The following is a 55,379-nucleotide window of genomic DNA, read 5'->3' on the forward strand; positions in this document are numbered from 1 at the left end:
CGGTGATGAACACCCAGCCATCGGCTTCGCAAGCGTGGGAGAACGGTGCGACCGGCGCGGGCGCAGCGGCGAACATGTGGTATTCGGGCATCGACATGGGCACTCCTGGTCATCGAGTCAGTGGCCGCACGACAGCGCGGCCTGCTGCGACCATACCCTATCGAATCAGAATACCGACCAGCCGATGCGCTCGCTGAGCAGCTCCAGCGCCTTGATCCCGGCCAGGGAGTTACCTGCTGCATTGAGCTCCGGTGACCATACGCACACACTGAACTGCCCTGGTACTACCGCGACGATACCGCCGCCGACGCCGCTCTTGCCCGGCAGGCCGACGCGGTAGGCGAAGTTGCCGGCCTCGTCGTACAGCCCACTGGTGGCCATGATGGCGTTGATCTGCTTGGTCTGCCTGGGCGACAGCACCTGCTCGCCGCTGTGCTGGCAGAAGCCTTCATTGGCAAGGAAACCGAAGGCACGCGCCAGGTCGACGCAGCTCATGCGCAGCGCGCAGCAGCTGAAGTAGCTGCGCAGCACGGCCTCGACTTCATTGTGGAAATTGCCGAACGACTGCATCAGGTAGGCCGCCGCCGCGTTACGCGCACGGTGCTGGTACTCCGACTCGGCGACATGGTTGTCTACCGTGACCTCGGGGTTGCCCGACAGGCGCCGGACGAAGTCGCGCATCGACAGCGCCGGTGCGGCGTAGCGCGACTGGTTGATGTCGCAGATCACCAGGGCGCCGGCGTTGATGAACGGGTTGCGCGGCTTGCCACGCTCGAATTCCAGCTGCACCAGCGAGTTGAACGGCTGCCCGGACGGCTCGTGGCCGAGGCGCTGCCAGATGCTTTCGCCGCTGTGGCCGATGGCCTGGACCAGGCTGAACACCTTGGAAATGCTCTGGATGGAGAAGGGTGTACGCGCATCGCCGGCGACATGCACCTGGCCGTCGTTGCCATACACGGCGATGCCCAATTGGTCGGGCGCCACGCTGGCCAGTGCGGGAATGTAGTCGGCCACCTTGCCCTGGCCGATCAGTGGGCGGACTTCATCGAGAATTTCGTTCAACAACGCTTGCATGTTCAGGCTCGCGAGGGCGTCGGGCACTGCCCGGCAGTCTGAGCTAGACGCCCGTTGACGGACACGAATCACAGCCCATGACTTGCCCTGAGCGGCCGGCCCCCCTAGGCTCGGTCCTCCCCTGTCGTTGGCGTAGTTCGATGTCCACCGTTCTCAATGTGCTGCTGCCGATCTTCGGTCTGATCCTGGTCGGCTACATCTGCCGGCGAACCAATCGCCTGGGGCCGACCGCGGCATCGGAGATGAATCGCTTCGTGGTTTGGCTCGGCCTGCCGGCCCTGCTCTTCAGCCTCACGGCCAAGGCCGACTGGGCGCAGATCTGGCAGCCCGGTTTCCTGCTCGCCTTCACCGGCGGCATGCTCGCGGTGTTTCTGGTCACCCTGGCATACCGCTGGAAAACCACCGGCAGCCTGGTCGACGCCAGCATCGATGGGCTCAGTGCCGGTTATGCCAATACCGGCTATATCGGCATTCCACTGTGCGTGCTTGTACTGGGTGAGGACGGCATGGCGCCCGCGCTGATCGCCTCGCTGCTGGTGGTCTGCGTGCTGTTCGGCCTGGCGGTGGTGTGCATCGAGGTGGGCTTGCAGAGCAAGAAGGGTTTGGGTGGCGCCATCGTGCAGGTGGTCACCGCGCTGTTGAAGAACCCGCTGGTGGTCGCGCCACTACTCGGTGCTGCCTGGGCCTTTGGTGGCGTGCAGATGCCCGCGGCACTGGACGAGTTTCTGCGTCTGCTCGGCGCGGCCACGGTGCCCTGTGCGCTGGTGTCGCTGGGGTTGTTCCTGGCGCAGCGGCAGAGCGGGCCGAGCGAAGGCGCCTGGCCGCTGGTGGCGCTCAAGCTGGTGCTGCAACCGTTGGTGACCTGGTTCATCGCTTTTGTGCTGCTCGACCTGCCACCGTTCTGGGCGCATGCCGCGTTGCTGCTCAGCGCGCTGCCAACGGGCACCGGGCCGTTCATGCTGGCCGAGTATTACCAGCGCCAGGCGGCGCTGGTGTCGCGGGCGATCCTGTTTTCCACCCTCGGTTCGCTGCTGACCCTGTCGCTGATCCTGCTGGCGATCAGCTCTTGAGCTGCAGTTCCACGCCCAGTTGCTGTGACAGGCAGGGCCAGCGCTGCCAGGCCGATGCGGTGTCCGGCGCCGCCAGGCGCTCGCGGTAGGCCTGCACCGAGGGCTGGTCGAAGCTGGCGTCATCGAGCATACCGGTCAGGGCATGATGCACGGCTTCGTCGAGCTGGTTGGCAAAGGGTTCGCCAATCAGCTGGTGGGCGATCAGATTGGCGCGGGTGGTATCCAGCGGGATCAGTGGCTGGCCGAGGTGGGCGATATAGCGGTCATTGACCTCTTCCACCAGGCGATGAGCCAGATAGGCCTCGTCGAGCAGGCCTTCGAGTCCTTCGTGCCCCTCCATCAGTGCCGGTGGCTGCAGGAAGAAATGCTCGGCGATCTTCAGCACCGGTTTCACCGCAGCCTCGATTCCCGCTTCGCGCGCGACCTCGGCAGCGGCGTCGAGCACATCCGGCACCTCCTCGATATAGGCGATGACGAATGCGCTCAGTGCCCCTGGCGCATTCTCCTCAGGCAGGCGGATGGCCGGGTGCAGGCGCTCCAGCTGAGTCTGCAGCAAGCGCGAGAGAGCCTGGCTGCCGCTTTCCTGCTGGCGAGCCTGAGCGATCAATTGACGAAGGGCAGCGGTGTTCATGACGGCTCCTACATTTCAGGACATGGGCGTGAACATTAGCCGGCCGTTCGGCTTGGCTAAGACGCGATTGTCATAATTTTTTCATACTTATGCGAGTTAGCTATAACGACATGTATCAGAACGGCTACACCCCGCGTCAGTCGGGGCGTTTAGGACAAGGCCTGCGCGCCTTCGGCCATTTTTGCACGCACGTTGCGAGGTGAAACTCGCCGTCTATACTCGAGTTCGAAAGGCAGTACCTGATGGAACCGGACGAGCTCAGGCACGGAGAGGTTTCGGCAGTAGTCGCCAGCAGTTGAGCGCGGTGCGCGGACAGTGAGTCCGCCTTGTCGCTCTATGGCAGTCGATCCCTTAGCCGCAGGCTCAGCCGGCGGGATAAAAAGAACAATCAAGGGGAACCCGCAATGATGCGACATCCACGAGTCTGGATGGGCCTCCTGCTGTGGCTGGCATTAGGCTCGGCGCACGCGCAGTGGACGGTCAATATGGCGCCCGGTGTAACCGACGTCAGCCGCTCCGTCTTCGATCTGCACATGACCATTTTCTGGATCTGCGTTGTGATCGGTGTGATCGTCTTCGGCGCCATGTTCTGGTCGATGATCATGCACCGCCGCTCCACCGGCCAGAAACCCGCGCATTTTCACGAAAGCACCACCGTCGAGATTCTCTGGACCGTAGTGCCGCTGGCCATCCTGGTGGTGATGGCGATCCCGGCGACCAAGACGCTGATCGAGATCTACGACACTTCCGAGTCCGAGCTGGATATCCAGGTCACTGGCTACCAATGGAAGTGGCACTACAAATACCTGGGTCAGGACGTCGAGTTCTTCAGCAACCTGACCACGCCGCGCTCGCAGATCAACAACCGCGAAGCCAAGGGCGAACACTACCTGCTGGAAGTCGATGAGCCACTGGTGGTGCCGGTGGGCACCAAGGTGCGCTTCCTGATCACCGCCGCCGATGTCATCCACTCCTGGTGGGTGCCGGCACTGGCGGTGAAGAAGGACGCCATCCCCGGCTTCATCAACGAATCCTGGACGCGCATCGAGGAACCCGGCATCTACCGTGGCCAGTGCACCGAGCTGTGCGGCAAGGACCACGGCTTCATGCCGGTGGTGGTCGAGGCCAAGTCCAAGGAAGACTTCGATGCCTGGCTGGCCGAGCGCAAGGAGGCCGCCGCCGCCGAGCGTGAGCTGACCAGCAAGGAATGGACCATGGAAGAGCTGATGGCGCGTGGCGAGAAGGCCTACGTCACTGCCTGCGCTGCCTGCCACCAGCCTACCGGGGAAGGTTTGCCACCGATGTTCCCGGCGCTCAAGGGCTCGGCCATCGCCAAGGGGCCAGCCGAGGGGCATATCGACATCGTCTACAACGGCAAGCCGGGCACCTCAATGGCCGCCTTCGGTAAGCAGCTGTCGCCGGTCGACCTGGCCGCCATCATCACCTACGAGCGCAACGCCTGGGGCAACAATGTCGGTGACATGGTCACGCCCAAGGACATTCTCGATTTCTCCAAGGCGCAGGAGTAAGGACATGAGTGCAGTGATCGACCACGGTCATACTGACCACCACCATGGCCCGGCCAAGGGCCTGATGCGCTGGGTACTGACCACCAACCACAAGGACATCGGCACGATGTACCTGTGGTTCAGCTTCTGCATGTTCCTGCTGGGCGGCTCGATGGCCATGGTCATCCGCGCCGAGCTGTTCCAGCCGGGCCTGCAGATCGTGCAGCCGGAATTCTTCAACCAGATGACCACCATGCACGGCCTGATCATGGTCTTCGGTGCGGTGATGCCGGCGTTCGTCGGCCTGGCCAACTGGATGATCCCGCTGATGATCGGCGCGCCGGACATGGCCCTGCCACGGATGAACAACTTCAGCTTCTGGCTGTTGCCGGCGGCCTTCGGTCTGCTGGTCTCGACGCTGTTCATGGAAGGTGGCGGGCCCAACTTCGGCTGGACCTTCTATGCCCCGCTATCGACCACCTATGGGCCGGAGAGCACCACCTTCTTCATCTTCGCCGTGCACCTGATGGGCATCAGTTCGATCATGGGAGCGATCAACGTGGTCGCCACCATTCTCAACCTGCGCGCCCCCGGCATGACCCTGATGAAGATGCCGCTGTTCGTCTGGACCTGGTTGATCACCGCCTTCCTGCTGATCGCGGTGATGCCGGTACTGGCTGGCTGCGTGACCATGATGCTGATGGACATCCATTTCGGCACCAGCTTCTTCAACGCCGCTGGTGGTGGTGACCCGGTCCTGTTCCAGCACGTGTTCTGGTTCTTCGGCCACCCCGAGGTGTACATCATGATCCTGCCCGCCTTCGGCGCGGTCAGCTCGATCATCCCGGCCTTCGCGCGCAAGCCGCTGTTCGGCTACACCTCGATGGTCTACGCCACGGCGGCGATCGCCTTTCTGTCGTTCATCGTCTGGGCGCACCACATGTTCACCGTCGGCATCCCGCTGACCGGCGAGCTGTTCTTCATGTACGCCACCATGCTGATCGCCGTGCCCACCGGGGTGAAGGTGTTCAACTGGGCCAGCACCATGTGGCAGGGCTCGATGACTTTCGAAGCGCCGATGCTGTTCTCGGTGGCCTTCGTCATCCTCTTCACCATCGGCGGCTTCTCCGGGCTGATGCTGGCCATCGCCCCGGCGGACTTCCAGTACCACGACACCTACTTCGTGGTGGCGCACTTCCACTACGTGCTGGTACCCGGTGCGATCTTCGGCATCTTCGCCTCGGCCTACTACTGGCTGCCGAAATGGACCGGCCACATGTACGACGAAACCCTGGCCAAGCTGCATTTCTGGATGAGCTTCATCGGCATGAACCTGGCGTTTTTCCCGATGCACTTCGTTGGCCTGGCTGGCATGCCGCGGCGCATCCCGGACTACAACATGATGTTCGCCAACTTCAACATGGTCTCCAGCATCGGGGCCTTCATGTTCGGGGCCACACAGCTGCTGTTCCTGTTCATCGTCATCAAGTGCATCCGTGGCGGCAAGCCGGCCCCGGCCAAACCCTGGGACGGTGCCGAAGGCCTGGAGTGGACGGTACCGTCACCGGCGCCCTATCACACCTTCAGCACGCCACCGGAAGTGAAATAGGAGGTCTGCCGTGAGCGAGGTCATCGCGACTCGTCGCCTGGTTACCCGTCTGCTGCTCGTGGTGGTGGTGATGTTCTGCTTCGGCATCTTCATCCTGCCGCCGTTCTACGACGCCATGTGCCGGGTGTTCGGTATCAACGGCAAGACGGCCGGAGCCTACCAGGGCGAGCAAATGGTGGATGAGCAGCGTCAGGTGCGCGTGCAGTTTCTCGCCACCAACGCCGCCGGCATGGTCTGGGAGTTCGGCCCGCAGGCTGACGAGATCCTGGTTCACCCGGGCGAGGCGCGCGACATGCTGTTCGTCGCTTACAACCCCAGCGACCAGCCGATGAGCGCGCAGGCGATTCCTAGCGTATCGCCCTCGAAGGCGGCGGCCTTCTTTCACAAGACCGAGTGTTTCTGCTTTACCCAGCAGGTGTTGCAACCGGGCGAGCGCATCGAAATGCCGGTGCGCTTCATCGTCGACAGGGATCTACCCAAGGATGTGAAGCACCTGACCTTGGGCTACACCCTGTTCGATATCACCGCGCGCAAACCGCCAGTGGCACAGGCTCCATAAGGAGAACAACAATGTCGAGTCACGAAATTCACGAGAACTATTACGTACCGGCGCAGAGCAAGTGGCCCATCGTCGCCAGCATCGGTCTGCTGGTCAGCTTCTACGGTGTCGGCACCTGGTTCAACGATCTGTCGGCAGGTCGCGAAGGGTCCAACGGACCGCTGATCTTCTTCGTCGGCGGGCTGATCCTGGCCTGGATGCTGTTCGGCTGGTTCGGTAACGTCATCAAGGAAAGCCGCAGCGGTCTGTACAGCGCGCAGATGGACCGCTCCTTCCGCTGGGGCATGAGCTGGTTCATCTTCTCCGAGGTGATGTTCTTCGCCGCCTTCTTCGGTGCGCTGTTCTACATCCGCATGTGGTCTGGGCCCTGGCTCGGCGGTGAGGGTTCCAAGGGCGTGGCCAACATGCTCTGGGAAGGTTTCGAATACAGCTGGCCGCTGCTGCAGAACCCCGACTCCAAGCTGTTCCCGCCGCCAACCGGAGTGATCGACCCCTGGCACCTGCCGCTGGTCAACACCATCTTGCTGGTGTCATCCAGCTTCACCATCACCCTGGCTCACCACGCGCTGAAGAAGAACCACCGTGGCCCGCTCAAGGCCTGGCTGGCGGCGACCATCGTCCTCGCCCTGGCGTTCCTGTTCTTTCAGGTCGAGGAATACATCGAGGCCTATACCGAGCTGGGGCTGACCCTGGGCTCAGGCATCTACGGCGCCACCTTCTTCATGCTCACCGGCTTCCACGGCGCGCATGTGACCTTGGGCACCATCATCCTGATCGTGATGCTGGTGCGCATCACGCGCGGGCATTTCGACGCCGATCAGCACTTCGGCTTCGAGGCGGCCGCCTGGTATTGGCACTTCGTCGATGTGGTCTGGCTGGGGTTGTTCGTCTTCGTCTACGTACTGTAGTGGGGGCTACCACGTAACGTGGGACACCAATTGCCCTGAGTAGAAGCCCCAGGCGACCAGGGCAACGGTAATGGCGGTCAGGCCGACACGGACAGTCAGCGCGCCAACCACGCGGGAACCATGGCCCTCGTCCTTGACCAGGAAGAACAGGCCGCTGAACAGGCTGGCGATGGTTGCCAGCAGCATGAGGACGATCGCGGCCTTGAGCATGTGAGACTCCGGGGGATTCGAGTGATGCGATGCAGTATAGCCAGCAACCCCGATCGTAACGGCAGGGCGCAATGAGCGCCTTCCGTCCCGGGTGGTTGCCCAGCGTGCTGGTTGCCCTGCTGCTGCCGGGGTTGCTCTGGCTGGGCTTCTGGCAGCTGCAGCGTGGCGATGAGAAGCATCAGTTGCTGGCCAGCTTCGAGGCGCGGCGCCAGGCCGAGCCGATCAGTCTCGAGCAGCTCGAGCCCATGCATGATCCCGCCTACCGCCGCGTCCAATTGCGTGGACATTTCGATACCGAGTACAGCCTGCTGCTGGACAGTCGCATCCGTGATGGTCATGCCGGTGTCGAGTTGCTGCAGCCTTTTTACGATCAGTCCAGTGGCCTCTGGGTGTTGCTCAACCGCGGCTGGCTACCCTGGCCGGACCGGCGCACGCTGCCGCACTTCGATACGCCTGACGGCATGCTGCAGCTCACGGCCTGGGTCTACGTGGCGCCTTCTGGCGGTTTGAATTTGCGATCCGGCGCGGCATCCGAAGGTTGGCCGCGACTGATCACGCAGGTCGAGGCCGACAGCCTCTGGCGTCAGCTGGGCCGTGGCGGCCTGCCTTTCGAGGTGCGCCTGGAGTCCGGGCCGGCCAGTTATCGCGTCGACTGGCCAATCGTGGCCATGAGTCCCAGCAAGCATCTGGGCTATGCGGTGCAGTGGTTCTCCTTGGCTGCCGCGCTGCTTGGTCTGTTCATCTATCTCGGAATTCACAATGCACGGGAGCGTCGTCATGAACCCAGCCATCGCCATGCCTGAGGCACCGCGCAAGGCGCGTGGGCGCCTGCAGTTGTTGTTGATCCTGGCCATTGCCATCGGCCCGATGTTCCTGGCCAGTGCCATGTACCAGTGGCGCTTCTGGGTGCCGGAAACGCGCAGCTACCACGGTGTGCTGATCGGCGATGGGCGCACCCTCGCCGACCTCGGCGTACAGGGTGAAGTCGAGCCGCGCTGGCAGATTCTGGTGACGGCGCCGGGAGCCTGTGAGGCCGACTGCCAGCAGCTGGTCTATCTGGCGCGGCAGATCCAGATCGGCCTCAACCGCGAGACCGCCCGCGCCAGTCACGGCCTGGCGCTGGCCGAACCACTGCCGGCCGAGTACGACGCCACGCTCAAGCGCGAGTACCCGCAGCTTGGACGCTATCAGCTGGATCTGCAGGCCTACGACAAGGCCGCCGAGGCGGTACCGGGTGCACAGCTGTGGCTGGTCGATCCACACGGTAACCTGGTGCTGCGCTATCCGGCCGGCAGCAAGGGCAAGGCCATTCTCGATGATCTGCGCTACCTGCTGAAAATTTCCCTGATCGGTTGACGCCGCGCTCTGTCCATATCGACAGAGCGTCAGGCCCAGTGCCCAAGGAGTAGACATGCACAAGCCCGGTTACCGTCTAGCGTTGTTCGCGACCCTCCTGACCGTGGTGGTGGTGCTGCTAGGTGCCTACACCCGACTGACCCATGCCGGTCTGGGTTGTCCGGATTGGCCGGGTTGCTACGGCTTTCTCGGCGTGCCGATGAGCGAGCACAAGCAGGCCATCGCCGAAGCACGTTTTCCCGAGGCCCCGGTAGAGGTCGCCAAGGGCTGGTACGAGATGATCCATCGCTACTTCGCCGGCGCCCTGGGCCTGGTGATCCTCGTCATTGCTGCCCAGGCCGTGCGCCGTCGTGCGGAGCCAGCCCAGCCGCTCAAGCTGCCGCTGGCGATTCTGGCGCTGGTGATCCTGCAGGGCGCCTTCGGCATGTGGACGGTCACCCTGCAACTTTGGCCGCAGGTGGTCACTGCTCATCTGCTCGGCGGCTTCGCCACGCTCAGCCTGCTGACCTTGCTCACGTTGCGTCTGTCTGGGCGATTCGCCCCGCTGCAGCTGCCAGGACACCTGCGGACATTGGCGGCGGCGTGCCTGCTTTTGGTGATCGGGCAGATCACCCTCGGCGGCTGGGTCAGCTCCAACTACGCCGCTGTCGCCTGCGTCGACCTGCCCACCTGTCATGGCGAGTGGTGGCCGGCGATGGATTTCGGCAAGGGCTTTCATCTGACCCAGCATATCGGTCCCAACTACCTGGGCGGACAACTCGACAGTGATGCGCGCACCGCCATTCACATGAGCCATCGCATCGGGGCGCTGCTGGTAACGCTGGCGCTGTTGGCACTGGCCTGGCAACTGCGCATTGCCAAGCTACCGCGCCTGGCCGGTCTGTTGCTGCTGGCGCTGGCCGTGCAGGTTGGCTTGGGCATCAGCAACGTGATCTTCCATCTGCCGCTGCTGGTGGCGGTGGCGCACAACGCAGGTGGCGCTGCTCTGCTGCTGGTGATGGTGCTGATCAACTATCGCCTGAGGGCTGTTTCCGCGGCGACTCGCGAAGCATCCGGTCTGGCGGGCAGGCGCACGACTCTGGTTTCCAACGGTCTGGTTCAAGGCCGGTAAATAACGAATCAAGGAGCAATGCCATGGCGACAATGCTGCGAGCTCACTCCGAACACGCCACCTGGCGCGACTATCTGGAGCTGACCAAACCGCGGGTGGTGATGCTGATGCTGATCACCTCGCTGGTCGGCATGTTCCTCGCTACCCGAGCCGGTGTGCCCTGGACCGTGCTGCTGTTCGGCAACCTCGGCATTGGCCTGTGCGCCGGCGCGGCGGCTGCGGTCAACCATGTGGTGGATCGGCGCATCGACTCGATCATGGCGCGCACGCACAAACGTCCGGTCACCGCCGGACGTGTCTCGCCGGTGGCGGCGCTGGCCTTCGCGCTGCTGCTGGCCATCGCCGGCATGAGCCTGCTGATGGTGTTCACCAATGAGTTGGCCGCCTGGCTGACCCTCGCTTCACTGCTCGGTTATGCGGTGATCTACACCGGCTTTCTCAAGCGCGCCACGCCGCAGAACATCGTTATTGGCGGCCTGGCGGGTGCTGCCCCACCGCTGCTGGGCTGGGTTGCCGTCACCGGTCACCTGAGTGCCGAGCCGCTGCTGCTGGTATTGATCATCTTCGCCTGGACGCCGCCGCATTTCTGGGCGCTGGCCATCCACCGCAAGGCCGAATACGCCAAGGCCGACATCCCCATGCTGCCGGTGACCCACGGCGAGCACTACACCAAGGTGCATATCCTGCTCTACACCCTGGTGATGTTCGCAGTGACCCTGTTGCCCTACGCCATCCACATGAGCGGGCCGCTGTACCTCGTCTGCGCCTTGCTGCTGGGCGGCCGCTTCCTGCACTGGGCCTGGGTGCTGTACCGTGACAGCAAACCGCACGCGGCGATCAACACCTTCAAGTACAGTATCTGGTACCTGTTCCTGCTGTTTATCGCGCTACTCGCGGACCATTACCTGCTGCTGAATATCTAAGGCTCTTCATGACGCGTACCCACACTACGGTTTTCGTTCTTGTCGCCATCGTGGCCCTGGTGCTGGGCCTAACCGTCAACAAGGTGCTGAGCAGCAAGAGCCAGGGCGATCCGGCGGCGCTGCTCGATGCCGGTATCGTCCTGCTGCCACAGAACCGCAGCCTGCCGGCGCTGACCCTGGTCGATCAGGACGGCAAGGAGGTCGTGGTGGATCAGCTCAAGGGCGACTGGACGCTGCTGTTCTTCGGCTACACCTTCTGCCCGGACATCTGCCCGGCGACCCTCGCCCAGCTGCGTCAGCTGCAGACTCAACTGCCCGAGGAGACCCGTGCGCGGCTGAACGTAGTGATGGTCAGCGTCGACCCGCATCGCGATACACCGGAGCAACTGAGCAAGTACCTGGGCTTCTTCAATGCCGGCTTCAAAGGCCTGACCGGCGAAGAGGAAACCCTGCAGAAATTCGCCAATTCGGTGAGCATTCCCTACATCCCGGCTGACACCAGCAAGGAAAATTACACCGTCGACCACAGCGGCAATCTGGTGATCATCGGCCCGGATGGTACTCAGCGCGGCTTCATCCGTGCGCCGATCAACAACGCCAAGCTGGCGGCGCAACTTCCCGGACTGGTTTCAGGTAGCTGATCCGCTGGGGTGCGCCTACGCACCACCATCATCCTGGTTGCATGGCACAGCATTTCCCGGATTCATCCGGGCTATGGCCACGACGCGTAGGGTGGGTTAGCGGCGCAATGCCTCGGACGCGTATACGCAGCTGTACTTGGCGCGCCGCGTAACCCACCAGGCGATGGATGGCGTTGCGCCGACGGTGGGTTACGCCGCCGCAGGAACAGAGGGTGATTCAGCAGTCTTCCACAGGCGGCTAACCCACCCTACGAAACGCATTGATCCCGCTACAGCGCAAACGGCAGCGGCAGGTTGACCTGCTGACGCAGTGCCAGGCGCCGCTGGAATTCTGCCGGATCATGGATCAGCACTTCCTGCCCGGCGAAGGATTCGGCGGCGATCAGGCGCGATAGCCAGAAACGCACACAGGCCACGCGCAGCATGGCCGGCCACAGCTCTGCCTCGGCAGCGCTGAAGGGCCGCAGCGCCGCATAAGCGCCGAGCAGCGCACGGGCACGAGTGCCATCGAGGCTGCCGTCTTCGTGCGAGCACCAGTCATTGAGGGTGATGGCCAGGTCGTAGAGCATCGGCCCCGAGCAGGCGTTGTAGAAGTCGATCACCCCGGCCAGGTGGTTGCCGTCGAACAGCACGTTGTCGCGGAACAGGTCGGCATGCAGGTTGGCACGCGGCAGGGCGAGGATGCGCGGCTTCAGCTCGGCGATTTCCTGCAGCGCATTACGCAGTAGCGGTAACGCCTGTTCATCGAGCTTCAGCGCCTGACTCGGGCCTTCGGCGAGCATCCAGTCCAGTCCGCGGTCGCTGCGACGTTCCACCGGCTGTTCGCGAGTCGCCAGGTGGATGCGGGCCAGCAGGCTACCCACTTCCTGACAGTGGTGCGCGTTGGCCTCGCGCACATGCTTGCCGGAAAGTCGTGGCTGCAGCAGCGCCGGTTTCTCTGCCAGGCTGCGCAGCGCCTCGCCATCCTGCGTGCGCAGGGCGTAGGGCACCGGCAGGCCGGCATCATGCAGCACATCGAGTAGTTCGATGAAGAACGGTAGGTCGGCCGCTGGCCCGCGTTCAACCAGGGTCAGAACGTACTCACCCTGCTCCAGGCTGACGAAGAAGTTACTGTTTTCGCTGCCTGCAGCAATGCCCTGGAAATCACGCAACCGACCAAGCCCATAGGGCGCCAGGAAGACTTCGAGCTCATGACGCTCCAGGGGGGTGAATACCGACATATCAGACCTTAATCGCTTACCAGCTAAAGATTTCCCACGAGGGGATCAGCATGTCCGGATCGTCCGAACGTACGAAGTTGCCGTCGCTGCCATCGGCGCGAACGAGAAAGTAGGGTTTACCGTTCTTCGGGATGACCTTGATGGCATAGAGGAAGCCATTGACCCGGTATTCCTGAATGGTGCGGTCGCCGTCCTGGCGGATGGTCACGTCCGGATCACCCGAGACCGGATCCTCGGCATGCGCAGCAAGCGGAAGACAGGCCAGCAGGCCGACCAGCAAAAGGCGTTTGGCTGTACCCATGGTAACCTTGCTCCTTGTATTCAATGATGCAGCCATTCTAACAGGCCGCTGAAAAACTACCTGCGTTGCCATTGCTACGTTAAAAACAGGCTCGGAATGCTCATTTACAACTCGTAAACTCCGCTTCCTCGCCTGCTTGATTCGCTGGCGCTCACCCTTCGGGCCAGCCTTTGGCTGTTACTCCCGTTGGTCGTTGCGCCTTGCACTGGCTGCCTCGCCCACGTTTTTCAACTACCTGTCAATGCTGCACCCGCCGAAAAGGTTGATCCCGCGCATGAGCCAAGCTCCCCTCGTTCTGGTCGACGGTTCCTCGTACCTGTACCGCGCCTTCCATGCCCTGCCACCGCTGACCACCTCCAAGGGCATGCCCACCGGAGCGGTAAAAGGCGTGTTGAACATGCTCAAGAGCCTGCGCAAACAGTACCCGAACAGCCCCTTTGCCGTGGTTTTCGACGCCAAGGGCGGTACCTTCCGCGACGAGCTGTTCGCCGAGTACAAGGCCAATCGGCCATCCATGCCGGACGAGTTGCGCGTCCAGGTCGAACCGCTGCACGCCAGCGTGCGCGCCCTGGGGCTGCCGTTGCTGTGCGTCGAAGGCGTTGAGGCTGACGATGTGATCGGCACCCTGGCGCGCCAGGCGGCCGGGGAAAAGCGTGACGTTGTCATCTCTACCGGTGACAAGGACATGGCGCAGCTGGTCTGCCCGCACGTTACGCTGGTCAATACCATGACTGGAAGCGTCTACGATGCCGATGGCGTAAAGGAGAAGTTCGGTGTCGGCCCTGAGCTGATCATCGACTACCTGGCGCTGATGGGTGACAAGGTCGACAACATCCCAGGCGTACCCGGCGTCGGTGAAAAAACCGCCCTCGGCCTGCTGGTCGGCGTTGGCGGCGGTCTCGATATGCTCTATGCCAACCTCGACAAGGTGCCCGAGCTGCCGATCCGTGGTGCCAAGGGCCTGCCGGCCAAGCTCGAGGAACACCGCGAGATGGCCTATCTCTCTTACCAGCTCGCGACCATCAAGACCGACGTACCGCTGAATATCGAGATCGAATCGCTGCATCCCGGCGAGCCGGATCAAGCCGCATTGGTCGAGCTGTACGGCCAGCTGGAGTTCAAGAACTGGTTGGACGACCTGCTGCGCCAGAACAAGACATTGGCCGCCAAGGCTGTGGCTCCGGCCGGCGATCTGTTCGCTGAGCCCGCTGGCGAAGCCACCGAGCAAACGCCTGAGCCCGCGCCGGTCAGCACCGGTGATTACCAGCTTGTGCTGGAGCAGGCACAGTTCGACGCTTGGCTGAAGAAGCTGGAGCAGGCCGAGCTGATCGCCTTCGACAGCGAGACCACCAGTATCGACGCGCAGCAGGCGCAACTGGTCGGTCTGTCCTTCGCGGTCAAGGCCGGCGAGGCTGCCTACGTGCCGCTGGCGCATAGCTATATGGGCGTGCCGCAGCAGCTCGACCGCGATGCCGTGCTCAAGGCGATCAAGCCGATCCTCGAAGACCCGGCCAAGGCCAAGGTCGGCCAGCACGCCAAGTACGACATCAACGTCCTGGCCAACGCCAGCACACCGATCATGGTGCAGGGCGTGGCCTTTGACACCATGCTCGAATCCTATGTACTGGACTCGACAGCCACCCGTCACGACATGGACAGCCTGGCGCTGAAGTACCTGAATCACAGCACCATTCGCTTCGAGGACATCGCCGGCAAAGGCGCCAAGCAACTGACCTTCGACCAGATCGCGCTGGAGCAGGCCGGCCCCTACGCCGCCGAAGATGCCGACGTGACCTTGCGTCTGCATCAGGAGCTTTGGGGACGCCTCGAAGCCGTGCCCTCCTTGGCCAAGGTGCTGCGCGAAATCGAGATCCCGCTGGTGCCGGTGCTGGCGCGCATCGAGCGCAACGGCGCGCTGGTCGACGCCAAGCTGCTTGGCGAGCAAAGTGTCGAGCTGGGCGAAAAACTGGTGGAGCTGGAGCGCAAGGCCTTCGAAATCGCTGGCGAGGAATTCAACCTCGCCTCGCCCAAACAGCTGGGCGTGATCCTCTACGAGAAACTCGGTTATCCGGTGATCAGCAAGACCGCCAAAGGTCAGCCCTCCACCGCCGAGGCGGTGCTCGCCGAGCTGGCCGAGCAGGACTACGAGTTGCCCAAGGTGCTGATGCAGTACCGCTCCCTGAGCAAGCTCAAGAGCACCTACACCGACAAGCTGCCGGAGCAGATCAACCCGCGTACCGGGCGCATCCATACCAGCTATCACCAGGCGGTGGCCGCCACTGGCCGCCTGTCCTCGAGCGACCCGAACCTGCAGAACATCCCGATCCGCACCGCCGAAGGAAGGCGCATCCGCCAAGCGTTCGTCGCGCCCAAGGGCTACAAACTGATGGCGGCGGACTACTCGCAGATCGAGCTGCGCATCATGGCCCACCTGGCCAAGGACAAAGGCCTGCTCGATGCCTTCCACCATGACCTGGACGTGCACAGGGCTACTGCTGCCGAGGTGTTTGGTGTGGCACTGGAAGAGGTGACCAGCGACCAGCGGCGCAAGGCCAAGGCCATCAACTTCGGCCTGATCTACGGCATGAGCGCCTTCGGTCTGGCCAAGCAGATCGATGTCGAACGCAAGGAGGCGCAGGCCTACATCGACCGCTACTTCGCCCGTTATCCGGGGGTGCTGACCTACATGGAAAGCACCCGCGCTCAGGCTGCCGAGCAGGGCTATGTCGAGACGGTCTACGGTCGTCGCCTGTACCTGCCGGAAATCCACGCGCAGAACCAGGCCATGCGCAAGGGCGCCGAGCGCGCGGCGATCAACGCACCGATGCAGGGCACGGCGGCGGACATCATCAAGCGCGCCATGATCGCCGTGGACGGCTGGCTGCAGGACAGCGGCATCGACGCGCGCATCATCCTGCAGGTGCACGACGAACTGGTGCTGGAGGTACGCGAGGAACTGATCGACGAGGTCAGCGCCAAACTCAAGAGCCTGATGAGTGGTGCCGCCGACTTGGACGTACCGCTGTTGGTGGAAGTGGGTGTCGGCGCCAACTGGGACGAAGCGCATTAAGCCCCGTCGCCGCGGCGTAAAGCCGCGGCCGCTCTAGCTTTGGGGTTTCAGGGAATCAAAAGGCGCTTTCTTATTGCAAATGGTTTTTAAGAAGGCGATGAACTTTCCGCAAACCCACCCGGTCAGAGTTCATGAATGGCCGCAAAGCCCTTCAATGCTCCTTTGTTGTGTTAAGTGTTGGCAGACATCTGAACCCCGCCCTAGCGGTTCAGACCTTGAACCCCGAACTTCTCCCTCCCCATACGAAGCTCGGGGTTTTTTTTGCCTGTAAAAAGGCCGCTAGCGGCGATCTGATGACCCTCTCCCGCTTGCGGGAGAGGGTGGGGCTTGCTCCTGTTGTTCCGGAGTGGGCACCGAATACTCCCTACGATCTCGGTGCGCACAGCGCACCCTGCGCCTCATTCCTCCTCAGCGCTTTCCTCATCCTCTTCCGGCAACAGATCCAACCAGCCGGCCAGTACCATCTGCGCCTCTTCCACGCCCATGCGCTTGGGCGCCGAGAACAGCTGGATGCTGATGCCCTCGCCCCACTGCTTGTGAATTTCCTGGCGCACCTTGAGCAAGGTGGTCTTCGCCGCGCCGAAGGCCAGCTTGTCGGCCTTGGTCAGCAGGATATGCAGCGGCATACCGCTGGCCACCGACCAGTCCAGCATCATGCAGTCGAACTCGGTCAGCGGATGACGGATATCCATCATCAACACCAGGCCGCTCAGGCTCTCGCGGCTGCCCAGATACGCTTCCAGATGTTTCTGCCAGTGCTGCTTGAGCGGGATCGGCACCTTGGCATAACCGTAGCCGGGCAGGTCGACCAGGCGACGCTCGTCGTCCAGGCGGAAGAAGTTGAGCAACTGCGTGCGTCCCGGTGTTTTCGAGGTGCGCGCCAGGCTGGCGTGGGTAAGGGTGTTGAGCGCGCTCGACTTGCCAGCGTTGGAGCGGCCGGCGAATGCCACCTCCAGGCCGCTGTCCTCGGGGCACTGATCGACCTTGGCGGCGCTGATGAGGAAGCTGGCCTGTTGGCACAGACCGATAATGGGATTTTTCGGGAGCATGGGGGTATCCGGTGGATGCCTCGATTCCTGTTCAGTGGTTCGAGGGCTTGCGACATTTCCGCGCACCTGCTGCGCTCCAGAGGGGGCGGCAGGGGGCGTCGTTTCCGTTTCAGTGTTGCCAGTATATAATGCCGCAGATTTTGTGTGCGCTTTGTCCCACCCGCAGGAACCCAATTGCCGGGAGCGATTACATCTCTGCTCGATAGAAAGCAGGACGCTCCCAACCCTGATGAGGTTGATCTGATGAAGAAAATGCTGCTTGCTGCTGCCGTTATGATGTTGTCGTTCAACGGCTATGCTGCTCAGGATCCGCAAGCTGTGTATGACCGTTCCTGTGGTGTATGCCACAACGGCCAGATTCCCACGGCGCCCCAGAAGGGCGACAAGGCCGCATGGGAGCCGCGTCTGGCCAAGGGCATGGATACACTGGTGCAGAGCGTCACCAATGGTTTGAATGCCATGCCGCCGCGCGGCCTGTGCATGGACTGCTCGGCCGAGGATTACCAGGCGGTCATCAAGCTGATGACCGAGTGAGTAAGCCCGCTCGATAACCCTTTCTCTCTTAGCCGTAATTGGATTAGCTGATGAACAAAGTACTCGTGAGTCTGCTGTTGACCCTGGGCCTCACTGGCGTGGCACAGGCTGCTGGCGATGCCGAAGCCGGTCAGGGCAAAGTTGCTGTGTGTGGTGCCTGCCATGGCGCCGATGGCAACAGCCCTGCGCCAAACTTCCCCAAGCTGGCCGGTCAGGGCGAGCGTTACTTGCTCAAGCAGCTGCACGACATCAAGTCCGGTGCCCGTCCGGTGGTCGAGATGACCGGCATGCTGGATAACCTCAGCGATCAGGACATGGCTGACATCGCCGCTTACTTCGCCAGCCAGAAGATGAGCGTTGGTGCTGCCGATCCCAAGCTGGTCGAGCGTGGTGAAGCGTTGTTCCGCGGCGGCAAGCTGGAAGAAGGCATGCCGGCCTGCACTGGTTGCCACTCGCCTGATGGCGCTGGTCTGGCCGCCGCTGGCTTCCCGCACCTGGGTGGTCAACACGCTCAGTACGTGGCCAAGCAGCTGACCGACTTCCGCGAGGGTGACCGCACCAACGATGGTGACGCGATGATCATGCGTGCCATCGCTGCCAAGCTGAGCAACAAGGATATCGAAGCGGTATCCAGCTTCATCCAGGGTCTGCACTAAGAAGTTTTGTTAAGCGACCACTGTTGCAGTTGGTAAGACAAAGGGTGGCCACGGCCACCCTTTTTCATGTGCGCCATGGCTACAATGGGCGGAACCGGCCCAACGGTAGCGAGTCATAGTCTCGAATCGCCACTAGGGCGACGCTTATCCAGTCGAGGAGTACCCCCATGCGTAACCTGATTTTTGGCGCCGCTCTGGCGATCAGCAGCCTGTTCGGCCTTGCTGCCCATGCCGAACCGGTAGCCGGCCAGCAGTATGTCGAGCTGAAGAGCCCGGTGCCGGTGTCCAAGCCTGGCAAGGTCGAAGTGGTGGAGTTGTTCTGGTACGGCTGCCCGCACTGCTATCAGTTCGAAGCGACCCTCAACCCCTGGGTCGAGAAGCTGCCGGAAGACGTCAATTTCGTGCGCGTGCCGGCATTGTTCGGTGGCATCTGGAACGTGCATGGCCAGGCGTTCATCACCTTGGAAAGCATGAAGGTCGAGCACAAGGTGCATGACGCCGTGTTCACCGCCATCCACCAGGAGAAGAAGAAGCTGGCCTCGGCTGAAGAGTTCGCCGACTTCGTCGCCACCCAGGGCGTTGATCGCGATGCCTTCCTCAAGACCTTCAATTCTTTCGCCGTCAAAGGCCAGATGGAAAAGGCCAAGAAACTGGCCATGGCTTACCAGATCACTGGCGTGCCAGTGATGGTTGTCGGTGGCAAGTATCGCTTCGATCTGGGCTCGGCCGGTGGCCCGCAGCAGACCCTGCAGGTCGCTGACCATCTGATCGCCAAGGAGCGCGAGGCGCTCTAAGCGGCCGCAGGCGCGAAGCATGCTGCGCCGCTGGCGAAAGACACGTGCGGTTGGTCTGTGCGATCCACAGATCAACCCGCACTGCTCGCCCGAGAGCGACTGGCCAGCCGACGGCCTGTTGCGTCTGCTCAGTTTCAATGTCCAGGTCGGCATCAATACCCAGCGTTATCATCACTACCTGACCCGCAGCTGGCAGCACCTGTTGCCCCATGCCGGGCGTGCCGGCAACCTGCAGCGCATCGGTGATCTGCTCGCCGACTTCGATCTGGTGGCGTTGCAGGAGGTCGATGGCGGCAGCCTGCGCTCGGGCTACATCAATCAGGTCGAGTACCTGGCCCAGCAGGGCGCCTTTCCCTTCTGGTACCAACAGCTCAATCGCAATCTCGGGCGCTTCGCCCAGCACAGCAATGGCGTGCTCAGCCGCTTGCGGCCGACCCTGCTGGAAGATCATCCGCTCCCCGGTCCGCCCGGGCGTGGTGCGATTTTCCTGCGTCTCGGTGAAGGCGAGCACGCGCTGGGTGTGGTGATGATGCATCTGGCGCTTGGGGCGCGCACCCGTACGCGGCAACTGGCTTACATTCGTGAGCGCGTCAGTGAGTTTCGCCACCTGGTGCTGATGGGTGACATGAATACCCATGCTGTCGATCTGCTGGAAAACTCCCCGCTGCGTGACCTCGGCCTGATCGCGCCGCAGGTCGAGGCAACCTTCCCCAGCTGGCGACCGCAGCGCTGTCTCGATCATATCCTGCTCAGTTCCGAGCTCGAACTGGGGCGTGTCGATGTGCTCAGTCAGCCGATTTCCGATCACCTTCCCGTGGCCGTGGAAATCCGCCTGCCGGAAGCACAGAATGCTGCGCAGATGCCTATGCTGAACACGCCATCTCCCGAGTAAGCCGTATGAGCGATGACGCGCAACGCTGGAAAGACAAATACCTGAGTAGCCTGGAGCAGCAGGAAAAGCTCGACCGCCGGTGGGAGTCGCGCCTGGATCTGCTGCGCCGTGGTCTGGTGCGCAGCAGCCTGGCCGCCGAGGGCGCGGACAAGGCGGTCGATCAATGCATGCAGGAAATGCGCGAAATCCTTCGTCGCGACGATATGGACGCGGCATTGGGCGGCCTCATTCCGCGTCTGGAAAAGGCCGTGCTGGATTCCGAGCAGCGCCGTCAGCAGCGCGCTGGCGAGGCGGCGGCCGCACTGGCCGCCCTGATCGAGCAACTGCAGCGTCTGCAGCCGCCCCGTGAGGTGCGCAAGGCGCTCAAATCGCTGGGCAAACAGCTAGAGGACGCCACCACTCATCAGTATCTGCTGCCGGCGCTGCTCAGCCAGCTGAGCAACCTGCAGGGGCAGGCGCTGACCGTTCTGCAGGCGCCGGTGCAGGAGCAACCGGGCCTTCTCCAGCGCCTGTTCGGTTCGCGCGGCGAGACCAGCGAAAGCAATGTGCAGGCGCCGGGCATTGTCACCGAGGCCACTGGCGTTGCCGAGGAGCCCGCAGCAGAGTTGACGCCAACGCCAACGCCAACGCCAACGCCAACGCCAACGGCCGTAGCGGTGGCGAACGAGCCACCTCCCAGTGTCTCCAACGTGGCCAGCGTGCCGGCCCGGCACCAGGTCCAAGACGCTTCGCCTATGCTCGACAGCCTGCCGCTGCCGCCGGGTCTGGTACGGCAGGAGCAAGCCGGCGACAGCCCGTTCTCGTTGCCTAGCAGCGAACCCGGGTACAGCGCGGTGGCGCCGCATATCGCCAGCAGTCTGCGTAATCTGCTCGACGAGCTCGAACTGCCGGCGCGCCATCTGCCGCAAGGCGAAGCGCTGCGTTTGCGACTGGAGGGCAATCTCAACTGGTACGAGCTGGTGCCGGTGCTGGACGACCTGGCCGTGCTGGTGCTGGCCGTCACCGATAGCGGCCAGCGTGAGTTCGCCGGCTATCTCAAGCAACTCAACGAGCGCCTGGCTGCCTTCATCGAAACCCTCAGCGAGGCGCACGAGGGCTACAGCGCTTCAGTGGAGAATGCGCGCAGTTTCAACCAGCAGCTGCGGGATCAGGTCAGCGATCTGCAGAACAGCGTGCAGGAAGCTGCCGATCTGGAATCGCTCAAGCAGGCTCTGGAACAGCGTCTGGAAGGGCTCTTGCAAAGTGTCAGCAGTCATCAGCGTCAGCGCGACAGTGGTAGCGATGACGTGGCTGAGCGGCTACAGGGCCTGGTCAAGCGTGTCGCCGAGATGGAGCAGGAAGCGCAGCAATTTCGCGAGCATATCGAGGAGCAGCGACAGAAGTCCTTGCTGGACCCCCTGACTGGGCTGCCCAACCGTGCCGCCTGGAGCGAGCGTCTCGACCTGGAAGTCGCTCGTCGCCAACGCTATGGCGGCCAGCTGTTGTTGGCGGTGCTGGATGTCGATCACTTCAAGCGGATCAACGATGGCTACGGCCACCTGGCAGGTGATCGAGTGCTGAAGATCATCGCCGGGGAGCTCAGCAAGCGTTTGCGCAAGACCGACTTCATTGCCCGTTTTGGTGGCGAGGAGTTCGTTCTGCTGATTCCTGCAACGCCGTTGGAGGGCGGTGTCCAGCTTCTGGAAACCCTGCGCGCGGCAATCGAGGCCTGCCCGTTCCACTTCAAGGGTGAGCCGGTGACCATCACCTTCTCCGCCGGTATCGCCGAGTTTCGCAATGGCGAGGCGACCGAGGTCACCTTCGAACGTGCCGACCAGGCGCTATATCGCGCCAAGGGCGCGGGGCGTAACCGAGTCGAACAGGCTGCCTGATCCCGTCTACGTCGAGCCGCAGCGGCAGGCGCCGCGGCTCCTGTACGAACCACTCACTCCTTCTAGGATGTTGCTTCGGCCGGGTCCCTGCTGGTTGCTGATGCGGCAGCAGCGGTTCGTGCCCGTGGTGCGTGATCGTCCTCGTCCCGCAACGGCACCTCATTGCCCTGAGCGTCGTACAGCTTGCCGCCGATGAAGTGGTCGCCATCGTGCAGGGCGGCGATGTCGCGGTAGCGCAGGCTGCGCTCGGTGCCGGCGACGAACACCGACTGCTGATCCGAGTTGCCGGCGGTGAAGTGGTTGAACAGCAGGTTGAGCAGGATCGCCATGATCGCCGCCGAGCTGATGCCGGAGTGGAAGATGGTTTCGAACCAGGCCGGGAAGTGATGGTAGAAGCTGGGCATGGCGATGGGGATCATGCCGAAGCCGATGGAGGTAGCGACGATCACCAGGTTCATGTTGTTGCGGTAGTCGACCTTGGCCAGGGTGCGGATACCGCTGGCGGCGACGGTGCCGAACAGCACGATGCCGGCACCACCAAGCACCGAGGTCGGCACCGCGGCGATCACTCGGCCCATGATCGGTAGCAAGCCGAGGGTGACCAGAATCAGCCCGCCGGTGGCGACCACGTAGCGGCTCTTCACGCCGGTAACGGCAACCAGGCCGACGTTCTGGGCGAAGGCGCTCTGGGTGAAGGAGCCGAATAGCGGCGCAACGACACTGGCGATCATGTCCGCGCGCAAACCGTTGCCGAGGCGTCTGGAGTCGACCTTGGTGTCGATGATGTCGCCGACGGCGAGGATGTCGGCCGAGGTTTCCACCAGGATCACCATCACCACGATCAGCATCGAGATGATCGCTGCCACCTCGAACACCGGCATACCGAAATGTAGCGGTGCCGGGAAGGCCAGCACCGGCCCTTCGCTGACCTTGGAAAAATCGGCCATGCCGAATGCCACCGCTACCAGAGTGCCAATGACCATGGCCAGCAGGATCGACAGGCGCGAGATGGTGGCGCTGCCGACCTTGCTCAGCAGCAGCACGGTGGTCAGGGTGAAGGCGGCCAGGCCGATGTTGGCCATGCTGCCGAAGTCAGCTGCACTGCTGTTGCCGCCCATGGCCCAGCGCGCTGCTACAGGCATCAGCGTCAGGCCGATGGTGGTGATGACGATGCCGGTCACCAGCGGTGGGAAGAACTTGGTGATCTTGGAAAAGATCGGCGTGATCAGCAGCCCGATCGCCGCTGCGCCTATCACCGCGCCGAATACCACCGGCAGCCCGCCTTCACCGCCGTTGGCGCCGACTATCGCCACGATGGTGGCGACGCTGGCGAAGGAAACGCCTTGCACCAGCGGCAACTGGCAGCCGAAGAAGGGCAGACCCAGGGTCTGCAGCAGGGTGGCCGCGCCGCCGACGAACAATGAGGCGGCGATCAACAGGCCGATGTCCGCAGGCGACAGGCCGGCCGCCTGACCAACGATCAAGGGCACCGCGACGATGCCGCCATACATGGTCAGCACGTGTTGCAGGCCATAGAGGAGATTGGAGCCGATACCGAGGTTCTCGTCCTCGGGGCGCTGAGAGGTGGAGGTCATGGGGCAAGCTACTCGCTGTTGTTCTTGTACGGTCAATGTAGACATTTTGTTGTCACATTGGCTACTACTTTGTATACATTTTTTCGAGTGTTGTTTCCTGGAACCATTGCGGCGCTACTGGTCATAAAATTTCCACGCGCGCTGAAGATTCCCGAATCTGACCGTGGTCCCGACTCGCGAGGCGACCCCCTCAGGCCCTAGACTATGCGCACTAGCCACCGGAGACGCCCATGGACATCTTCAGCATCGCCGTGCTGATCTTTTTGGTCACCGACCCTTTCGGCAATATCGCCATCTACATTGCCGCGCTGAAGAACGTCGAGCCGCGCAGACGATTGTGGATCGCCGCGCGCGAACTGCTGTTCGCCCTTGGCCTGTTGCTGCTGTTTCTCACCTTTGGTGACAAATTCCTCACCAGCCTCGGGCTGTCACGCGAGGCAACCGCGATTGCCGGCGGTATCATCCTGTTCGTCATCGCCATGCGCCTGATTTTCCCCAGCCCGCAGGGCCTGCTCGGCGACGTGCCGGATGGCGAGCCGATGCTGGTGCCGTTGGCCACGCCAGCGGTTGCCGGACCTTCAGCGCTTGCGGTGCTGATGACTCTGCGCAATACCCACACCGGGCCGCTCTGGGAGCTCTACCTGGCGGTCATCCTGGCCTGGGCGGCGACGGCATTCATTCTGTTGCAGGCTTCGTTCCTGCAGCGTTTTCTCGGTAATCGCGGGTTGATGGCAGTAGAACGATTGATGGGCATGCTGTTGATCATGCTCAGCGTCGACATGCTGCTGGACAACCTGCAGAGCGTATTCGGTCACGCATGAAGTCTCTTTGCCTTGCCCTCGTCCTTGTTCTGCTCGCCGGTTGCACCGGTGGTTTACGTATCGATGACAGTCACACCGCGACCGGTCAGAACAGCCGGGTGCAATACGTCGTGTTGCACTACACCTCTGCTGACCTGCAACGCTCGCTCGATCTGCTGACGCAGACCGAGGTGAGCAGCCACTACCTGATCGGTGATGCACCGCCGACCGTCTACCGCCTGGTTGACGAGAACCGCCGCGCCTGGCACGTCGGTGTCAGCGAGTGGCAGGGGCGAACTTGGCTCAACGCTTCGACCATCGGCATCGAGCTGGTCAACCAGGGGTACTACCAGACGCCGGCGGGGCGCTACTGGCAACCTTTCGCGCCGCAGCAGATCGATACCCTGATCTCGCTGCTCAAGGACATCGTCAAGCGTCACCAGCTAGCGCTGGGCTCGATCATCGCGCACAGCGATGTGGCGCCGCAGCGCAAGGTCGATCCGGGCCCATTGTTTCCCTGGAAGCGCCTGGCCGACGAGGGCCTGGTGCCCTGGCCGAACGAGGACGCCGTGGCGCGCCAACAGGCGCTGTTCAGCACCAGCCTGCCCAGCGTGCAGTGGTTCCAGGAGCAGTTGGCGCAAAATGGCTACACGGTGCCGCAGCACGGTGAGCTGGATGAGGCGACGCGCAACGTCATTGCCGCCTTCCAGATGAAGTATCGCCCGGCCAACTACGACGGCCAGCCGGACGCCGAAACTGCAGCGCGGTTACTGGTGCTCAATCTGCAGGCGGCTGGATAGAGCTCAGCTAGGCGTGGTGCCGATCAGCCGAGAGTCGGCCAGCGCTGCGCTGCGATGAACGGTGGCGGCCTGGTATTCGGGGTCCGCGAGCATGCTCAAAAAGGCTGCTGACGAGGGATAACGCACCAGCAGAAGCAGATCCCACTGCTCTTCCTTCGGTGCGATCAGCGCCAGGTGGACGTCTGCCATCACCTGCACCTCACCGCCCACCCCACGAACCTTGCTCAGCGCGGTGCGGCTGTAGCGCGCATAGGCTTCACGCCCGCTGCAGGGCGCATGGGGACTGTCTGCACCGTACGCAGCCTGGCTGTTGAAGCGCAGCAGATTGAGCATCAGAATCGGTGTATCACTGGGCATGCGCTCGGCGAACGCCAGCAGATCCTCGCGGGCAGGGTTGATGCTCGGCATATACGTTCCTCGGCTGGCGTTTTTCCTGAGCCTCTCGCCTGAAGCCGAGTGCAGCAAGTGCTATCGATCCGCCTGATAGCCGATCATCTGCTCAGCATGGTGCTGCGCGACGGTTGCTGTACCGGCAGGTCGATCAGCGTGGGCCAGGTTGGAAATCACGTGCATCACGCGCCCAGACATCCAGCACCGGTTTGAGATCTTCCAGGGTCAGTTGCGTGCTGCTGTTCTCCAGCGCCAGGCCGTGCCCCTTGCGCACCACGCGCAGCACCGGTTCGCTGGTGCGGGCATCGAGGCCCTCCAGTTCGATGAAGATGGCGCTGTCGCGGTCACGGGTGCCTGCTGCTGTGGTTGCCGCCGCCAGCACCAGGGCGACAGGAATCACCTCATAGGCCTTGAGCCCTTCGGTGGAAACCGTCACGCCAGTGATCGCGCTACGCAACACCAGGCTGTCCATGGTCGGTTCGTTGACCACCGTCATGCGCCCCTGCAACTCACGGATCAATGCCTGATGCAGATAATCACGGACACTTTCCAGCGTTTGCGCGCTGACCTGATCGCTGGGAACTGGTTCTGGATAGAAGGTCGGCTTCTCCACATACACCGTCGTGTAGCGCTCGCTCCTGAACTGCGGCGAAATCCAGCGCAGTACCGGTGCGCCAGTCGCTGAAGTGGCTGGCTGGAGCTGGGAGTAGTCGGCGAGGTAGCCGGAGAACTCTGTGGGTTTGGTGGTCTGGCTGGCGCAGCCGCTGAGCAGCAGCGCAGTGAGTAGAGCCAGGCAAAGCGGGTTGGCGTAACGCATCGGCGGACTCTCCTGTCCAGGGACCTGCAATCAGCCTAGATGCCGCTTCGTCAGCCCGCCAGTTCGCTCAATCGTTGAGCAAGAAGCTTGAAGTCATAGGGCTTTACGATGCTCTCGGTGGTTGCCGCGTTGTCGCGGGCGCGCACCTCTTCGAGCAGTTCGCGTTCGTAATAGCCGCTGGCGAACAGCACCGGCAGGGTCGGTCGCAACTGGCGCGCGGCTTCCACCAGTTCGCGTCCGTCCATCCCGGGCAGGCCGATGTCGCTCATCAGCAGATCGAAGTGCTGCTCGCTGCGCAGCCGCTCCAGGGCGCTGTGCCCGTCGCGCAGGGCAAGGACGCGATAGCCGAACTCCCCGAGGACTTCAGCGGTGAGTTGGCGTACGACATCGTCATCCTCGACCAGCAGGATGGTCTTGGTACTGGCGCAGTCGATTTCGGTCATGGGGTTCTCTGTTTCAGCGCGCAGAATGCGCGAATGTTTGGCAAACTTCGGAGTCGGTGCACGGTCAGTGTGCCATACGCCTTCCCCGGACAGATAAGAACGAGCGAGACAATCATCGAATGGACGTCCCAATGTCGAATGAGTCCGCAATGGACGAAAAAGGGTTTCGCCGGATTCTCAACCGTAATGTCGGACTGCCGCTCGGCCTGGGGCTGGTCGGTGCGCTGTTCTTCGCGCTGTTGATCGGCTACCTGCTCAATGTGATCCGCTGGGTCGAGCACACCGACCAGGTGCTCAACCGGGCCAGCGAGGTGTACAAGCTGACGCTGGACCTGGAGACCGGCATGCGCGGCTTCCTGCTCAGCGGTGAGGAAGACTACCTCGCGCCCTACGAGCAAGCACGCGGCAAGTATCGTCCGCTGACCGAGCAGATCATCGACATGGTCGGCGACAACCCACCACAGGTGCAGCGGCTTGAACGCCTGCTGGCGTTGCAGGAACAGTGGGATCTGTTCGCCCAGGAGGTCATAGGCAGCCGCCGTGACGGCGGCAATTACCTGGCCGAGGTTGGGCGCGGGCGTGGCAAGAACCTAACCGATGGCATGCGCCGCGAGCTGGATACCTTCATCAATAGCGAGCGTGAACTGCGTCAGCAGCGCAATGCCGAGGTGAGCAGCACCACGCTCTGGGGGGCCGGCATCTATCTGGTGGTCAGCATCCTGTTCAGTGCCCTGTTGGCACTGTTCGGTCGCCGTGAGCTGATGAACCTTTCGCAGACCTATTCACAGGCGATGGCCAAGCAGTCCGATTACGCCGATGAGCAGCGTCGCCGTGCCTGGCTGGGCGGCGGCCAGACCCTGCTGGCCGAGCGTCTACTCGGCCAGCCTCAGGTGCAGGAATTGGCCGACCGCTCCCTTGAGTTTCTCGCTGAGTATCTCAATTGCGTGGTCGCCGCCCTGTATCTGCGCGATGCCCATACTGGCGACCTCACGCGGGTTGCGGGCTATGGCTTCAGCGAGGACGCCAGCCTCAAGGAGCATTTCTACCGCGGTGAGGGCCTGATCGGACAGGCTGCTCGCGGCCGTCGTCTGGTCTGCCTCGATGATCTGCCGGCGGATTACATCAAGGTCGCTTCGAGTCTCGGCGAAGGCCAGCCAGTGAGCGTTGCCCTGGTGCCGCTGCAGTCCGAAGATCGCGTCAACGGTGTGGTCGAATTGGCCTTCATGCGTGTACTGGAGCCGCGTGAGCGCGAGTTCCTCGAGGCCATCGCCAGCAATGTCGGGATGGCACTTGAAGCGGCGCGCTATCGCCAGCGTCTGCAAGAGGTGCTCGGCCAGACCCAGCAGCTTAACGAGGAATTGCAGACCCAGCAGGAAGAGCTGCGTGCCGCCAACGAGGAGCTGGAGCAGCAGGCGCGCGTGCTCAAGGAGTCTCAGGCGCACCTGGAAACCCAGCAGGCCGAACTGGAGCAGACCAACGAGAAGCTCTCCGAGCAGGCGCAGACACTGGCCGACCAGCGCGACGAGCTGGACCAGCGCAACACCACCCTCGGCCGTATTCAGGCGCAGCTGGAAGAGCGTGCCGAGGAGCTGCAGCGCGCCAGCCGCTACAAATCCGAGTTCCTTGCCAACATGAGCCACGAGCTGCGCACGCCGCTCAACAGCTCGCTGATCCTGGCCAAGCTGCTGGCGGAAAACGGCAACGGCAATCTCAATGACGAACAGGTCAAGTTCGCCGAGTCGATCTACTCGGCCGGCAACGATCTGCTCAACCTGATCAACGACATTCTCGACATCGCCAAGGTCGAGGCTGGCAAGCTCGAGATACGCCCCGAGCGCACGCCGCTGGCAAGCCTGCTCGAAGGCTTGCGTGATGTGTTCGTACCGCTGGCGGGCGAGCGCAGCCTGAGTTTCGAGATCGAACAGCAGGGCGAGCTGCCGCAGGTGCTGTTCACTGACCGCCAGCGCGCCGAGCAGATCCTGCGCAACCTGTTGTCCAACGCCTTCAAGTTCACTGACCGCGGCGGCGTGACCCTCAGCGTGTCGCGGCAGGATGACCAGTACCTGGCCTTCGCCGTGCGCGATACCGGTATTGGCATCGCTGCGGACCAGCAGCAGGCGATCTTCGAGGCCTTCCGCCAGGCCGATGGCACCACCAACCGCCGTTATGGCGGCACCGGCCTGGGGCTGTCCATCTCGCGTGACCTGGCCGGGTTGCTCGGTGGCTCGATCACGGTCAGCAGCGTACCGGGCGAGGGCAGCACCTTCACCCTGCTGCTGCCTGAGCGCCTGGTCGAGGGCGCTGCTCCGAGCCAGCCGATTGCCGCGCCTCGGGTGGTGGCTGAGCCGCCACTGCCGGTCGCCGCTGCCGCTGCCGCCCCGGCGATGCCGCGAGCGCCAGCGCCTTTCGCCGATGACCGCGAGCACCTCGACGAGCGTGGCGGCCGCCGCGTGCTGGTGGTCGAGGACGAAGTGCGCTTTGCCCGTATCCTCTTCGATCTGGCTCACGAGCTGGGCTACGCCTGTCTGGTGGCTACCTGCGCCGATGAAGGCCTGGAACTGGCGCGGCAGTACCGCCCGGATGCCATCCTGCTCGACATGCGCCTGCCCGACGGCTCAGGCCTCGGTGTGCTGCAACGTCTGAAGGACGACCCGCAGACCCGTCACATCCCGGTGCATGTGGTCTCGGTGGAAGACCAGAGCGAAGCGGCCCTGCACCTGGGGGCGGTCGGCTATGCGCTCAAACCCACCAGTCGCGATCAGCTCAAGGAAGTCTTCGGCAGGCTCGAGGCCAAGCTCAATCAGCAGGTCAAGCGCGTACTGCTGGTCGAAGACGACCCGCTGCAACGCGACAGCGTTGCCCGCCTGATCAGCGACGAAGACATCGAGATCACCGCCGTCGCACTGGCTGGCGATGCGCTGGAGAAGCTGCGCGACACGGTGTTCGACTGCATGATCATCGACCTCAAGCTGCCCGACATGCAGGGCAACGAGCTGCTGCGGCGCATGGCCGAGGAGGACATTTGCTCCTTCCCGCCGGTGATCGTCTACACCGGGCGTAACCTGACCCGCGACGAGGAAGCCGAGCTGCTCAAGTACTCGCGCTCGATCATCATCAAGGGCGCGCGTTCGCCGGAACGTCTGCTGGACGAGGTCACCCTGTTCCTGCACAAGGTCGAGGCCGAGCTATCCAGCGAGCACCAGCGCATGCTCAAGACCGCGCGCAGCCGCGACAAGCTGTTCGAGGGCCGGCGCCTGCTGCTGGTCGACGATGACGTGCGCAACATCTTCGCCCTGTCCAGCGCGCTGGAGCAGAAGGGCGCCACGGTCGAAGTCGCGCGCAACGGTTTCGAAGCACTGGACAAGTTGCGCGAGCGTGAAGACATCGACCTGGTGTTGATGGACGTGATGATGCCGGAGATGGACGGCTACGAAGCCACCCGGCAGATTCGTCTGGAAGAGCGCTGGAAGAACCTGCCGATCATTGCGGTCACGGCCAAGGCGATGAAGGATGACCAGGAGCGTTGCCGCGAAGTCGGTGCCAACGATTACCTGGCCAAACCCATCGACCTGGATCGTTTGTTCTCCCTGATCCGCGTGTGGATGCCCAAGCTGGAGCGTCTGTGATGCCTGACGAAATCGAGCTGCGCCTGCTGATCGAGGCGATCTATCTGCGCTACAGCTACGACTTTCGTGACTACTCGAAAGCCTCGCTCAAGCGCCGTGTTCGCCAGGCGCAGGTCCAGCTGGATTGCCCGACCATCTCGGCGTTGCAGGCGCGTATCCTGCACGAGCCACAGGCGTTCATGCAGCTGCTGCAGTACCTCACCATCCCGGTCAGCGAGATGTTCCGCGACCCCGAATACTTCCTCGCCCTGCGCGAGCAGGTGGTGCCGCTGCTGCACACCTATCCCTCGCTGAAGGTCTGGGTGGCTGGCTGCAGCACGGGCGAGGAGGTGTATTCCTTGGCTATTCTGCTGCACGAGGAAGGCCTGCTGGAACGCACCATGATCTACGCCACCGACATCAATCCGCACTCGCTGGAGAAGGCCGAGCAGGGCATCTTCGCCCTCGACAACCTGCGCACTTACACCCAGAACTACCAGCTGTCCGGCGGCAAGCAGGCGTTCTCCGACTACTACTCGGCGGCCTACGATCGGGTGCTGTTCGACAAGTCGTTGCGCGCCAACGTGACCTTCGCCGATCACAGCCTGGCCACCGACAGCGTGTTCGCCGAAACCCATCTGGTGTCGTGCCGCAACGTACTGATCTATTTCAACCGCGACCTGCAGGACCGTGCGCTGGGCCTGTTCCACGACTCCCTTTGCCACCGCGGTTTTCTCGGTCTGGGCAGCAAGGAGAGCCTGGATTTCTCCGCCTATGCCCGGCAGTTCGAAGCGGTGTCGCGGCCCGAGCGGATTTTCCGCAAGCGATGAGCAACCAATGGATCAACCTCCGCGGCCAGGTGCATGCGCCGCTGCAGGCCCTGCTGATCGGTGCCTCGGCCGGTGGTGTCGAGGCGCTGTTGAGCCTGCTCGAAGACCTGCCGCCGGACTACCGGCTGCCGGTGGTCTGCCTGCTGCATCAGCCGGATCGCAGCGACAGTCTGCTGGCCGATCTGCTGCAGCGCCGCCTGAAGCTGCCCGCCAAGGAAGCCGAGGACAAGGAGTACCTCAGTGGGGGCGTGGTCTACGTGGCACCCGCCGGTTACCACCTGTCCATCGAAACCGATCGTAGCTTCTCCCTCAGTCGTGAGGAGCCGCGGCATTTCTCCCGGCCATCGATCGATATTCTTTTCGAGTCCGCTGCCGACGCCTATGGCGAGCAGCTGGCTGCCGCGCTGCTCACTGGCGCCAACGAGGATGGCGCGGCCGGCCTGCTGGCGATCAAACAGGCTGGTGGCCTGACGCTGGTGCAGGAGCCTGCCGATGCGCAGGTGCCCACCATGCCGAATGCCGCGCTGGCCCTGCTGAAACCGGATTTTCTCCTGTCTATCAATGCCATGCGCCTGCTGCTGGCCGAACTGGATGCCCTGCCATGCTGAGGAAGATTGAAGCCAAGGTATTGATCGTCGACGACCTGCCGGAAAACCTGCTGGCGTTGCGTTCGTTGATCCAGAGCGAGGATCGCACCGTGTTCCAGGCCAGCAGCGCCGATGAGGCGCTGTCGCTGCTGCTCGAGCACGAGTTCGCCCTGGCCATTCTCGACGTCAAGATGCCGGGCATGAACGGCTTCGAACTGGCCGAGATGATGCGCGGCACGGAGAAGACCAAGCATATCCCGATCATCTTCGTCAGCGCGGTCGGCCGCGACATGGATTACGCCTTCCGCGGCTACGAGAGCGGCGCGGTGGACTTCCTGCACAAGCCGCTGTCGCCCTTCGAGGTGCGCAGCAAGGTGGCGATGTTCGTCGAGCTGTACCGCCATCGCAAGGCGTTGAGCATGCAGCTGGAGGTGGTCGAGGCGGCGCGTCGTGAGCAGGAGGCACTGCTCGCCGAGTTGCGCGAGACTCAGGGTGAATTGCAGAAAGCGGTGCAGATGCGCGACGTGTTCATGTCTATCGCCTCGCACGAGTTGCGCACGCCACTCAACGGTCTGATCCTCGACGTGCAACTGCGCCGGCTGCGCCTGGAGCAGGGGCGCATGGATGCCTTCACCCCCGACAAGCTGCAGGAGATGGTCAGCCGCGACGAGCGGCAGATCCGCAGCCTGAGCCGGTTGATCGACGACATGCTGGATGTTTCGCGCATTCGCACCGGCAAGCTTTCCGTGCGTCCAGAACCCGGCGATCTCGGCGTGCTGGCTGGCAACGTGGTGGAGAGCCTGGCCGCGCAGTTCACCCATACCGGCAGCCATATCGATTTGCACGTCGAGGGTCCGGCACCGGTGATGATGGACGAGTTCCGCATCGAGCAGGTGTTGGCCAACCTGCTGACCAACGCCCTGCGCTACGGTGATGGTAAACCCGTGTCGGTGCGTGTACGGGTGGTGGGCGATATGGCCCGCGCCGAGGTGCGGGACCAGGGCCTGGGTATCTCCGAGACCGATCAGCGGCGGGTATTCGAGCAGTTCGAACGCGTCTCCGGAACCAGCGTCGCGCAGGGGCTTGGGCTCGGCTTGTTCATCAGCGAGCAGATCGTCCAGGCCCATGACGGTCGCATCGAGCTCAGCAGTCGTCTCGGCGAAGGCTCCTGTTTCAGCATCCTGCTGCCACTACGCAGCTGATCGTGCAAATTGCACGTGTCGTAATTCATGCATCTTGCAAAGTGCATGGGAGAAGGTGTTGATTTTGTTTTTAAGTAATTGATTTATAAGGATATTTTAGGGCGATTGATGTTGGCATGAGCGCTGCAGAATCAGTCATGTAAGCCCCCCGACTGACCTGCTGATGGAGAAGCGTCATGAACATCGTCCGAGTGAGCCTGTTTTGCGTAGCTGCACTGCTGGTCAACGGGGCTTACGCCAAAGATTTCAGTGGTTCGGCTGGAGCCGTTGCGAAAACGGCCGAGTTCACCCTTTCCAACTCGCCGGTGTGGGAATCGCGTGTCGCTACGCAGCAGGAAGGCTCTGCCGAACTGCGCACGCAGCCAACTCGCGCTGTCGGTGCCATCGGTGATGATGCGCAGTGGCTGCGCATTTCCAACGAGGGCGACACCGATACCGCCAACCGTGAGCCACGCCCTGCCAACAGCACCCCGCGCTGGGTGTTCTGACCGACAAGGAGTCCTGCCATGTCCAGAAGTGCCGTCCTGTTGATGATCATGAGCCTGTCGAGCCTGGCGGTGTTGTGGCTGAGCCCCGCTCTGGACGAGGGTATCGCCCTGCTGCTCAAGGGTGGTAGCGTCGTCTTTGGTGCGGGCTTTCTGGTCGCGTTGATGGCCGGGCGCCGGATCAAGTTCGACCCCGTGCTGCGCTGAGGCTGGTCCCGCGCCAAGGAAACAAGAAAACGCCACGAAGATCGTGGCGTTTTTTATTGCGTGTGAATAGGCCGGTACCGCAGTCGTCTACCTCAGACCGGCAAGCTGAAATAGAAGTTGGCGCCTTCGCCGGGGCGCGAATGAACCCTCAGCTGGCCGCCGTGCAACTGCACGATCTCCCTTGCCAGCGCCAGGCCGAGGCCGACGCCACCCTTGCGTCTGCCGACCTGAACGAAGGGTTCGAAGATCCGCGCCTGTTGTTCGAAGGGGATCCCTTCGCCTTCGTCCTGCACGCTGACGATCACCTGTTCGCCATGGCGGCGCGCCTGTAGTCGTATCTTGTCACCCGGGTTGCTGTAGCGCAGGGCGTTGTCGGTGAGGTTATCGAGCAGTCGCTGCAGCTGCGCGGCATCGAGCTCAAGCTGCGGCAGGGGCTCGTGGACTTCGCAAAGCACCGTCACCTCACGTTCTGCGGCTCTCTCGGTAAAACGGTGAGACAGCTGCTGGATCATTTCGCCGAGGTCGCAGGGGCGGCGCTGCAGGGTTTGCACACCATTCTGGTAGCGCGAGAAGTTGAGCAGGTCGTCGATCAACTGCACCAGTCGATGCATCTCCTCGTCGACGGTGCGTATCAGTTCCTGCTCGCGTCCGCCTGGCGGCAGTGAGAGACGTTCGCGCAGCAGGCTGAAAGCCATATGAATACCGGTGATCGGCGTGCGCAGTTCATGGGAGGCGCGCAGGATGAACTCGCTGCGCACCCGGTCGAAGGCACGTTGCTTGGTGACGTCACGCAGTACCATCACTGCCCCCGCGCTACCACCCTCGCGTACCTGCACCGGAGTCAGGGCCCAGGCCAGCAGCCTGGTCTCGCCGTCGCGTTCGATCTGCAGGTCGGCCGGCGGCTCCTGCAGCAGTTCGCCTGCCAGCACCCGGCGCAGTGCTTCGTCCACCGCATGCTCGGGCAACAGCGGGCCGATGGGCTGGCCCACGATCTCGGCCGGCCAGGACAGTTGGCGCAGCGCCACCGGATTGGCGTGTTCGATGCTGCCCTGGGTGTCGAGAATGACCAGGCCATCATCGATGCTGTCGAGCACCGCCTTCAGTCGGCCCTCGCTGCTGAGCAACTGGTTGAGGTTGCTCGAATGGTATTCGCGCAGCGCCTCGGTCATCAGGCCGAAGCGGCGGCTCAGCACGGCCAGTTCGAGAACCGGCGATACCGGTAGCACCACGTCGTATTTGCCCTGGCCGATCTGGTCGGCGGCTCGTGCCAGCATGTCGATGGGGGCGCCGAAGCGGCGGGCGATCCCGTGGGCAGTGAGTACCCCGATCGCCAGTACCGCGAGGCCGATGAGCACCAGCAGCCCGGCGATCAGTTGAGAGCGCTCGCCCGCTTTGTTTTCGGCCGAGATGACCCAGTCGACGACCTGATCCTGCTGTTCAAGCAGATGGTTGCGCAGGCGCTGGAAGGCCTCGGTGAAGGGTTTGTGAGCACCCAGGTTATGGGGTGTCTGGCCGTCCGGCATCGCACTACTGGCAGCCTGTTCCATCTCGTCGTAAAGCGCTGCCGCTCGCTCCAGTCCGCTGGCGTAGTCTTTGCCGAGGTTGGCCCTCAGGCCTTCGTCGAAGGTGGCGCGGAACGACTGGCGGATGGCTTCGAGGCGCTGCGCATCGGGCTGTTGAGCGATCAGCACGATCAGTTCGTCGCCCAGGTGCTGGCGCAGCTTCTGGCCGATCTGTACGGCGTCGAAGCCGCGCTGGATCAGGTCGCTCTGGCTGCGCGCCATCTGTGTGACGCTGAACAGGCCGAGCAGCAGGCCCAGCAGTGCAACGGTGATCAGCGCGGAGATGCTAAGGAACAGTCGCGTGCGAAGCTTCATCGACAGCTTCATGGAAATCCCGTGGTCAGAGGTTGTACTGCTTGCGTTTGCGATAGAGGGTCGAGGTATCGATACCCAGCGTCTTGGCCGCCATGTCCAGGGTGTTGCTGCTGGCCAGCACGGCGGCAATATGCGCCTTTTCCAGCTCCTCAAGGCTCATCGCTGCGCCGACACGCACGGCATTGTTCGGCGCTTCGCCGGTGCCGCCCAGGCCGAGATGGCTAACCTCCACCACGTCGCTCTGGCAGATGATGCTGGCGCGCTCGACGACGTTGCGCAGCTCGCGGATATTGCCTGGCCAGTGATAAGCCTGCAGGGCGGCGGCAGCCTCGGGGCTGAAACCGCACGCCGGGCGCCCGTAGTCGCTGACGAAGCGGGCGAGAAAGCGCTCGGCCAGGCCCATCACGTCTTCGTGACGTTCGCGCAACGGCGGCAGCTTGAGGGTGATGACGTTGAGGCGGTACAGCAGGTCTTCACGGAAGCGGCCCTCGCGTACCATTTCGTCGAGGTCCAGGTTGGTGGCGGCGACGATGCGCACATCGGCACGCCGGGTCACCGGATCGCCGACGCGCTCGTACTCCTTGTCCTGAATGAAGCGCAGCAGCTTGGGTTGCAGGGCCAGCGGGAAGTCGCCGATCTCGTCGAGGAACAGGGTGCCGCCGTCGGCCTGGCTGACGCGGCCCTGGGTGCTTTCGCTGGCACCGGTGAAGGAGCCGCGGGCGTGACCGAACAGCTCGCTTTCCATCAGCTCGGCCGTCAGCGATGGGCAGTTGATGGTCACGCAGGTGCGCTTGGCACGGCGGCTCCAGCCGTGGATGGCGCGCGATAGCTCGCCCTTGCCGGTACCGGATTCGCCGAGGATGAGGATGTTGGCGTCGGTAGCAGCGACCTGCCGTGCGGTTTCCAGAATCGCCATCATCGCCGGGCTATGCGAGTCGAGGCCGTCCTTGGCCTTGCGTACCTCACCTTCCAGAGCCTCCAGGCGTGCGGCCAACGTACGCACTTCCAGTTGCTTGGCGGCGGCCAGGCGCAGTTGATCGGGGGTGCAGGGTTTGACCAGATAATCGGCGGCGCCGGCCTGGATGGCATCGACCGCGGTGTCCACGGCCGAGTGGGCGGTGACGATCACCACGCGCATCCAGGGTGCCTGGATGCGCATCTGCGCCAACAGGTCCAGTCCGTTGTCCTCGCCCAGGCGCAGGTCAAGAAAGCAAAGGTCGAACACCTGTCGCTGCAGCAGCGCCTCGGCTTGGGTCGCACTGCTGGCGCCGGCGACGTCATAGCCTTCGTCTTCAAGGCAGTAACGGAAGGTACGCAGGATTGCCGCTTCGTCGTCCACTAGCAGAATGCGTCCACTGGTTTGCTCTGCAACTGCCATGTATGTGCTCCATCTGACGGGTCAATGCAGCTTAGTCAGGTAAAAACCATGCAAGTTGCACGGCTCGACTGTGCCGATACTGCACCCTGCATGCAAGCAAGGTGCCTTTATTGGTGGTAAATATTTGTTTTAAAAGGGGATTTTGATTTCTTCTGGCTGGCACGGGGCTTGCGATATTGCCTGTATCGTCTCACGAACAGGAGTGAACTCATGCCCCCGTTCAAACCTTTGTTACTGGCCGCCGGCACCGCGCTGATGATCGGCCTGATGCCTGTGGCCAGCCACGCTGCCGAAGGTCAGCTATCAGCACAGCTGGATGCGGCCCGCCAGGAAGGTTCGATCTGGACAGCCTTCGCGCTCAACCGGCACCTCAACCCTTTCAAGCTCGATATCGACGTTGAGGATGGTGCGGCCACTCTCAACGGCAAGGTCGAGAATGACGTTCAGAAAGAGCTGGCCGAGCAGGTGGCGCTGAGCATAGATGGCATCGAGTCGGTGGACAATCGCATCGAGGTCAGCAGTGACGCAGTCGAGGGCGACGCGCCGAGCATGGTGCAGCGTCTGGAGGACGCCAGCCTCGCCGCCACGGTGAAGTCCAAGTTGCTGTGGAACAGCAACACCCGCGGCCTGAACATTCAAGTCAAGAGCGAAACCGGCAACATCACCCTCAGTGGCCATGCCCAGACGCCAGCGGCCAAGGAGTTGGCAGGCCAGCTGGCAGCCAATACCGATGGCGTGCGCGAGGTGTTCAACCACCTCAGCATCAGCACTGCCGACAGCAGTAGCAGCGAAGTGCAAACCACACTCGACGAAGCACGCGAGGACATCAGTGACAGCTGGATCACCAGCAAGGTCAAGGCCAGCTTCCTCTACAGCCGCAACCTGGATGCCATGAACATTGCGGTGAACACTGACGACGGTTTGGTCAGCCTGCGCGGCAGCGTGCTGAGCAGTGCCGAGAAGCGCCTGGCGGTCGAGATCGCCCGCAACATTCGCGGTGTGCGTGGTGTCGACGCCGACGCCCTGCGCATCAGCAGCTGAAATTCAAACAATCCCGGCCACTGGAATGGCCATCAACCCGCAAGTCCCATCGCCAAGGAGTGAATCCATGAGCAGCAAGACCGCACAACTCAATGAACTGATCGAAATCACCCGTGACGGCAAGCGCTTCTATGAGCATGCCCACGAAGAGGTCAAGGATATCCGCTTGCAGGCGCTGTTCCGCGACATGGTGCGCGCCAAGACCGAAGTGATCGACGCCTTGAGCGTCAAGGTCGCGGCCAACCAGAGTGCCCCAGCATCCGGCGGCACCATGCTGGGCAAACTGCGCCAGTTCTACGCCGACACCCGCGCGACCCTGGCCAAGGATGAAGACGCCACCTACGTCTCGCAGCTGGAGGAAGCGGAAGACCGCATTCTGCATGCCTTCGAGGATGCGCTGGAAAGTGCGGACAATGATGTCCGTGTGCTGCTCGCCGTGGAGATGCCCAAGGTGCGGGCCTGCCACGACCGCATGCGGGCGCTGAAGCAGAACATGCAGTAATCACTGCGGCGCTGTTACGAGCCCCTGCACGCACTGCGTGCGGGGGCTTTTTATTGGGGCTGGCCAGTCCGGTATCACCCACATTTTCCCCACACCCGAAGCGTCTTTTCGCTGCTGCAACCGAAACTCGTCGACGTTCATTTAACTGTCACATTCGTTTCATAGAGTGGTCACGTGGCCTGCAGATACTTGGGCCCGTTCCATCCAACACTATCCTGCTAGGAGCAAGGCATGAAACTGAAGCGTTTGATGGCGGCCCTGACTTTCGCCGCCGCTGGCGTAAGCGCCGTATCTGCTGTAGCCGCCGTCGACCCGGCTCTGCCGAACTACGAAAAGACTTCCGGTGTGTCGGGCAACCTGTCCAGCGTCGGTTCCGACTCGCTGGCCAACCTGATGACCCTGTGGGCAGAAGAGTTCAAGAAGAACTACCCCAACGTCAACATCCAGATCCAGGCCGCTGGTTCCTCCACTGCGCCACCCGCGCTGACCGAAGGCACCGCCAACATGGGCCCGATGAGCCGTCCGATGAAGGACAGCGAAATCCAGGCCTTCGAAGAGAAGTACGGCTACAAGCCGACCGCCGTTCCGGTTGCCATCGACGCCCTGGCCGTGTTCGTACACAAGGACAACCCGATCAAGTCGCTGTCGATCGAGCAGGTCGATGCGATCTTCTCCAGCACCCGCCTGTGCGGTGGCGACAAGGACATCAAGACCTGGGGTGACCTCGGTCTGACCGGCGAGTGGGCTGGCAAGCCGCTGCAGCTGTTCGGTCGTAACTCGGTATCCGGCACCTACGGCTACTTCAAGGAAGAAGCCCTGTGCAAAGGCGACTTCAAATCCAACGTCAACGAGCAGCCGGGTTCGGCTTCGGTTGTCCAGTCGATCTCCAGCACCCTGAACGCCATCGGTTACTCGGGTATCGGCTACAAGACCTCCAGTGTCCGCGCCGTGCCGCTGTCGAAGAAGGGCGGTGAAGCCTTCGAAGCTTCGGAAGAGAATGCTCTGTCTGGCAAGTTCCCGCTGGCTCGCTTCTTCTACGTCTACGTCAACAAGGCGCCGAACCAGCCGCTGAGCCCGCTGGATGCCGAGTTCATCAAGCTGGTGCTGTCCAAGCAGGGCCAGGAGGTCGTGATGAAGGATGGTTACATCCCGCTGCCGTCCAAGGTCGCCGAGAAAGCGATGAAGGACCTGGGCCTGTAAGGCTTCCAGCCTGATGGCCTGGCTCTAGCTAGCGAGGCCATTCGATGAACCCGCCACCCCATGGGTGGCGGGCTTCGTCATGTCAGTAGACTGTAATCTTTCTGTCATACAAGCCCGCTAAATTGACAAGCCTGGGCAGCCGTATGCGCTGCAATCAAGCCCGCGCAGAGACTTCTCGCATGAATGACTTGGCAAACGAATCCATGAACCGTTCGCAGAACCCTCTGGGGATCGACTTCAATACGCCCGCCCTGCAACGCAAGCGCCGCCTGCGCGCGCTGAAGGACCGCATGGCGCGTTGGTACGTCTCCGTCGGTGGTCTGGCGGTGCTCGGTGCCATCACCCTGATCTTCTTCTACCTCGCCCATGTCGTGCTGCCCATGTTCCAGGGCGCCGAGCTCGAGTCGCGCAAGGCTCAGCAACCGGCCTGGCTGGCCGAGGCCCAGGCGCCATTGCTTCTCGCCGTGGAAGAGCAGAACCAGGTCGCCATGCGACTGGATACTTCCGGCACCGTGCAGTTCTTCGAACTCAAGAGTGGCGAAGCCCTGCAGCGTCTGCAATTGCCACTGCCGCAAGGTGTCAGTGTCGCCTCCGTCGGCCAGGACCAGCCGGGTACGCGCCGCGTGGTACTGGGCCTGTCCAACGGCCAGGCGCTGATCATTCAGCACAGTTACAAGATCACCTACCCGGATAACGTACGGGCCATCGCACCGCAGATCGAATACCCCTACGGCGAAGCGCCGATCGAGGTCGATCCGCAGGGGCGTCCGCTCGAGCACATCGCCGTCAATCTCAACAGCGGCACGCTGATGCTGGCTGGCTCCACGGGCAACGATCTGCACCTGATCAGCCTCGCTCGCGAGGAGAACCTGTTCACTGGCGAGGTGAGCGTCAGCGAGGAGCGCATCAACCTGCCGCAGATCGGCGAGCCGATCAGTCAACTGATTCTCGACCCGCGGCAGATGTGGCTTTACGTGTTCAACGGCGATTCCAGCGCCGATGTTTTCGATCTGCGCAAGCGTAGCCTCAACGGCCGCTACGAACTGCTCAAGGGTGGTTCCAACCGCGTGACCAGCGCCACCAGCCTGCTCGGCGGCATCTCGATCATGATCGGCGATGCCAAGGGTGGTATCCAGCAGTGGTTCATGGTGCGCGACCAGGATGGCAAGTCCACCTTCCAGTCGATCCGCAGCTTCCAGCTCGGCGACAGCGCAATCACCCAGATTCTTCCCGAAGAGCGCCGCAAAGGCTTCATGGCCCTGGATGCCGACGGTCGCCTGGGCATTTTCCACAGCACCGCGCACCGTACCCTGCTCAAGGAGCAGGTCGCCGAAGGCAGCGCCATCGCCGCCCTGTCGCCGCGTGCCAGTCGTGTGCTGGTCGAGTCGGAAGGCAAGCTGCAGCGCTTCGTGGTGGATAACCCACACCCGGAAATTTCCTGGAGCTCGCTGTGGGGCAAGGTCTGGTACGAAAGCTACCCTGAGCCTGACTACGTCTGGCAGTCCACTTCGGCCAATACCGACTTCGAGTCCAAGCTGAGCCTGTCGCCGCTGGCCTTCGGTACCCTCAAGGCGGCGTTCTACGCCATGCTCCTGGCCGCGCCGCTGGCCGTGGCTGCAGCGATCTACACCGCCTACTTCATGGCGCCGCGCATGCGCACCAAGGTCAAGCCGGTGATCGAACTGATGGAAGCGTTGCCGACGGTGATCCTCGGTTTCTTCGCCGGCCTGTTCCTCGCGCCGTTTCTGGAGAACCACTTACCCGGCATCTTCAGCCTCCTGTTGCTGACACCGGTGGGCATCCTGCTGTTCGGTTTCCTCTGGACCAAGCTGCCTGAGTCCATCCGCCACCGTGTTCCCGAAGGCTGGGAAGCGGCACTGCTGATCCCGGTGGTGGTCGCGGTGGGTTGGTTCTCCATCTCGATCAGCGGGCATCTGGAAAACTGGCTGTTCGACGGCAACATGCGCCTGTGGCTGTCCAACGACCTGGGCATTCCCTTCGACCAGCGCAACGCCCTGGTGGTGGGCCTGGCGATGGGCTTCGCGGTGATTCCGAACATCTACTCGATTGCCGAAGACGCCGTGTTCAGTGTGCCGAAGAGCCTTACCTTCGGTTCCCTGGCGCTCGGTGCCACGCCCTGGCAGACCCTGACCCGCGTGGTGATTCTCACCGCCAGCCCGGGCATTTTCTCGGCGCTGATGATCGGCATGGGCCGCGCGGTGGGCGAGACCATGATCGTGCTGATGGCCACCGGCAACACGCCGATCATGGACATCAATATCTTCGAAGGCATGCGCACCCTGGCGGCCAACGTCGCGGTGGAGATGCCCGAGTCGGAAGTCGGCGGCACTCACTACCGTGTGCTGTTCCTGGCGGCGCTGGTGCTGCTGATGTTCACCTTCGTGATGAACACCCTGGCCGAGCTGATTCGTCAGCGCCTGCGTACCAAGTATTCGAGTCTGTAAAAAGTGCCTGCGCAGCAGGCCAACTGATGACCCTCTCCCATTCATGGGAGAGGGTGCCCGCAGGGCGGGAGAAGGTTGTGTGAAATCACGAGCCCTCTCCCCCGGCCCCTCTCCCGCAAGCGGGAGAGGGGAGGTAAAGAATGATTTCATTCAAGGTGTGATGCCGTGAAACAGAACAACCTGAAATCCTGGTACAAGAGCGGCGCCCCGGGCGTGTGGATGAGCGGAGGCGCCGTTGCCATCGCCATCATCATGACCCTCGGTCTGCTGGCAGTGATTGCCTCTCGCGGCCTCGGCCACTTCTGGCCGGCAGATATTCTCGAAGCCGACTACCAGGTGCCTGGCCAGGAAGCCCGGGTGATGCTGGGTGAGGTGGTGCAGGTCGAGGAAGTGCCACGCGCACGTCTCGCCGCAGCTGGCCTGCCGGTGGCCGAAGAAGGCGGTGAGTTCATGACCCGCGAGTTGCTCAAGGTGGGTAACCGCGAGCTGTTCGGTGCCGACTTCACCTGGGTGGTTGGCGAGTGGTTGAGCAACCCGCGCAAGCCGGCCGGCATCACCGTGCTGGAGCGCCGCGAGTGGGGCAACTTCTACGGCAACCTGGTCAACGTCAAGGAAAGCGGCCAGGTGGTCGCCGAGGGTGATGCGGCCTGGGCTGCATTGCAGGAGCGCCTGGATCGCGTTGACGATTTGCACGCACAGCTTGTGCGTCTGGAGAAGAAGGACATCGGCCGTATCAACCATGGCCTGGAGCGCATCCGGCTGGAAGGCCGCAAGCTGCAGCTGCAGGACAAGCTGGACGCCGCTGCCCAGGCCAGCATGGATGCCCGCCGCGATGCGTTGAATGGCGAGTACAAGGTGCTCGAAGAGCGCATGGTGGCGCTGACCCAGCAGATCAACCGCGACAGCGTGACCCTGACCGCCAGCGATGGACGTCAGACCGAAATCGAACTGGGCAAGATCGTCCGCGCCTACCGCCCGAACGCCATGGGCACGGTCGACAAGCTCGGTTTCTATGCCATGAAACTGTGGGAGTTCGTCAGCGACGAGCCGCGTGAGGCCAACACCGAAGGCGGTATCTTCCCGGCGATCTTCGGCACCGTGCTGATGGTCATGCTGATGGCGGTGATCGTTACCCCGTTCGGCGTGATCGCCGCGGTCTATCTGCGTGAATACGCGCATCAGGGCGCACTGACCCGGGTGATCCGCATCGCGGTGAACAACCTGGCCGGCGTACCTTCGATCGTCTACGGCGTGTTCGGCCTGGGCTTCTTCGTCTACGTGCTGGGTGGTTCGATCGACCAGCTGTTCTTCCCCGAGTCCGCCCCGGCGCCGACCTTCGGCACGCCGGGCCTGATGTGGGCCTCGCTGACCCTGGCGATCCTCACCCTGCCGGTGGTCATCGTTGCCACCGAGGAAGGCCTGGCGCGTATTCCGCGTGCAGTGCGTGAAGGTTCGCTGGCGCTTGGCGCGACCAAGGCCGAGACGCTGTGGAAGGTGGTCATCCCGATGGCCAGCCCGGCGATGATGACCGGCCTGATTCTCGCCGTGGCACGTGCCGCCGGTGAGGTGGCGCCGCTGATGCTGGTGGGTGTGGTGAAACTGGCGCCGACCCTGCCGCTCAACGGTAACTACCCTTACCTGCACCTGGATCAGAAGATCATGCACCTGGGCTTCCATATCTACGACGTCGGCTTCCAGAGCCCCAACGTCGAGGCCGCACGCCCGCTGGTTTATGCCACTGCGCTGCTGCTGGTGATCGTTATCGCCCTGCTCAACCTGACCGCGGTCTATATCCGTAACCACCTGCGCGAGAAGTACAAGGCGCTGGATCACTAACGCAGCTACGAGTCGCGCACCGCCGGTGCGCAGCTTGCAGCTTGTAGCTACGAACGGAGTGAGTTTATGCAACACGAAACCCATACCCACGGTATCGATCTGGCCGCCCTCGGCCGCGACAAGCAGAGCCTCAACCTGGCCAACGAGACCACGGCCATCGAAGTGCCGGGTCTGAACCTGTACTACGGCCAGAAGCAGGCGCTGTTCGACGTCAAGATGGAGATCCCCAAGCAGCGCGTGACCGCCTTCATCGGCCCGTCCGGCTGCGGCAAGTCGACCCTGCTGCGCACTTTCAACCGCATGAACGACCTGGTCGACGGTTGCCGTGTGGAAGGCGAGATCAACATCGACGGGCGTAACATCTACCGCAAGGGCGAGGATGTGGCCGAGCTGCGTCGTCGCGTCGGCATGGTGTTCCAGAAGCCCAACCCCTTCCCCAAGAGCATCTACGAGAACGTGGTGTATGGCCTGCGTATCCAGGGCATCAACAGCAAGCGCGTACTCGACGAGGCGGTGGAATGGGCACTGAAGAGCGCCGCGCTGTGGGATGAGGTCAAGGACCGTCTGCACGACTCGGCCCTCGGTCTGTCCGGCGGTCAGCAACAGCGTCTGGTCATCGCCCGCACCGTGGCCGTGCAGCCGGAAGTGCTGCTGCTCGACGAACCCTGCTCGGCGCTGGACCCGATCTCCACGCTGAAGGTCGAAGAGCTGATCTACGAGCTCAAGAGCAAGTACACCATCGTCATCGTCACCCACAACATGCAGCAGGCGGCGCGCGTCTCCGACTACACCGCGTTCATGTACATGGGCAAGCTGATCGAGTTCGGCGACACCGATACCCTGTTCACCAACCCGGCCAAGAAGCAGACTGAAGACTACATCACCGGTCGTTACGGCTAAGGCCATGGCAAATACTCCCTGGCTTTGTCGGGCGCCGTACTGTCAGCGTGCGCCCTTCGCGCCAGAGAGCATTTTCCAAGGGCCTTAGTGCTGAAACTCAACGTGTAGGGTGCGCCGTTCGCACCATGGCCATCCAAGCCGGCAGCTTTCGCGGAGCGAAACATGATCAACAAAGACAACCTTACTCAGCACATCTCCCAGCAATTCAACGCCGAACTGGAAGAAGTGCGCAGCCACCTGCTGGCCATGGGCGGCCTGGTGGAAAAGCAGGTCAACGACGCCGTCACCGCGCTGATCGAGGCCGACTCCGGTCTGGCCCAGCAGGTGCGCGAGATCGATGACCAGATCAACCAGATGGAGCGCAACATCGACGAGGAATGCGTGCGCATTCTCGCCCGTCGCCAGCCGGCGGCCTCCGACCTGCGCCTGATCATCAGCATCTCCAAGTCGGTGATCGACCTCGAGCGCATCGGTGACGAGTCGACCAAGATCGCCAAGCGTGCCATCCAGCTGTGTGAGGAGGGTGAGTCGCCGCGTGGCTACGTCGAGGTGCGTCACATCGGCGATCAGGTGCGCAAGATGGTGCAGGAGGCGCTGGACGCCTTCGCCCGTTTCGATGCCGACCTGGCCCTGTCGGTGGCGCAGTACGACAAGACCGTCGACCGCGAGTACAAGACCGCACTGCGTGAGCTGGTCACCTACATGATGGAAGATCCGCGTTCGATCTCCCGTGTGCTCAATGTGATCTGGGCGCTGCGCTCGCTGGAGCGCATCGGCGATCATGCGCGCAACATCGCCGAACTGGTGATTTACCTGGTGCGTGGCACCGATGTGCGCCATATCGGCCTGACCCGCATGCGTGAAGAAGTCGAGGGCAAGTCCAACGACTGACGCCTGCTTCGTGCTGACGGCCCGGGACTTCCCGGGCCGTTTCGTTTGCGCGATTTGTTGCACGTCCGGCGTTTTCCGTTGGCCTTAGGCCACTGGCCATGACTATGCTTACTGCCATTCGTACAGGAGTGGCCGATGAGCAAAGTCAGTGTGCTGGTGGTGGATGACGCGACCTTTATCCGTGATCTGGTCAAGAAAGGGCTGCGCGATAATTTCCCCGGCGTACAGATCGAGGAAGCGATCAATGGCCGCAAGGCCCAGCAGATGTTGAGTCGTCAGGTGGTCGACCTGATCCTCTGTGACTGGGAAATGCCGGAGATGTCCGGCCTCGAGCTGCTGACCTGGTGCCGCGAGCAGGACAACCTGAAAACCACGCCCTTCATCATGGTGACCAGCCGCGGTGACAAGGAGAACGTGGTGCAGGCGATCCAGGCCGGTGTTTCCGACTACATCGGCAAACCCTTCTCCAACGAACAGCTGGTGACCAAGGTCAAAAAGGCCCTGCAACGCGCTGGCAAGCTGCAGGCGCTGATGTCCAGCGCGCCGTCGAAGATGCTGAGCACGGGTGGCCTCGCCAACGACTCGCTGGCCGCACTTACCGGCGGCAAGGCCGAGGTGGTAAAGACCAGTGCACCAACGCCGGCAGCTGCCGCCCCTGCGGCACCGAGCATCGCACCTGCCCCGGCCGCCGCAAGCAAGTCGCCGGCCGGTCGTGGCCAGGGTCAGCTGCGTTTACCGGCGGGCAGCATGGCCTGCGTGATCAAGGCGCTGAGCCTCAAGGAGGCACTGCTGGTGGTCAAGCGCACCGAGCAGCTGCCGCAGGTGCTGGAGAGTGCAGTGCTCGACCTGGAACAGGGCGAAGCAGCGGAAACCGCGCGGCTCAATGGCTACCTGCACGCGGTGGCGGCATTCGAACCCAAATCCGACAGCGAATGGCTGCAACTGACCTTTCGCTTCGTCGACCGCGATCCACAGAAGCTCGACTACCTGTCGCGGCTGATTGCCCGTGGCACCGCGCAGAAGCATTTCAGCCCCGGCGCGTAGTGCCACGACAGCGCTCATCCGTATCTGCTCGGTGGCTCTGGGTGGCGCGGGTCGCCCGGCGCTGTCCCTGCACCATCTTCTGCTACGTATCGCCTCGGCTTACGCCGTTATCTTCCTCGCCGACACGCTGCTGGGCTTGCCAACCCGTAGCCCGGGGCAATCCAGGGCGCTATGCCGACCAATGGCGGTGAGCCGGTTCACAGCCTGACGGTCGGTGTCTCGCGCGCTCCGTGCTGCGCTGCTAGTCTTGCTAACCCGGATATCAAAAAGCCATAAGATCCGAGTCGTTATGCTAGGGCGTCTGATTATTCTCTGCAGTCTGCTGGTCTTTTGCGGCCAGGCCGTTGCGCTGACCATCTACAAGTACGTCGACAAGAACGGCGTGGTGACCTATAGCGATCAGGCCGCGCCTGGCGCGCAGGTGTTCGTGTTCAACGACCGCATGGTCGAGCGTCTGGACAACCAGGTGAAGCTGGAAACCAAGAAGCACGAAGCCGGCGAGACCCTGCTGATTCGCAATGACCTGTATGCCCCGGTGGAAATCGAACTGCGGCTGGAACAGGTACAGAACGCCATCGGCGCGCCGGACAAGCCGATTCGCTGGGTACTGCCACCGCGCAGCAATATCCGCCTGGCCACCCTCACCGCGCAGGACGCCTCCAAGCCGCTGCGCTACAAACCCAGGTTGCGCTACGCCCTCGGTGATCCGCGTCTGCAGCCGAGCATCCACCGTTATCCGCTGCCCTGGCGTGGCGGTCCGTTCCGTCAGACCCAGGGCGCCAACGGCACCTACAGCCATTTCACGCCCAAGGGCCGCTATGCGGTGGACATCGCCATGCCCGAGGGCACGCCCATCGTCGCCGCGCGCGGTGGTGTGGTGGTCAAGACCGAGAACCAGCAGAGTGGCCGCGGCAACAACCCGGCCGGCAACTTCGTGCGCATCCTGCATGACGACGGCACCATGGGCGTCTACCTGCACCTGATGAAGGGCTCGGTCAGCGTGCGTGAAGGCCAGCGGGTGGAAACCGGCAGCCTGTTGGCGCGCTCCGGCAACACCGGCAACAGCACCGGCCCGCACCTGCATTTCGTGGTGCAGCGCAACGTCGGTCTGGCCGTCGAGTCCATTCCCTTCAACTTCCGTCAGCCGGTCAACAGCCTGCCGAACTTCGCCGTCGGCGGCGAATAGCTCGGCAAGGCCTGCCGGCTACGTTCTTTCCCCGGATATTGTCCCAGCGTTTTTGCGCGCCCGCGCATTCCTGGCGCTTCTCCTGTTGCGCGCACCGCGTCACGGCTGATGCTGTGGTTTGCCCGCTCCCCGCGGCGTTTTCCTTAAGTCACCCTCCTGTGCTGTCGCCTTTGTAATCGGTACGTCTGCCACCAGCGCGACGCAGGCGGAAGTTGGCCTTCCGCTCGTCGTTCAGCAGTGTGCAAGCGGAAAGGATCTTTCACCTGGCGGAATGCCTGGAGCCCTCTAAATCAAGGGTTTCAGCTGTTGGCACCGCTATTGCTATCTCACAGGAAAACGGGTGTCCGACTATGGCTATCGATTCAGATTACGTTCAAAGCATGGCGACCCAACTGGCCCAATATGAAATTCAGGGCCAGTTGGCCAAGGCCAACCGCAACCAGGCCGCATACAAGGCGCAGCTTAGTGCCCTGACCAGCCTGGATACCGCACTGAAGGCTTTCAAGACTGCCGCCAGCGGCCTCAAGCTGGCCGGCAGCAGCATGTTGGTCAACAGTGCGAGCTTCAGCCAGGAAGGTTATGCCAGCGCTACAGTGGGCTCCAAGGCCGTGGCCGGCAGTTACGACTTTTTCGTTCAGCAGTTGGCCAGCAAGAGCCAGGTTGCCCTGCAAGGGCTGCAGGACGGCGACCTCGGCAGTGGCAGCCTGACCATCGGCCAGGGCGGTGACGCGTTCAATGTCGACCTCGGCGCCGTCGCCACGCTCGATGAGCTGGCCGCAGCGATCAACGGCGCGAGCGACAACAATGGCGTCAAGGCGACCCTGGTACGCAGCAATGGCCAGGTCAACCTGGTGCTGACCAGCGAGAAAACCGGCGCCGACCAGGCCATCAGCCTGAGCGCCAGTGGCAATGCCGCGGTTGAGGGTGCGGTGGCCAGCAGGCAGGAGCTGTCCGTGGCCAAGGACGCCATCGTGCGCCTGGGTGGCGAGACCGGTATCGAACTGACCAGCACCAGCAACACCTTCGACAACATCATCGACGGCGTCAGCCTGACCTTCAACAAGGCGCACAAGAGCGGTGACGCGCCGCTGACCATGGAAGTCGGCCAGGACCAGAAAGCCACCAAGGAGAAGGCGCAAACCTTCGTCAGCGCCTTCAATGCGCTGATGACCAGTTTCGATTCGCTCACCTCCAGCGGTAGCGAGAGTGGCGGTCGCGGGCCTCTGGCTGGCGATGCCAGCGTGCGCGCCATCGAGACCATGCTCAACCAGTTGGTGCGTACCTCGTTCGGCGGTGTGAGCCTCACCGAGTTCGGCATCGTCGCCGACCGCAATGGCAAGCTGACCATCGACAACGCCCGCTTCGAGAAGGCCGTGGCAGCCAACCCGGAAGGCTTCGAGAAGCTGTTTACCGACAAGGGCAACCTGCTCGACACCCTGGACAAGAACCTGGCGGTCTACACCAGCAGCGCCGGCGGCCTGCTGACCAATCGCAAGGACACCCTCAACACCCAACTGCGCCGTGTCGATCAGCAGTTCGACAACATCCAGAAGCAGTACGACTCCTACTACAGCCGCTATCTCCGTCAGTACACCGGTCTCATGCAGACCATGGCGGCGATGGAGCAGACCTACGGAATGTTCTGATGAGTGCCTACAACCTCAACGAAAGTTACGACAGCTATCGCACCGTGGACCTCGAGGCGCGCGCTGCTGCGGCCTCGCCCTACGAGCTGGTGCTGGTGCTGTTCGACGGCCTGCTCGACGAGCTGGCGCGTGCCCGTGGTCATATCGAGGCCAAGCGTTACCAGCAGAAGGGCCAGTCCCTGGAGAAATGCCTGAACATCCTCGGCGGTCTCAATGGTGCCCTTGATTACGAGAATGGCGGGGAATTGGTGCAGGGTCTGGCGCGGCTCTACGACTACTGCATCTATCGCCTCTCCGATGTCAGCGTGAGCCTGTCGCTGGAGGGGTTGGACGAAGTGGTCGGCCTGCTCGGTGTGCTGCGCGAAGGCTGGGAAGGCGTGAATGCAACGCGCAAGTGAACTGCGCGCCCTGCAGCACCTGCATGGCCAGCTGGCCGAGGCGCTGGAGCAGGGCGACTGGACGCGCATCGGCGAGATCGATGCGCTGATCCGCTCGTGCCTGCAGCTGCTGGCCGGGCTACCGACGCTGAGCGACGAAGTGCGCGAGGCCAAGCGGAATCTGCAGCAGTTGCACGGACAGGCGCGCATCGCCTGCGCCGAAGAGTGTGAGCGGGTGCGTCGGCTATTGCTGACGCACCTGGAATACGCCGAAGGGCGCAGCGCTTACATGCGCGTCGATCTGTATCAAGGTGGGAGATAAAAGGTGCTGCAACTGATCAATGCCAATGCTCAGGTGAACCTGACGGACTCCGCCGGGCAAACCCTGCCGGCCGGCTTTTCCCAGGCTCGCGGCGCTGGCGGTGAGACTGCGCCGTTCGATCTGCAGATGGCCGTGCAGGGCTTCATCGCCGCTGAGCCAGGGGCACCGCTGAGTGAAGAGGCTGCTGCCGTGAAGGTCACCCTCAGCGAAGCCGATGCCGAGCAGTGGCTGGCCAGTGTGCTGGATCAGCAGGCCGTGCGTATCGAGGCGCGTGAAGCACCCGAGGAGCAGGCGCTGCATGAACCGCTGCATCAGGACGGCTCGGAACAGATCGAGCAGGCTGCCGCGTTGCCTGCCGAGCTCCTCGGCCAGGCGCAGCCGCGTGAGCCAATGCCAGCTCAGCCGTCGCACAGCGCCAGTGCTCCAGTGCTCAGCCAGCAATCGTTGTCACCCCAGGTAGCGGCGCCCATGCCGCAGATGGCAGCCGAGATCGCGATACAGACTGCGGCGCCGGCAATGGCGACCGAGGTCATCGAGACGAACGAGCTCGAACGCCTGCCGAGCATCAGCACGGACGCAGATAAAACCATTCCCGGCAGCGCAACATCCTCCGCCGCGACTGCAACGCCGCTGACTGCCGAGCGTCCGCTCAAGCTGCATGCACCACAGACGCAGTGGGGCGAGCAGATGCTGGCCAGCCTGCGCGAGCATGTGGAGCTGCAGATCAACCAGCGCATACAGAACGCCACCATCCGCCTCGATCCGCCGGAGTTGGGCAGCCTGGAAATTTTCCTCAGCCATGAGTCCGGCCGCCTCAGCGTGCAGCTCTCGGCCGCCAACGCCGATGTCGCCCGCCTGTTGCAGCAGACCAGCGAGCGCCTGCGTCAGGAGCTGGTCGGGCAGAACTTCGTGCAGGTCAACGTGCAGGTCTCCGCCGATGCTCAGGGCGGTCGACAGCAGCAACAGGCGCAGGCCCAGCGCTGGCTCGCCGAGGATGAGGTGGCCGCTGCCGTCGCGCTACCCGCCGGTGGCGAGCGCAATGGCGCGCAATCGACCAGCGACGTGCTGGTCACCGTTTAATTTCCCGTTTGTGAATCGAGAGTAGTCATGACAATGCCGCGCGTCCTCCTGCTGCTGGTTATCTTCAACACCCTGGTGGTGGTTGGCGGCACCATCTTCAATTACGCCACGCTCAAGTCCATGCAGACCGGCCAGGCCGTGCTCGGCATTTCTGCTGGCAATGCCGGCAGCGAAGCGGAGGAAGCCAACAGCGAATACCGCTTCTTCCCCATCGAGAAGGTCATCGTCAGCCTCAAGGGCGAACACCGCGAGCACTACTTCGTGCTCGACCTGGTGCTGCAGGCCGACCTCGAAACCGATCCGAAGAAGCTCGAGCAGATCGACCCGATGGTGCGCAATTCGGTGGTCGCCCACCTGTCTGCGATGACCTTCGAGAAGTTGCGCGGCATGCCCATTCCAGAGCTGCAGGGCACGCTGGAAAGCGCGCTGTTCGATGACTTCGCCAGCAAGAAGCTAGCGATGCCGTTCGCCAATGTGCTGGTCAGCAAACTGATCGTCCAGTAGGTACCTTGCCATGAACGCCAACTGCGCCATTGACTATCGCTACGCCGCCGAACAGGGCGGGGCTGCGCTGTTCGCCCCGGGGGCCGAGCAGAAGTGGCTGTTGCAGTACCTGCCGCTGGTCAAGCGCATCGTCAGTCAGCTGGCGTTGCAGGCCAACCAGGTGCTCGACCGCGAAGACATGGAGCAGATCGGTCTGATGGGCTTGCTCGAATGCCTGCGCCGCTATGGCACGCCGGACGAGCAGTTCGGTCGCTTCGCCGCGCTGCGCATCCGTGGTGCGATTCTAGATGAACTGCGCCGCCAGGACTGGCGGCCGCGCCAGGTGCGCCAGCAGACCCACAGGATTCGCGACGCCATTCGCCAGTTGGCGCGGCAACTGGGTCGTGTACCGCAGGAAGAAGAGATCCTCCAGGCGACCGGGATCAGCGCCAAGGACTATCAGGAGTTTCTCCAGGCCGATGCCTGCGAGGCCATCGAAAGCCTCGATGAGCTGCTGCAGAACGGCCACGAGAGCTTCGCCTGTGGCAGCAGTGCGGTCGAGGACCGCGTGCTCAAGGAGCGCCTGCTGACTCAGGCACTGAGCCAGCTCAGCGAGCGCGAACGACTGGTGCTGACCCTTTACTACCAACATGAGCTGAGCCTCAAGGAAATCGCCCTGGTGCTGGAGCTGAGCGACGCGCGCGTCTGCCAGTTGAGCAAGCAGGCGATCGCCAAGGCCAGTCGCTACCTGAACGAGAGAGGCTAGGGTGCAGAAGTTATTAGGTGCATTGATCATCGTCGCCTGCGTGCTCGGTGGCTACGTCATGGCCCATGGCGAGCTGGCCATGCTCTGGCAGCCGGCCGAGGTGATCATCATCGTCGGGGCGGGTTTTGGTGCTCTGGTGGTGGCCAACCCCAAGGACGTGCTGATCGAGATGCTGCATCAGATCAAGGGCGTGTTCGTCTACAAGAAGCGCGGTGAAGAATTCCAGCGCCAGTTGTTGATGCTGCTCTATGAGTTGCTGGAGATGGTCGATGTCGGCGGTCTCAAGGTGCTCGACGCGCATATCGAGGAGCCCGAGCAGAGCGAGCTGTTCGCCAAGTACCCGCTGATCCGTCAGGAGAAGAACCTGATGGCCTTCATCGCCGACAACTTCCGCCTGATGGCCATGGGCAAGATCAGCGCCCACGAACTCGAAGGCTTTCTCGAGCAGGAGCTGGAGGCGATGGAGCATGTGCTGATGCAACCGTCGCGCTCGCTGCACAAGATCGGCGAGGCCATGCCGGGCTTCGGCATCCTCGCGGCGATCCTCGGCATCGTCATCACCATGGGCAACATCGGTGGTTCGGTGGCCGAGATCGGCGCGCACGTGGCGGCGGCGCTGGTGGGCACCTTCCTCGGCATCTTCATGTGCTATTGCGTGATGGACCCGCTGTCCAGCGCCATGGGCCAGTGCATCAAGACCGAGATGTCGGCGCTCGAGTGCGTGCGCACCACCCTGGTCGCCCACGTTGCCGGCAAGCCCACGTTGCTGGCGGTTGACGCCGGGCGCAAGCTGATCGAGCAGGACGTCAAACCGGCGTTCAAGCAGCTGGAAATCTGGGTCAACCGTTACGAAGATGAAAGGGACGCGGCATGAAACCGCGTGCCGGTGAAGGCCATGAAATCATCATCAAACGTCGTAGCAAGAAGGGTGGCCACGACGGGCATGGCGGTGCCTGGAAGGTAGCCTTCGCCGACTTCACCATGGCCATGATGGCGCTGTTCATGGTGCTGTGGATCATCCAGCCGCAGACTCAGGACGCCAGCCGCGCCAATGCCGACCAGCTGAACAACCCATTGGTCGATGGCGGTGCCGGCATCTTCGACGGCACCAGCACCACGCCGCTGGATCTCGATGGTGTTCCGGTGCAGGTCAGCCCGCGTCAGGACCGGGAAAATCAGGCCCGCACACCCGAGGAAGATCCGGGCGCGGAACAGGGCGATGGCCAGCCGGGGCCGGCTCGCCGGCCACACTATGCCGAGTCGCAGCAGATGCAGGATCTGGCCAAGCTGATGGAGACGCTGGCGCTACAACTGGATGCCGAGGCCAATATCGAAGTGCAGGTGGTGCCCCAGGGCTTGCGTATCCTGGTCAAGGACGATGCCCAGCGCTTCATGTTCAACCGCGGCAGTTCCCACCTGAATCCGCACTTCGAAAAGCTGCTGCAGCGTCTGGCCGGGATTCTGGCGCGGGTGGAAAACCATCTGATCATCAGCGGCCACACCGACTCCATGCCCTATCGCGGCGTGGTCGGTGGTTACAACAACTGGAACCTCTCCGGCGACCGCGCGCTGCGTGCCCGCAACGTGCTGGTCGAGGCTGGCCTGCCGAGTGGCAACGTGCTGCAGGTCGCTGCTCAGGCGGATGGCATGCCCTTGTTGCCCAGTGATCCGGAGAACGGCGCCAACCGGCGTATCGAGCTGCTGTTGCTGACCAGTCAGGCCGAAGGCCTGTATCGCGAGTTGTTCGGCGAGGCCCAGGTGCGCGTGGAGTACCGTACCGAGGGTGCGCAGCTCAGCGCGCCGGAGTCCTGAGTCGTGACCCGCTTCGCTCTACAGATTGCGCGCCGGGCAGTAGATCTGCCGAGTCTCCAGCGCATAGAGACAGCCATCGAGGCTGGTCAGGCGAATGGTCGACCCCTTGTGTCGGCCGTAGAGCAGGTTGAACACCAGTTCGTCGTCGATTTCGCTGGCCAGCCCGGTGACCTGACCGTCTTCGACGCGCAGCCGGTAGTTGCCGAGGAAGCCGTACTCCACCACCCCCGACGTCTCCAGGATGCTGTCGCCCTGGCGGGTCATGGCGTAGAAACGACTGTTGTTGACCTGCAGGCTGTGGCTGATTTCCAACACCTGGCCGTTGCTCAGATGAACCTGACCGGTGGACTGGTAACGACCGTCGAGCTCGGCGCTGGAAATGAAGTTCAGCCACAGCACGAGCATACTCAGCAGCATCGCCAAGGCCGTGGCGAGCATGGTCAGCAACCAGCCGCCGCTGATGCCGCACTGTTTGCCCTGGCTCATGGCAGGCACCTGCTCAGTTGGGCATCGGCCACCTGATTCAGCTGGCTTTCGTGCAACATCAGCGAGCGTGCACCACCGTTGGCCTGCAAGCACAGCAGTTCATAGAAACCTCCGCGCAGGCTCAGTACCAGATTGGCCGGTTTGCTGGCCAGTACCGTAAGCCGGCTGGTCAGGCCGTGCGTCTGCAGAATCAGCTGCTGCAGCCTTTGTGGGTCTTGATCGATGTAGCGCACCTGCAGTGAGCCCAGATTCATTTCGCTACTGTGCAGGTCCTTGGGCTGGCTGATGGTGTACAGCGCCGTGAACAAGGCGATACCGATGATGCTGAACAGGCTCAGC

Annotated in this window: 56 protein-coding genes (2 of these 56 running past the window's edge); 41 read left to right on the plus strand and 15 right to left on the minus strand. The window is 62.7% G+C overall.

What is annotated here, in order from left to right; translation table 11 throughout:
* Both JWV26_RS10915 and glsB read right to left on the minus strand, forming a co-directional pair.
* Nucleotides 1-97 carry the beginning of a RidA family protein gene (locus JWV26_RS10915; RefSeq protein ID WP_072423686.1) on the minus strand. The gene continues 299 nt to the left of window position 1, outside the view, so 97 of the gene's 396 nt are visible here — the first part of the coding sequence; its start codon is at nucleotides 95-97; its stop codon lies off the left edge, out of view.
* Between the two features lie 68 nt (nucleotides 98-165).
* Nucleotides 166-1,074: a glutaminase B gene (glsB, locus tag JWV26_RS10920; RefSeq protein ID WP_072423685.1), complete on the minus strand. Its 909-nt coding sequence runs from the start codon at nucleotides 1,072-1,074 to the stop codon at nucleotides 166-168.
* A 140-nt stretch (nucleotides 1,075-1,214) separates the two neighbouring features.
* On the opposite strand from glsB, the gene JWV26_RS10925 reads away from it, so the two are divergent.
* The gene (locus JWV26_RS10925; protein WP_072423684.1) at nucleotides 1,215-2,144 is read left to right on the plus strand and encodes an AEC family transporter; all 930 of its coding nucleotides are present in this window, start codon (nucleotides 1,215-1,217) and stop codon (nucleotides 2,142-2,144) included.
* On the opposite strand, the gene JWV26_RS10930 is transcribed toward JWV26_RS10925, so the two are convergent.
* Nucleotides 2,134-2,775 carry a hypothetical protein gene (locus JWV26_RS10930; protein WP_072423683.1) on the minus strand — a complete coding sequence of 214 codons (642 nt, stop codon included), beginning with the start codon at nucleotides 2,773-2,775 and terminating at the stop codon, nucleotides 2,134-2,136. The genes JWV26_RS10925 and JWV26_RS10930 overlap by 11 nt on opposite strands.
* 404 nt (nucleotides 2,776-3,179) lie before the next feature.
* On the opposite strand from JWV26_RS10930, the gene coxB reads away from it, so the two are divergent.
* From coxB to JWV26_RS10950, 4 genes are read left to right on the plus strand one after another with little or no spacing between them, the layout of a single operon-like run.
* Nucleotides 3,180-4,304: a cytochrome c oxidase subunit II gene (gene coxB / locus JWV26_RS10935; RefSeq protein WP_031306288.1), complete on the plus strand. Its 1,125-nt coding sequence runs from the start codon at nucleotides 3,180-3,182 to the stop codon at nucleotides 4,302-4,304.
* A 4-nt stretch (nucleotides 4,305-4,308) separates the two neighbouring features.
* Nucleotides 4,309-5,892: a cytochrome c oxidase subunit I gene (gene ctaD / locus JWV26_RS10940; RefSeq protein ID WP_072423682.1), complete on the plus strand. Its 1,584-nt coding sequence runs from the start codon at nucleotides 4,309-4,311 to the stop codon at nucleotides 5,890-5,892.
* Nucleotides 5,893-5,902: 10 nt separating this feature from the next.
* Nucleotides 5,903-6,451: a cytochrome c oxidase assembly protein gene (locus tag JWV26_RS10945; RefSeq protein WP_021487544.1), complete on the plus strand. Its 549-nt coding sequence runs from the start codon at nucleotides 5,903-5,905 to the stop codon at nucleotides 6,449-6,451.
* A gap of 11 nt (nucleotides 6,452-6,462) precedes the next feature.
* Complete coding sequence (locus tag JWV26_RS10950) at nucleotides 6,463-7,359, plus strand: cytochrome c oxidase subunit 3 (protein ID WP_206419048.1); 897 nt, start codon at nucleotides 6,463-6,465, stop codon at nucleotides 7,357-7,359.
* Nucleotides 7,360-7,365: 6 nt separating this feature from the next.
* On the opposite strand, the gene JWV26_RS10955 is transcribed toward JWV26_RS10950, so the two are convergent.
* Nucleotides 7,366-7,569, minus strand: a complete 204-nt coding sequence (locus JWV26_RS10955) for a twin transmembrane helix small protein (RefSeq protein WP_021487546.1) — start codon at nucleotides 7,567-7,569, stop codon at nucleotides 7,366-7,368.
* Nucleotides 7,570-7,640: 71 nt separating this feature from the next.
* On the opposite strand from JWV26_RS10955, the gene JWV26_RS10960 reads away from it, so the two are divergent.
* From JWV26_RS10960 to JWV26_RS10980, 5 genes are read left to right on the plus strand one after another with little or no spacing between them, the layout of a single operon-like run.
* Nucleotides 7,641-8,372, plus strand: coding sequence for an SURF1 family protein (locus JWV26_RS10960; protein ID WP_206419049.1), 732 nt, complete (start codon nucleotides 7,641-7,643; stop codon nucleotides 8,370-8,372).
* Nucleotides 8,347-8,925, plus strand: a complete 579-nt coding sequence (locus JWV26_RS10965) for a hypothetical protein (protein WP_196457364.1) — start codon at nucleotides 8,347-8,349, stop codon at nucleotides 8,923-8,925. Before JWV26_RS10960 ends, JWV26_RS10965 begins: the two co-directional genes overlap by 26 nt.
* Nucleotides 8,926-8,980: 55 nt before the next feature.
* Nucleotides 8,981-10,036: a COX15/CtaA family protein gene (locus tag JWV26_RS10970; protein ID WP_072423677.1), complete on the plus strand. Its 1,056-nt coding sequence runs from the start codon at nucleotides 8,981-8,983 to the stop codon at nucleotides 10,034-10,036.
* Between the two features lie 23 nt (nucleotides 10,037-10,059).
* The gene (gene cyoE, locus JWV26_RS10975) at nucleotides 10,060-10,959 is read left to right on the plus strand and encodes a heme o synthase (RefSeq protein ID WP_021487550.1); all 900 of its coding nucleotides are present in this window, start codon (nucleotides 10,060-10,062) and stop codon (nucleotides 10,957-10,959) included.
* 8 nt (nucleotides 10,960-10,967) lie between these two features.
* Nucleotides 10,968-11,600, plus strand: coding sequence for an SCO family protein (locus JWV26_RS10980; protein WP_074915417.1), 633 nt, complete (start codon nucleotides 10,968-10,970; stop codon nucleotides 11,598-11,600).
* Between the two features lie 269 nt (nucleotides 11,601-11,869).
* Here the strand turns inward: JWV26_RS10980 and JWV26_RS10985 are convergent, their stop codons facing one another.
* Nucleotides 11,870-12,820, minus strand: coding sequence for a homoserine kinase (locus JWV26_RS10985; RefSeq protein WP_206419050.1), 951 nt, complete (start codon nucleotides 12,818-12,820; stop codon nucleotides 11,870-11,872).
* Between the two features lie 16 nt (nucleotides 12,821-12,836).
* Entirely contained in the window at nucleotides 12,837-13,121 is a 285-nt protein-coding gene (locus tag JWV26_RS10990) for a DUF2782 domain-containing protein (RefSeq protein ID WP_013713325.1), read from the minus strand.
* Nucleotides 13,122-13,395: 274 nt separating this feature from the next.
* Between JWV26_RS10990 and polA the strand changes: the two genes are divergently transcribed.
* Nucleotides 13,396-16,191 (plus strand): DNA polymerase I, encoded by a 2,796-nt coding sequence (gene polA / locus JWV26_RS10995; protein ID WP_206419051.1) that lies wholly within the window; start codon nucleotides 13,396-13,398, stop codon nucleotides 16,189-16,191.
* Nucleotides 16,192-16,589: 398 nt separating this feature from the next.
* Here the strand turns inward: polA and yihA are convergent, their stop codons facing one another.
* Nucleotides 16,590-17,240, minus strand: a complete 651-nt coding sequence (gene yihA, locus JWV26_RS11000; protein WP_072423674.1) for a ribosome biogenesis GTP-binding protein YihA/YsxC — start codon at nucleotides 17,238-17,240, stop codon at nucleotides 16,590-16,592.
* Between the two features lie 243 nt (nucleotides 17,241-17,483).
* Here yihA and JWV26_RS11005 point away from each other — a divergent pair, with 243 nt between their 5' ends.
* The 5 genes from JWV26_RS11005 to JWV26_RS11025 all read left to right on the plus strand — a co-directional run bounded on the left by JWV26_RS11005 (nucleotide 17,484) and on the right by JWV26_RS11025 (nucleotide 21,987).
* Nucleotides 17,484-17,774, plus strand: coding sequence for a c-type cytochrome (locus JWV26_RS11005; RefSeq protein ID WP_004423033.1), 291 nt, complete (start codon nucleotides 17,484-17,486; stop codon nucleotides 17,772-17,774).
* 50 nt (nucleotides 17,775-17,824) lie between these two features.
* Entirely contained in the window at nucleotides 17,825-18,430 is a 606-nt protein-coding gene (locus tag JWV26_RS11010; RefSeq protein WP_021487555.1) for a c-type cytochrome, read from the plus strand.
* 167 nt (nucleotides 18,431-18,597) lie between these two features.
* Nucleotides 18,598-19,224, plus strand: a complete 627-nt coding sequence (locus tag JWV26_RS11015; RefSeq protein ID WP_021487556.1) for a thiol:disulfide interchange protein DsbA/DsbL — start codon at nucleotides 18,598-18,600, stop codon at nucleotides 19,222-19,224.
* 19 nt (nucleotides 19,225-19,243) lie between these two features.
* On the plus strand, nucleotides 19,244-20,116 hold the full coding sequence (locus JWV26_RS11020) for an endonuclease/exonuclease/phosphatase family protein (protein WP_072423673.1): 873 nt from the start codon (nucleotides 19,244-19,246) through the stop codon (nucleotides 20,114-20,116).
* A 5-nt stretch (nucleotides 20,117-20,121) separates the two neighbouring features.
* Complete coding sequence (locus tag JWV26_RS11025; RefSeq protein ID WP_206419052.1) at nucleotides 20,122-21,987, plus strand: GGDEF domain-containing protein; 1,866 nt, start codon at nucleotides 20,122-20,124, stop codon at nucleotides 21,985-21,987.
* Nucleotides 21,988-22,049: 62 nt separating this feature from the next.
* Here the strand turns inward: JWV26_RS11025 and JWV26_RS11030 are convergent, their stop codons facing one another.
* Nucleotides 22,050-23,582, minus strand: a complete 1,533-nt coding sequence (locus JWV26_RS11030; protein ID WP_206419053.1) for a nucleobase:cation symporter-2 family protein — start codon at nucleotides 23,580-23,582, stop codon at nucleotides 22,050-22,052.
* 230 nt (nucleotides 23,583-23,812) lie between these two features.
* Between JWV26_RS11030 and JWV26_RS11035 the strand changes: the two genes are divergently transcribed.
* Complete coding sequence (locus tag JWV26_RS11035; RefSeq protein WP_017676425.1) at nucleotides 23,813-24,403, plus strand: MarC family protein; 591 nt, start codon at nucleotides 23,813-23,815, stop codon at nucleotides 24,401-24,403.
* Nucleotides 24,400-25,182, plus strand: a complete 783-nt coding sequence (locus JWV26_RS11040) for an N-acetylmuramoyl-L-alanine amidase (RefSeq protein WP_196457382.1) — start codon at nucleotides 24,400-24,402, stop codon at nucleotides 25,180-25,182. Before JWV26_RS11035 ends, JWV26_RS11040 begins: the two co-directional genes overlap by 4 nt.
* A 3-nt stretch (nucleotides 25,183-25,185) precedes the next feature.
* On the opposite strand, the gene JWV26_RS11045 is transcribed toward JWV26_RS11040, so the two are convergent.
* From JWV26_RS11045 to JWV26_RS11055, 3 genes are all read right to left on the minus strand, one after another.
* On the minus strand, nucleotides 25,186-25,590 hold the full coding sequence (locus JWV26_RS11045; RefSeq protein ID WP_074915403.1) for a DUF1330 domain-containing protein: 405 nt from the start codon (nucleotides 25,588-25,590) through the stop codon (nucleotides 25,186-25,188).
* 133 nt (nucleotides 25,591-25,723) lie between these two features.
* Nucleotides 25,724-26,389: a DUF3313 domain-containing protein gene (locus JWV26_RS11050; RefSeq protein WP_206419054.1), complete on the minus strand. Its 666-nt coding sequence runs from the start codon at nucleotides 26,387-26,389 to the stop codon at nucleotides 25,724-25,726.
* A gap of 50 nt (nucleotides 26,390-26,439) precedes the next feature.
* On the minus strand, nucleotides 26,440-26,832 hold the full coding sequence (locus JWV26_RS11055) for a response regulator (protein ID WP_079784995.1): 393 nt from the start codon (nucleotides 26,830-26,832) through the stop codon (nucleotides 26,440-26,442).
* Nucleotides 26,833-26,981: 149 nt separating this feature from the next.
* Here JWV26_RS11055 and JWV26_RS11060 point away from each other — a divergent pair, with 149 nt between their 5' ends.
* The 6 genes from JWV26_RS11060 (at nucleotide 26,982) to JWV26_RS11085 (ending at nucleotide 33,748) form a co-directional block, all read left to right on the plus strand.
* A complete protein-coding gene (locus tag JWV26_RS11060) occupies nucleotides 26,982-30,458 on the plus strand; it encodes a response regulator (protein ID WP_478210383.1) in 3,477 nt (1,158 codons plus the stop codon).
* Nucleotides 30,458-31,267: a CheR family methyltransferase gene (locus JWV26_RS11065; protein ID WP_206419056.1), complete on the plus strand. Its 810-nt coding sequence runs from the start codon at nucleotides 30,458-30,460 to the stop codon at nucleotides 31,265-31,267. Before JWV26_RS11060 ends, JWV26_RS11065 begins: the two co-directional genes overlap by 1 nt.
* Nucleotides 31,264-31,875 (plus strand): chemotaxis protein CheB, encoded by a 612-nt coding sequence (locus JWV26_RS11070; RefSeq protein ID WP_072423663.1) that lies wholly within the window; start codon nucleotides 31,264-31,266, stop codon nucleotides 31,873-31,875. The genes JWV26_RS11065 and JWV26_RS11070 overlap by 4 nt, the downstream gene beginning before the upstream one ends.
* Nucleotides 31,869-33,056 carry a hybrid sensor histidine kinase/response regulator gene (locus JWV26_RS11075; protein WP_206419057.1) on the plus strand — a complete coding sequence of 396 codons (1,188 nt, stop codon included), beginning with the start codon at nucleotides 31,869-31,871 and terminating at the stop codon, nucleotides 33,054-33,056. Before JWV26_RS11070 ends, JWV26_RS11075 begins: the two co-directional genes overlap by 7 nt.
* 176 nt (nucleotides 33,057-33,232) lie before the next feature.
* On the plus strand, nucleotides 33,233-33,544 hold the full coding sequence (locus JWV26_RS11080; protein ID WP_206419058.1) for a hypothetical protein: 312 nt from the start codon (nucleotides 33,233-33,235) through the stop codon (nucleotides 33,542-33,544).
* Nucleotides 33,545-33,562: 18 nt separating this feature from the next.
* A complete protein-coding gene (locus tag JWV26_RS11085) occupies nucleotides 33,563-33,748 on the plus strand; it encodes a PA3371 family protein (RefSeq protein ID WP_206419059.1) in 186 nt (61 codons plus the stop codon).
* Nucleotides 33,749-33,840: 92 nt separating this feature from the next.
* Here the strand turns inward: JWV26_RS11085 and JWV26_RS11090 are convergent, their stop codons facing one another.
* A complete protein-coding gene (locus JWV26_RS11090) occupies nucleotides 33,841-35,637 on the minus strand; it encodes an ATP-binding protein (RefSeq protein ID WP_206419060.1) in 1,797 nt (598 codons plus the stop codon).
* Nucleotides 35,638-35,650: 13 nt separating this feature from the next.
* Nucleotides 35,651-37,003 carry a sigma-54-dependent response regulator transcription factor AlgB gene (gene algB / locus JWV26_RS11095; RefSeq protein WP_206419061.1) on the minus strand — a complete coding sequence of 451 codons (1,353 nt, stop codon included), beginning with the start codon at nucleotides 37,001-37,003 and terminating at the stop codon, nucleotides 35,651-35,653.
* Nucleotides 37,004-37,213: 210 nt separating this feature from the next.
* Here algB and JWV26_RS11100 point away from each other — a divergent pair, with 210 nt between their 5' ends.
* The 17 genes from JWV26_RS11100 to JWV26_RS11180 all read left to right on the plus strand — a co-directional run bounded on the left by JWV26_RS11100 (nucleotide 37,214) and on the right by JWV26_RS11180 (nucleotide 54,554).
* Nucleotides 37,214-38,044: a BON domain-containing protein gene (locus JWV26_RS11100; protein ID WP_206419062.1), complete on the plus strand. Its 831-nt coding sequence runs from the start codon at nucleotides 37,214-37,216 to the stop codon at nucleotides 38,042-38,044.
* A 67-nt stretch (nucleotides 38,045-38,111) separates the two neighbouring features.
* Entirely contained in the window at nucleotides 38,112-38,546 is a 435-nt protein-coding gene (locus JWV26_RS11105; RefSeq protein WP_074915386.1) for a ferritin-like domain-containing protein, read from the plus strand.
* A gap of 231 nt (nucleotides 38,547-38,777) precedes the next feature.
* Entirely contained in the window at nucleotides 38,778-39,746 is a 969-nt protein-coding gene (locus JWV26_RS11110; RefSeq protein WP_074915384.1) for a PstS family phosphate ABC transporter substrate-binding protein, read from the plus strand.
* Between the two features lie 179 nt (nucleotides 39,747-39,925).
* Nucleotides 39,926-42,211, plus strand: a complete 2,286-nt coding sequence (locus JWV26_RS11115) for an ABC transporter permease subunit (RefSeq protein ID WP_206419063.1) — start codon at nucleotides 39,926-39,928, stop codon at nucleotides 42,209-42,211.
* A 165-nt stretch (nucleotides 42,212-42,376) separates the two neighbouring features.
* Nucleotides 42,377-44,047: a phosphate ABC transporter permease PstA gene (gene pstA / locus JWV26_RS11120; RefSeq protein WP_072423653.1), complete on the plus strand. Its 1,671-nt coding sequence runs from the start codon at nucleotides 42,377-42,379 to the stop codon at nucleotides 44,045-44,047.
* A 66-nt stretch (nucleotides 44,048-44,113) separates the two neighbouring features.
* Nucleotides 44,114-44,947 (plus strand): phosphate ABC transporter ATP-binding protein PstB, encoded by an 834-nt coding sequence (gene pstB, locus JWV26_RS11125; protein WP_074915381.1) that lies wholly within the window; start codon nucleotides 44,114-44,116, stop codon nucleotides 44,945-44,947.
* 162 nt (nucleotides 44,948-45,109) lie between these two features.
* Nucleotides 45,110-45,838, plus strand: a complete 729-nt coding sequence (gene phoU, locus JWV26_RS11130) for a phosphate signaling complex protein PhoU (protein WP_072423651.1) — start codon at nucleotides 45,110-45,112, stop codon at nucleotides 45,836-45,838.
* Between the two features lie 135 nt (nucleotides 45,839-45,973).
* Nucleotides 45,974-46,882, plus strand: coding sequence for a response regulator (locus JWV26_RS11135; RefSeq protein ID WP_074915380.1), 909 nt, complete (start codon nucleotides 45,974-45,976; stop codon nucleotides 46,880-46,882).
* A 289-nt stretch (nucleotides 46,883-47,171) separates the two neighbouring features.
* Nucleotides 47,172-48,068: a peptidoglycan DD-metalloendopeptidase family protein gene (locus JWV26_RS11140; protein ID WP_206419064.1), complete on the plus strand. Its 897-nt coding sequence runs from the start codon at nucleotides 47,172-47,174 to the stop codon at nucleotides 48,066-48,068.
* A 350-nt stretch (nucleotides 48,069-48,418) separates the two neighbouring features.
* Nucleotides 48,419-49,714 carry a flagellar filament capping protein FliD gene (gene fliD / locus JWV26_RS11145; RefSeq protein WP_072423648.1) on the plus strand — a complete coding sequence of 432 codons (1,296 nt, stop codon included), beginning with the start codon at nucleotides 48,419-48,421 and terminating at the stop codon, nucleotides 49,712-49,714.
* Nucleotides 49,714-50,112: a flagellar export chaperone FliS gene (fliS, locus tag JWV26_RS11150; protein WP_017676447.1), complete on the plus strand. Its 399-nt coding sequence runs from the start codon at nucleotides 49,714-49,716 to the stop codon at nucleotides 50,110-50,112. Before fliD ends, fliS begins: the two co-directional genes overlap by 1 nt.
* Nucleotides 50,096-50,413: a hypothetical protein gene (locus JWV26_RS11155; protein WP_072423647.1), complete on the plus strand. Its 318-nt coding sequence runs from the start codon at nucleotides 50,096-50,098 to the stop codon at nucleotides 50,411-50,413. Before fliS ends, JWV26_RS11155 begins: the two co-directional genes overlap by 17 nt.
* A 3-nt stretch (nucleotides 50,414-50,416) precedes the next feature.
* On the plus strand, nucleotides 50,417-51,493 hold the full coding sequence (locus tag JWV26_RS11160; RefSeq protein ID WP_206419065.1) for a flagellar hook-length control protein FliK: 1,077 nt from the start codon (nucleotides 50,417-50,419) through the stop codon (nucleotides 51,491-51,493).
* A gap of 27 nt (nucleotides 51,494-51,520) precedes the next feature.
* The gene (locus JWV26_RS11165) at nucleotides 51,521-51,997 is read left to right on the plus strand and encodes a flagellar basal body-associated FliL family protein (RefSeq protein WP_072423645.1); all 477 of its coding nucleotides are present in this window, start codon (nucleotides 51,521-51,523) and stop codon (nucleotides 51,995-51,997) included.
* Between the two features lie 10 nt (nucleotides 51,998-52,007).
* Entirely contained in the window at nucleotides 52,008-52,742 is a 735-nt protein-coding gene (locus JWV26_RS11170) for a FliA/WhiG family RNA polymerase sigma factor (RefSeq protein ID WP_206419066.1), read from the plus strand.
* 1 nt (nucleotide 52,743) lies between these two features.
* Nucleotides 52,744-53,616: a flagellar motor stator protein MotA gene (gene motA, locus JWV26_RS11175; RefSeq protein WP_021487573.1), complete on the plus strand. Its 873-nt coding sequence runs from the start codon at nucleotides 52,744-52,746 to the stop codon at nucleotides 53,614-53,616.
* Nucleotides 53,613-54,554: a flagellar motor protein MotB gene (locus tag JWV26_RS11180; RefSeq protein WP_072423644.1), complete on the plus strand. Its 942-nt coding sequence runs from the start codon at nucleotides 53,613-53,615 to the stop codon at nucleotides 54,552-54,554. Before motA ends, JWV26_RS11180 begins: the two co-directional genes overlap by 4 nt.
* An 18-nt stretch (nucleotides 54,555-54,572) precedes the next feature.
* On the opposite strand, the gene JWV26_RS11185 is transcribed toward JWV26_RS11180, so the two are convergent.
* Complete coding sequence (locus JWV26_RS11185; RefSeq protein WP_074915373.1) at nucleotides 54,573-55,040, minus strand: hypothetical protein; 468 nt, start codon at nucleotides 55,038-55,040, stop codon at nucleotides 54,573-54,575.
* A protein-coding gene (locus tag JWV26_RS11190; protein WP_206419067.1) for a winged helix-turn-helix domain-containing protein crosses the window boundary here: on the minus strand, nucleotides 55,037-55,379 show its 3' end. It continues 494 nt past the right edge of the window; 343 of the gene's 837 nt are visible here — the last part of the coding sequence; the start codon falls outside the window, past its right edge; its stop codon occupies nucleotides 55,037-55,039. Before JWV26_RS11190 ends, JWV26_RS11185 begins: the two co-directional genes overlap by 4 nt.

The organism is Ectopseudomonas toyotomiensis, assembly GCF_017167985.1.
Taxonomy (GTDB): Bacteria; Pseudomonadota; Gammaproteobacteria; order Pseudomonadales; family Pseudomonadaceae; genus Aquipseudomonas; species Aquipseudomonas toyotomiensis.

Bases quoted from the DNA above. Each gene is read 5' to 3' on its own strand.
- glsB (WP_072423685.1), bottom strand. From the start codon at position 1,074: ATGCAAGCGTTGTTGAACGAAATTCTCGATGAAGTCCGCCCACTGATC.
- JWV26_RS10925 (WP_072423684.1), top strand. From the start codon at position 1,215: ATGTCCACCGTTCTCAATGTGCTGCTGCCGATCTTCGGTCTGATCCTG.
- JWV26_RS10930 (WP_072423683.1), bottom strand. From the start codon at position 2,775: ATGAACACCGCTGCCCTTCGTCAATTGATCGCTCAGGCTCGCCAGCAG.
- coxB (WP_031306288.1), top strand. From the start codon at position 3,180: ATGATGCGACATCCACGAGTCTGGATGGGCCTCCTGCTGTGGCTGGCA.
- ctaD (WP_072423682.1), top strand. From the start codon at position 4,309: ATGAGTGCAGTGATCGACCACGGTCATACTGACCACCACCATGGCCCG.
- JWV26_RS10950 (WP_206419048.1), top strand. From the start codon at position 6,463: ATGTCGAGTCACGAAATTCACGAGAACTATTACGTACCGGCGCAGAGC.
- JWV26_RS10955 (WP_021487546.1), bottom strand. From the start codon at position 7,569: ATGCTCAAGGCCGCGATCGTCCTCATGCTGCTGGCAACCATCGCCAGC.
- JWV26_RS10960 (WP_206419049.1), top strand. From the start codon at position 7,641: ATGAGCGCCTTCCGTCCCGGGTGGTTGCCCAGCGTGCTGGTTGCCCTG.
- JWV26_RS10965 (WP_196457364.1), top strand. From the start codon at position 8,347: ATGAACCCAGCCATCGCCATGCCTGAGGCACCGCGCAAGGCGCGTGGG.
- JWV26_RS10970 (WP_072423677.1), top strand. From the start codon at position 8,981: ATGCACAAGCCCGGTTACCGTCTAGCGTTGTTCGCGACCCTCCTGACC.
- cyoE (WP_021487550.1), top strand. From the start codon at position 10,060: ATGGCGACAATGCTGCGAGCTCACTCCGAACACGCCACCTGGCGCGAC.
- JWV26_RS10980 (WP_074915417.1), top strand. From the start codon at position 10,968: ATGACGCGTACCCACACTACGGTTTTCGTTCTTGTCGCCATCGTGGCC.
- JWV26_RS10985 (WP_206419050.1), bottom strand. From the start codon at position 12,820: ATGTCGGTATTCACCCCCCTGGAGCGTCATGAGCTCGAAGTCTTCCTG.
- JWV26_RS10990 (WP_013713325.1), bottom strand. From the start codon at position 13,121: ATGGGTACAGCCAAACGCCTTTTGCTGGTCGGCCTGCTGGCCTGTCTT.
- polA (WP_206419051.1), top strand. From the start codon at position 13,396: ATGAGCCAAGCTCCCCTCGTTCTGGTCGACGGTTCCTCGTACCTGTAC.
- yihA (WP_072423674.1), bottom strand. From the start codon at position 17,240: ATGCTCCCGAAAAATCCCATTATCGGTCTGTGCCAACAGGCCAGCTTC.
- JWV26_RS11005 (WP_004423033.1), top strand. From the start codon at position 17,484: ATGAAGAAAATGCTGCTTGCTGCTGCCGTTATGATGTTGTCGTTCAAC.
- JWV26_RS11010 (WP_021487555.1), top strand. From the start codon at position 17,825: ATGAACAAAGTACTCGTGAGTCTGCTGTTGACCCTGGGCCTCACTGGC.
- JWV26_RS11015 (WP_021487556.1), top strand. From the start codon at position 18,598: ATGCGTAACCTGATTTTTGGCGCCGCTCTGGCGATCAGCAGCCTGTTC.
- JWV26_RS11020 (WP_072423673.1), top strand. From the start codon at position 19,244: ATGCTGCGCCGCTGGCGAAAGACACGTGCGGTTGGTCTGTGCGATCCA.
- JWV26_RS11025 (WP_206419052.1), top strand. From the start codon at position 20,122: ATGAGCGATGACGCGCAACGCTGGAAAGACAAATACCTGAGTAGCCTG.
- JWV26_RS11030 (WP_206419053.1), bottom strand. From the start codon at position 23,582: ATGACCTCCACCTCTCAGCGCCCCGAGGACGAGAACCTCGGTATCGGC.
- JWV26_RS11035 (WP_017676425.1), top strand. From the start codon at position 23,813: ATGGACATCTTCAGCATCGCCGTGCTGATCTTTTTGGTCACCGACCCT.
- JWV26_RS11040 (WP_196457382.1), top strand. From the start codon at position 24,400: ATGAAGTCTCTTTGCCTTGCCCTCGTCCTTGTTCTGCTCGCCGGTTGC.
- JWV26_RS11045 (WP_074915403.1), bottom strand. From the start codon at position 25,590: ATGCCGAGCATCAACCCTGCCCGCGAGGATCTGCTGGCGTTCGCCGAG.
- JWV26_RS11050 (WP_206419054.1), bottom strand. From the start codon at position 26,389: ATGCGTTACGCCAACCCGCTTTGCCTGGCTCTACTCACTGCGCTGCTG.
- JWV26_RS11055 (WP_079784995.1), bottom strand. From the start codon at position 26,832: ATGACCGAAATCGACTGCGCCAGTACCAAGACCATCCTGCTGGTCGAG.
- JWV26_RS11060 (WP_478210383.1), top strand. From the start codon at position 26,982: ATGGACGAAAAAGGGTTTCGCCGGATTCTCAACCGTAATGTCGGACTG.
- JWV26_RS11065 (WP_206419056.1), top strand. From the start codon at position 30,458: ATGCCTGACGAAATCGAGCTGCGCCTGCTGATCGAGGCGATCTATCTG.
- JWV26_RS11070 (WP_072423663.1), top strand. From the start codon at position 31,264: ATGAGCAACCAATGGATCAACCTCCGCGGCCAGGTGCATGCGCCGCTG.
- JWV26_RS11075 (WP_206419057.1), top strand. From the start codon at position 31,869: ATGCTGAGGAAGATTGAAGCCAAGGTATTGATCGTCGACGACCTGCCG.
- JWV26_RS11080 (WP_206419058.1), top strand. From the start codon at position 33,233: ATGAACATCGTCCGAGTGAGCCTGTTTTGCGTAGCTGCACTGCTGGTC.
- JWV26_RS11085 (WP_206419059.1), top strand. From the start codon at position 33,563: ATGTCCAGAAGTGCCGTCCTGTTGATGATCATGAGCCTGTCGAGCCTG.
- JWV26_RS11090 (WP_206419060.1), bottom strand. From the start codon at position 35,637: ATGAAGCTGTCGATGAAGCTTCGCACGCGACTGTTCCTTAGCATCTCC.
- algB (WP_206419061.1), bottom strand. From the start codon at position 37,003: ATGGCAGTTGCAGAGCAAACCAGTGGACGCATTCTGCTAGTGGACGAC.
- JWV26_RS11100 (WP_206419062.1), top strand. From the start codon at position 37,214: ATGCCCCCGTTCAAACCTTTGTTACTGGCCGCCGGCACCGCGCTGATG.
- JWV26_RS11105 (WP_074915386.1), top strand. From the start codon at position 38,112: ATGAGCAGCAAGACCGCACAACTCAATGAACTGATCGAAATCACCCGT.
- JWV26_RS11110 (WP_074915384.1), top strand. From the start codon at position 38,778: ATGAAACTGAAGCGTTTGATGGCGGCCCTGACTTTCGCCGCCGCTGGC.
- JWV26_RS11115 (WP_206419063.1), top strand. From the start codon at position 39,926: ATGAATGACTTGGCAAACGAATCCATGAACCGTTCGCAGAACCCTCTG.
- pstB (WP_074915381.1), top strand. From the start codon at position 44,114: ATGCAACACGAAACCCATACCCACGGTATCGATCTGGCCGCCCTCGGC.
- phoU (WP_072423651.1), top strand. From the start codon at position 45,110: ATGATCAACAAAGACAACCTTACTCAGCACATCTCCCAGCAATTCAAC.
- JWV26_RS11135 (WP_074915380.1), top strand. From the start codon at position 45,974: ATGAGCAAAGTCAGTGTGCTGGTGGTGGATGACGCGACCTTTATCCGT.
- JWV26_RS11140 (WP_206419064.1), top strand. From the start codon at position 47,172: ATGCTAGGGCGTCTGATTATTCTCTGCAGTCTGCTGGTCTTTTGCGGC.
- fliD (WP_072423648.1), top strand. From the start codon at position 48,419: ATGGCTATCGATTCAGATTACGTTCAAAGCATGGCGACCCAACTGGCC.
- fliS (WP_017676447.1), top strand. From the start codon at position 49,714: ATGAGTGCCTACAACCTCAACGAAAGTTACGACAGCTATCGCACCGTG.
- JWV26_RS11155 (WP_072423647.1), top strand. From the start codon at position 50,096: ATGCAACGCGCAAGTGAACTGCGCGCCCTGCAGCACCTGCATGGCCAG.
- JWV26_RS11165 (WP_072423645.1), top strand. From the start codon at position 51,521: ATGACAATGCCGCGCGTCCTCCTGCTGCTGGTTATCTTCAACACCCTG.
- JWV26_RS11170 (WP_206419066.1), top strand. From the start codon at position 52,008: ATGAACGCCAACTGCGCCATTGACTATCGCTACGCCGCCGAACAGGGC.
- JWV26_RS11180 (WP_072423644.1), top strand. From the start codon at position 53,613: ATGAAACCGCGTGCCGGTGAAGGCCATGAAATCATCATCAAACGTCGT.
- JWV26_RS11185 (WP_074915373.1), bottom strand. From the start codon at position 55,040: ATGAGCCAGGGCAAACAGTGCGGCATCAGCGGCGGCTGGTTGCTGACC.